The organism is Sphingobium yanoikuyae (assembly GCF_034424525.1).
Classification (GTDB): domain Bacteria; phylum Pseudomonadota; class Alphaproteobacteria; order Sphingomonadales; family Sphingomonadaceae; genus Sphingobium; species Sphingobium yanoikuyae.
Genome location: NZ_CP139979.1, coordinates 4,571,800 through 4,629,470 on the forward strand (window position 1 = coordinate 4,571,800; position 57,671 = coordinate 4,629,470).

General features: G+C 60.3%; 48 protein-coding genes and 1 pseudogene (1 of these 49 running past the window's edge). 31 read left to right on the forward strand and 18 right to left on the reverse strand.

The window, feature by feature from the left end; genetic code table 11:
* The 4 genes in view from U0025_RS21185 to coxB are tightly spaced (each overlapping or abutting the next) and all read right to left on the reverse strand, a layout consistent with a single transcriptional unit that may run on beyond the window.
* Positions 1-288, reverse strand: partial view of a cytochrome c oxidase assembly protein gene (locus U0025_RS21185; protein WP_004209548.1) — the start only. It extends 309 nt beyond the left edge of the window; only the first 288 of its 597 coding nucleotides appear in the window; the start codon lies at positions 286-288; the stop codon falls past the left edge of the window.
* Complete coding sequence (locus U0025_RS21190; protein ID WP_004209549.1) at positions 285-662, reverse strand: hypothetical protein; 378 nt, start codon at positions 660-662, stop codon at positions 285-287. The genes U0025_RS21185 and U0025_RS21190 overlap by 4 nt, the downstream gene beginning before the upstream one ends.
* Complete coding sequence (locus U0025_RS21195) at positions 659-3,181, reverse strand: cbb3-type cytochrome c oxidase subunit I (RefSeq protein ID WP_004209550.1); 2,523 nt, start codon at positions 3,179-3,181, stop codon at positions 659-661. Before U0025_RS21195 ends, U0025_RS21190 begins: the two co-directional genes overlap by 4 nt.
* Positions 3,178-4,146, reverse strand: a complete 969-nt coding sequence (coxB, locus tag U0025_RS21200; protein ID WP_004209551.1) for a cytochrome c oxidase subunit II — start codon at positions 4,144-4,146, stop codon at positions 3,178-3,180. The genes U0025_RS21195 and coxB overlap by 4 nt, the downstream gene beginning before the upstream one ends.
* A 186-nt stretch (positions 4,147-4,332) precedes the next feature.
* Between coxB and U0025_RS21205 the strand changes: the two genes are divergently transcribed.
* The 9 genes from U0025_RS21205 to U0025_RS21245 all read left to right on the forward strand — a co-directional run bounded on the left by U0025_RS21205 (position 4,333) and on the right by U0025_RS21245 (position 17,856).
* Complete coding sequence (locus U0025_RS21205) at positions 4,333-4,761, forward strand: DUF2231 domain-containing protein (RefSeq protein ID WP_004209552.1); 429 nt, start codon at positions 4,333-4,335, stop codon at positions 4,759-4,761.
* Positions 4,758-6,053 carry a PQQ-dependent sugar dehydrogenase gene (locus U0025_RS21210; RefSeq protein WP_004209553.1) on the forward strand — a complete coding sequence of 432 codons (1,296 nt, stop codon included), beginning with the start codon at positions 4,758-4,760 and terminating at the stop codon, positions 6,051-6,053. The genes U0025_RS21205 and U0025_RS21210 overlap by 4 nt, the downstream gene beginning before the upstream one ends.
* Before the next feature lie 28 nt (positions 6,054-6,081).
* A complete protein-coding gene (locus tag U0025_RS21215; protein ID WP_004209555.1) occupies positions 6,082-6,321 on the forward strand; it encodes a hypothetical protein in 240 nt (79 codons plus the stop codon).
* A 20-nt stretch (positions 6,322-6,341) separates the two neighbouring features.
* A complete protein-coding gene (locus tag U0025_RS21220; protein WP_004209556.1) occupies positions 6,342-9,302 on the forward strand; it encodes a PAS domain-containing protein in 2,961 nt (986 codons plus the stop codon).
* A 183-nt stretch (positions 9,303-9,485) separates the two neighbouring features.
* Positions 9,486-11,732, forward strand: coding sequence for an acyl-CoA dehydrogenase (locus tag U0025_RS21225; RefSeq protein ID WP_004209557.1), 2,247 nt, complete (start codon positions 9,486-9,488; stop codon positions 11,730-11,732).
* Positions 11,729-13,015, forward strand: a complete 1,287-nt coding sequence (locus U0025_RS21230) for an acetyl-CoA C-acetyltransferase (protein ID WP_004209558.1) — start codon at positions 11,729-11,731, stop codon at positions 13,013-13,015. Before U0025_RS21225 ends, U0025_RS21230 begins: the two co-directional genes overlap by 4 nt.
* Before the next feature lie 11 nt (positions 13,016-13,026).
* Positions 13,027-15,117: a 3-hydroxyacyl-CoA dehydrogenase NAD-binding domain-containing protein gene (locus U0025_RS21235; protein WP_004209559.1), complete on the forward strand. Its 2,091-nt coding sequence runs from the start codon at positions 13,027-13,029 to the stop codon at positions 15,115-15,117.
* Entirely contained in the window at positions 15,114-16,958 is a 1,845-nt protein-coding gene (locus tag U0025_RS21240) for an acetyl-CoA hydrolase/transferase C-terminal domain-containing protein (RefSeq protein WP_004209560.1), read from the forward strand. Before U0025_RS21235 ends, U0025_RS21240 begins: the two co-directional genes overlap by 4 nt.
* Entirely contained in the window at positions 16,894-17,856 is a 963-nt protein-coding gene (locus tag U0025_RS21245; protein ID WP_323156740.1) for a formate/nitrite transporter family protein, read from the forward strand. The genes U0025_RS21240 and U0025_RS21245 overlap by 65 nt, the downstream gene beginning before the upstream one ends.
* Positions 17,857-17,865: 9 nt before the next feature.
* Here the strand turns inward: U0025_RS21245 and U0025_RS21250 are convergent, their stop codons facing one another.
* A complete protein-coding gene (locus U0025_RS21250) occupies positions 17,866-18,585 on the reverse strand; it encodes a glutathione S-transferase (protein ID WP_037490762.1) in 720 nt (239 codons plus the stop codon).
* Between the two features lie 313 nt (positions 18,586-18,898).
* Between U0025_RS21250 and U0025_RS21255 the strand changes: the two genes are divergently transcribed.
* Positions 18,899-19,060, forward strand: coding sequence for a hypothetical protein (locus U0025_RS21255; protein ID WP_323156741.1), 162 nt, complete (start codon positions 18,899-18,901; stop codon positions 19,058-19,060).
* 76 nt (positions 19,061-19,136) lie between these two features.
* Here the strand turns inward: U0025_RS21255 and U0025_RS21260 are convergent, their stop codons facing one another.
* A complete protein-coding gene (locus U0025_RS21260) occupies positions 19,137-20,837 on the reverse strand; it encodes a GGDEF domain-containing protein (RefSeq protein ID WP_037491889.1) in 1,701 nt (566 codons plus the stop codon).
* Between the two features lie 465 nt (positions 20,838-21,302).
* On the opposite strand from U0025_RS21260, the gene U0025_RS21265 reads away from it, so the two are divergent.
* Together U0025_RS21265 and U0025_RS21270 are read left to right on the forward strand one after the other, a co-directional pair.
* Positions 21,303-21,857 carry an outer membrane protein gene (locus U0025_RS21265; protein WP_004209566.1) on the forward strand — a complete coding sequence of 185 codons (555 nt, stop codon included), beginning with the start codon at positions 21,303-21,305 and terminating at the stop codon, positions 21,855-21,857.
* Positions 21,858-22,141: 284 nt separating this feature from the next.
* Positions 22,142-22,435, forward strand: a complete 294-nt coding sequence (locus U0025_RS21270; RefSeq protein WP_004209567.1) for a hypothetical protein — start codon at positions 22,142-22,144, stop codon at positions 22,433-22,435.
* Positions 22,436-22,495: 60 nt separating this feature from the next.
* Here the strand turns inward: U0025_RS21270 and U0025_RS21275 are convergent, their stop codons facing one another.
* Entirely contained in the window at positions 22,496-23,254 is a 759-nt protein-coding gene (locus U0025_RS21275) for an N-formylglutamate amidohydrolase (protein ID WP_004209568.1), read from the reverse strand.
* 32 nt (positions 23,255-23,286) lie between these two features.
* Here U0025_RS21275 and U0025_RS21280 point away from each other — a divergent pair, with 32 nt between their 5' ends.
* From U0025_RS21280 to U0025_RS21290, 3 genes are read left to right on the forward strand one after another with little or no spacing between them, the layout of a single operon-like run.
* On the forward strand, positions 23,287-24,237 hold the full coding sequence (locus U0025_RS21280) for a transglutaminase family protein (RefSeq protein ID WP_004209569.1): 951 nt from the start codon (positions 23,287-23,289) through the stop codon (positions 24,235-24,237).
* Complete coding sequence (locus U0025_RS21285; RefSeq protein WP_004209570.1) at positions 24,231-25,046, forward strand: transglutaminase-like domain-containing protein; 816 nt, start codon at positions 24,231-24,233, stop codon at positions 25,044-25,046. Before U0025_RS21280 ends, U0025_RS21285 begins: the two co-directional genes overlap by 7 nt.
* Positions 25,039-27,060 (forward strand): M3 family metallopeptidase, encoded by a 2,022-nt coding sequence (locus U0025_RS21290; RefSeq protein ID WP_004209571.1) that lies wholly within the window; start codon positions 25,039-25,041, stop codon positions 27,058-27,060. The genes U0025_RS21285 and U0025_RS21290 overlap by 8 nt, the downstream gene beginning before the upstream one ends.
* A 167-nt stretch (positions 27,061-27,227) precedes the next feature.
* Here U0025_RS21290 and U0025_RS21295 read toward each other — a convergent pair whose 3' ends face one another.
* Together U0025_RS21295 and U0025_RS21300 are read right to left on the reverse strand one after the other, a co-directional pair.
* A complete protein-coding gene (locus tag U0025_RS21295) occupies positions 27,228-28,076 on the reverse strand; it encodes a transglutaminase-like domain-containing protein (protein ID WP_004209572.1) in 849 nt (282 codons plus the stop codon).
* A gap of 160 nt (positions 28,077-28,236) precedes the next feature.
* Positions 28,237-30,066 (reverse strand): ATP-binding protein, encoded by a 1,830-nt coding sequence (locus U0025_RS21300; protein ID WP_037490771.1) that lies wholly within the window; start codon positions 30,064-30,066, stop codon positions 28,237-28,239.
* Positions 30,067-30,305: 239 nt separating this feature from the next.
* On the opposite strand from U0025_RS21300, the gene U0025_RS21305 reads away from it, so the two are divergent.
* The 5 genes from U0025_RS21305 (at position 30,306) to U0025_RS21325 (ending at position 37,583) form a co-directional block, all read left to right on the forward strand.
* A complete protein-coding gene (locus U0025_RS21305) occupies positions 30,306-32,450 on the forward strand; it encodes a catalase (protein WP_004209575.1) in 2,145 nt (714 codons plus the stop codon).
* Between the two features lie 182 nt (positions 32,451-32,632).
* Positions 32,633-33,127, forward strand: a complete 495-nt coding sequence (locus U0025_RS21310; RefSeq protein ID WP_004209576.1) for a nucleoside deaminase — start codon at positions 32,633-32,635, stop codon at positions 33,125-33,127.
* A gap of 130 nt (positions 33,128-33,257) precedes the next feature.
* Positions 33,258-33,815 carry a PAS domain-containing protein gene (locus U0025_RS21315; RefSeq protein ID WP_004209577.1) on the forward strand — a complete coding sequence of 186 codons (558 nt, stop codon included), beginning with the start codon at positions 33,258-33,260 and terminating at the stop codon, positions 33,813-33,815.
* Positions 33,812-37,237, forward strand: a complete 3,426-nt coding sequence (locus U0025_RS21320) for a chemotaxis protein CheB (protein WP_004209580.1) — start codon at positions 33,812-33,814, stop codon at positions 37,235-37,237. Before U0025_RS21315 ends, U0025_RS21320 begins: the two co-directional genes overlap by 4 nt.
* Positions 37,230-37,583, forward strand: coding sequence for a response regulator (locus U0025_RS21325; protein WP_004209581.1), 354 nt, complete (start codon positions 37,230-37,232; stop codon positions 37,581-37,583). The genes U0025_RS21320 and U0025_RS21325 overlap by 8 nt, the downstream gene beginning before the upstream one ends.
* A gap of 94 nt (positions 37,584-37,677) precedes the next feature.
* Here the strand turns inward: U0025_RS21325 and U0025_RS21330 are convergent, their stop codons facing one another.
* Positions 37,678-37,938, reverse strand: coding sequence for a hypothetical protein (locus U0025_RS21330; protein WP_004209582.1), 261 nt, complete (start codon positions 37,936-37,938; stop codon positions 37,678-37,680).
* Positions 37,939-38,180: 242 nt separating this feature from the next.
* Between U0025_RS21330 and amyA the strand changes: the two genes are divergently transcribed.
* The gene (amyA, locus tag U0025_RS21335; RefSeq protein ID WP_004209583.1) at positions 38,181-39,659 is read left to right on the forward strand and encodes an alpha-amylase; all 1,479 of its coding nucleotides are present in this window, start codon (positions 38,181-38,183) and stop codon (positions 39,657-39,659) included.
* 204 nt (positions 39,660-39,863) lie between these two features.
* On the opposite strand, the gene U0025_RS21340 is transcribed toward amyA, so the two are convergent.
* Positions 39,864-40,514 carry a sigma-70 family RNA polymerase sigma factor gene (locus tag U0025_RS21340; RefSeq protein WP_004209584.1) on the reverse strand — a complete coding sequence of 217 codons (651 nt, stop codon included), beginning with the start codon at positions 40,512-40,514 and terminating at the stop codon, positions 39,864-39,866.
* A 231-nt stretch (positions 40,515-40,745) separates the two neighbouring features.
* Between U0025_RS21340 and U0025_RS21345 the strand changes: the two genes are divergently transcribed.
* The 9 genes from U0025_RS21345 to U0025_RS21385 all read left to right on the forward strand — a co-directional run bounded on the left by U0025_RS21345 (position 40,746) and on the right by U0025_RS21385 (position 48,724).
* On the forward strand, positions 40,746-41,297 hold the full coding sequence (locus U0025_RS21345) for a type 1 glutamine amidotransferase domain-containing protein (RefSeq protein ID WP_004209585.1): 552 nt from the start codon (positions 40,746-40,748) through the stop codon (positions 41,295-41,297).
* 59 nt (positions 41,298-41,356) lie between these two features.
* Positions 41,357-41,647, forward strand: a complete 291-nt coding sequence (locus U0025_RS21350; protein WP_037490782.1) for a hypothetical protein — start codon at positions 41,357-41,359, stop codon at positions 41,645-41,647.
* Positions 41,648-42,034: 387 nt separating this feature from the next.
* Entirely contained in the window at positions 42,035-42,751 is a 717-nt protein-coding gene (locus tag U0025_RS21355) for a Crp/Fnr family transcriptional regulator (protein ID WP_004209586.1), read from the forward strand.
* A gap of 54 nt (positions 42,752-42,805) precedes the next feature.
* Positions 42,806-43,006, forward strand: coding sequence for a hypothetical protein (locus U0025_RS21360; protein WP_004209587.1), 201 nt, complete (start codon positions 42,806-42,808; stop codon positions 43,004-43,006).
* 161 nt (positions 43,007-43,167) lie between these two features.
* Entirely contained in the window at positions 43,168-44,262 is a 1,095-nt protein-coding gene (locus U0025_RS21365) for a glycosyltransferase family 4 protein (protein ID WP_004209588.1), read from the forward strand.
* An 8-nt stretch (positions 44,263-44,270) separates the two neighbouring features.
* Positions 44,271-46,490, forward strand: coding sequence for an amylo-alpha-1,6-glucosidase (locus U0025_RS21370; protein ID WP_004209589.1), 2,220 nt, complete (start codon positions 44,271-44,273; stop codon positions 46,488-46,490).
* 115 nt (positions 46,491-46,605) lie between these two features.
* On the forward strand, positions 46,606-47,670 hold the full coding sequence (locus U0025_RS21375; protein ID WP_004209590.1) for an AI-2E family transporter: 1,065 nt from the start codon (positions 46,606-46,608) through the stop codon (positions 47,668-47,670).
* 115 nt (positions 47,671-47,785) lie between these two features.
* The gene (locus U0025_RS21380; protein WP_004209591.1) at positions 47,786-47,974 is read left to right on the forward strand and encodes a hypothetical protein; all 189 of its coding nucleotides are present in this window, start codon (positions 47,786-47,788) and stop codon (positions 47,972-47,974) included.
* Positions 47,975-48,238: 264 nt separating this feature from the next.
* Positions 48,239-48,724: a hypothetical protein gene (locus U0025_RS21385; protein WP_004209592.1), complete on the forward strand. Its 486-nt coding sequence runs from the start codon at positions 48,239-48,241 to the stop codon at positions 48,722-48,724.
* A 134-nt stretch (positions 48,725-48,858) separates the two neighbouring features.
* Here the strand turns inward: U0025_RS21385 and tnpC are convergent, their stop codons facing one another.
* Genes tnpC through tnpA form a run of 3 tightly spaced genes read right to left on the reverse strand, consistent with a single transcriptional unit; the run spans position 48,859 to position 51,196 of the window.
* The gene (tnpC, locus tag U0025_RS21390) at positions 48,859-50,382 is read right to left on the reverse strand and encodes an IS66 family transposase (RefSeq protein ID WP_004209593.1); all 1,524 of its coding nucleotides are present in this window, start codon (positions 50,380-50,382) and stop codon (positions 48,859-48,861) included.
* A gap of 32 nt (positions 50,383-50,414) precedes the next feature.
* Entirely contained in the window at positions 50,415-50,741 is a 327-nt protein-coding gene (gene tnpB / locus U0025_RS21395) for an IS66 family insertion sequence element accessory protein TnpB (protein ID WP_206434212.1), read from the reverse strand.
* A 26-nt stretch (positions 50,742-50,767) separates the two neighbouring features.
* On the reverse strand, positions 50,768-51,196 hold the full coding sequence (gene tnpA, locus U0025_RS21400) for an IS66-like element accessory protein TnpA (protein WP_279731898.1): 429 nt from the start codon (positions 51,194-51,196) through the stop codon (positions 50,768-50,770).
* A gap of 393 nt (positions 51,197-51,589) precedes the next feature.
* On the opposite strand from tnpA, the gene U0025_RS21405 reads away from it, so the two are divergent.
* Positions 51,590-51,736, forward strand: a complete 147-nt coding sequence (locus U0025_RS21405) for a lmo0937 family membrane protein (RefSeq protein ID WP_004209597.1) — start codon at positions 51,590-51,592, stop codon at positions 51,734-51,736.
* A gap of 870 nt (positions 51,737-52,606) precedes the next feature.
* Here the strand turns inward: U0025_RS21405 and U0025_RS21410 are convergent.
* From U0025_RS21410 to U0025_RS21425, 4 genes and pseudogenes are all read right to left on the reverse strand, one after another.
* Positions 52,607-54,247 (reverse strand): annotated as a pseudogene (locus U0025_RS21410) (FMN-binding glutamate synthase family protein).
* Positions 54,244-55,953 carry a ubiquinone-dependent pyruvate dehydrogenase gene (locus U0025_RS21415; RefSeq protein ID WP_004209601.1) on the reverse strand — a complete coding sequence of 570 codons (1,710 nt, stop codon included), beginning with the start codon at positions 55,951-55,953 and terminating at the stop codon, positions 54,244-54,246. Before U0025_RS21415 ends, U0025_RS21410 begins: the two are co-directional and overlap by 4 nt.
* Positions 55,954-56,130: 177 nt before the next feature.
* On the reverse strand, positions 56,131-57,285 hold the full coding sequence (locus tag U0025_RS21420) for a hypothetical protein (protein WP_157225201.1): 1,155 nt from the start codon (positions 57,283-57,285) through the stop codon (positions 56,131-56,133).
* 20 nt (positions 57,286-57,305) lie between these two features.
* The gene (locus tag U0025_RS21425) at positions 57,306-57,581 is read right to left on the reverse strand and encodes a PadR family transcriptional regulator (protein WP_199909682.1); all 276 of its coding nucleotides are present in this window, start codon (positions 57,579-57,581) and stop codon (positions 57,306-57,308) included.
* Positions 57,582-57,671: the final 90 nt, after the last annotated feature.

The window sequence follows — 57,671 nt, forward strand, 5'->3', positions numbered from 1 at the left end:
CCCGAGCAGAGGCAGGGACGTCATTGTCGCCGCGCGAAGGGCCGGCAGGTGCCAGAGCCAGACCGTGACAAGTTCCACCAACATCATCGCCATCGGGCTTGCGAGGCCGGGCCAGAGACGCGCAGGATCAAGCCGCCCTTGCGAAAGGCCAAGGGCAAGAAAAGGCGCTGCAATCGCCACGGCAATCATATGGCCTGCCATGTGGCCAGTCATGCCAAGCGGCAGCACAGCCAGGATCCAGCCGATCGGTACCAGCGCGAGGCCGGCGGCAAGTGCGGCGCGTTTCATCGGCAGTCCCGCAGGAAGATGACCGGAAGCGCCGTGAACAGCACCCCGACGAAGCTCAGCCCTGCCAGGAGCAAGGTCGACTTGGCCAGGAAACGGAGCCGGTCGATCCGGGTCGAGTCCTCATGGGGCGGCGGATTGCCCGGCAGGCGTGCCTGCGCCCAGGCGATCCATCCCGAAAGCCCGATCATCAGCAGCGCAAGCATCGTGCCGATGACGAACAGCAGCGGAAAACTGGCAAAGCGCCCGGCCTTGGCACAGGAGATGGCCGCCCAGAGATAGGACGCCAGGAAATGACCCGCCCAGATGGCTGGCGGCACGATCAGCGTCCAGAGCGTGACCTTGAGCCGCTCATGCCATTTGCCTCGCTCGCTCATGTGACCTGCGGGAACAGGCCGATCGTCGCATAGGTGACGATAGCGGTCAGCGCATAGAAATGCATGTAGACGGTGACGTTGCGCAGGTCCGCGTCATGCACCGGGGACATGCGCCCGGCGAGACTGCGCGCGAGTGCATAGCCCTGCATGATGACGGCAACGCCCGCATGGGCCGCGGCCCAGATGGCGAGTGTCCACACGATTGCAGGATAGCTGTGCGCCTGCGGGTCCATGCCATGGGTCCATGGTCCGGCGAGCCCTGCCCCGACTCCGGCAAGGCTGAGTAGTAGCGCGACCATGAGGCAGAGCCGTGCCATGCCGACATGCTTGCGGGCATGCACCTCGCGCGCGCCTAGCGTCAGCAGCCAGCTTGCGATGCCCAAGAACAATGCGAGCATGGGCCAGGCCATGCCGGGACCGTCCGCCAGAGCGACCGGCGGGAAATCGGCATGGCGGGTCCAGAAGAAGAAATAGCCGAAGACCAGTCCGGAAAACGCGGTCGCATCGGCCATCATCGTGATGAACATCGCCCACCAGCCTGGCGCAGAGGGCCCGGAGAGATAGAGCGGCAGCTCAAGGCCGTGGCCGATCGGTTTGCACGGCTTTTCGGGAATTTCGGCCGTCCCGGTCCAGAGCCACCACAGCGCCATGGCGAGTGTGGCAACGCCACTGACGAGCGCAGCCCAGTAGAGATGATAGGTGGTGAGGATGAAGACCCCGCCGAGCGCGACCGCCGTCAGCATGGGCTTGATGCTAGGGGTTCCCAGGCGGATCACGGCCAGTGGCCGGGCATCAAGGACGCTCGTGACGATCGTCTCGCGTCGCCCCTCCTGTGCATCGGGCAGGAAGAAGCGGCCCTCATCCACCTTGCGCACGAAATCTGTCTGGTCCCAGATTGGATAGCGGCTCTCGATCAATGGCACCGACCTTATGCCCCAGTCCTCGTCCTCGGGATGGGCGAGCCACTCCAGCGTGCCCGCATTCCAGGGATTGCGGACGGCCCGAACACGGCGCGGCGAGAGGCTAAGATCGACGCATATCACCGCCACCCCCGCGGCAAACAGCCAGGCCCCCAGGGTGGACGCCATGTTGAGCCCGCCCAGCCCCAGCTCGGTAGGATAGGTGAAGACGCGCCGCGGCATGCCCATGAGCCCGGAAAGGTGCATCGGGAAGAAGGTCAGGTTGGCGCCGACGAACAGCATCCAGAAAGCGATCCGGCCAAGCCGGTCGGACAGTTTCTTGCCCGTCACCAACGGCCAATAATAATAGAGGCCGGCAAAAAGCGGCATCAACGTGCCGCCGATCAGCACGTAATGGAGATGGGCGACGACGAAATAGCTGTCATGCGCCTGCCAGTCGAACGGTGCGACTGCCACCATCACGCCGGTAAGACCACCGATCACGAAAATGGCGAGGCTGCCGGTCGCATAGAGTAGGGGTGTGGACCAGGTGACCCGCCCAGCCCACAGCGTCGCTATGAACACGAAGATCTGGACGCCGGTCGGAATGGCCACGGCTTCGGAGGCAGCCGAGAAGAAGGCGAGGCTGATCTTCGGCAGCCCGCTGGTGAACATGTGGTGGACCCACAGGCCGAAGGACAGGAATGCGGTGCCCACAGCGGCCAGCACGATCCATGGATAGCCCAGCAGATGGCGGTTGGCGAAGGTCGGCACCAGCATCGCGAACAGCGCGATCGAGGGCAGGAATATGATGTAGACTTCGGGATGACCGAAGATCCAGAACAGATGCTGCCACAGGAGCGGATCCCCGCCCCGGCGCGCATCGAAGAAGGGCCAGTCGAGCAGCCTTTCCATTTCGAACAATATGTCGCCGGCGATGAGCGGCGGAAAGGCAAAGAGGATCATCACCGCCACGACCAGTATGTACCAGGCATATAGCGGCATGAGATTGAGCCGCATGCCCGGCGGTCGACATTTGAGCACGCCGACGATCAGTTCGACTGCGGCCGCGACCGACGACACCTCGATGAAGGAAAGGCCGAGCATCCAGATATCGGCTCCGAGCCCCGACAGGTCGGTGCGGGTGGTCAGCGGTGGATACATGAACCAGCCGCCGTCAGGGGCGGCATTGAAGAAGATCGATCCCCCGACGAACAGCCCGCCGATCAGGAAGGACCAGTAGCCAAAGGCCGACAGGCGAGGGAACGGCAGGTCGCGCGCGCCCAGCAATTGCGGCAGCAGGATGATCGACACCGCCTCGAACATCGGCACGGCGAAGAGAAACATCATCATCGAGCCGTGCAGGGTGAAGAGCTGGTTGAAGGTATCAGGCCCAACCAGATCATTGTCGGGCACGGCAAGCTGGGTGCGCATGATGAGCGCGAGCACGCCGGCAAAGAGCATGAAGCCAAAGGCGGTCAGCACATACCAGACGCCGACGCGATTATTGTTGCAGTCGGTCCAGCGCAGGAAGATCCCCCTGGGCGGCGCCCACACCGCGCGCAGCCTTTCTTCCTGCGCCGCGCGGAGCGCCGGGTCATCCTGATCGTGGAGGCTCATTTCAGCCCCTCGAGATAATGGGCAATGGCAATGGCCTCCTGCTCGGACAGCTGGGGATAGGCGGGCATGCGCGCGCCTGGCTTTGCGATCTGGGGCGCTCGGATGAAGGCGGCGATATTGGCGGTGGTCGGTGGCAATATCCCGGCCCCCAGCGTCCGCCTCTGTCCAAAACGGCTAAGGTCAGGCCCGATCGCCGCATCATGCGCGGTTCCCCGGATGGCATGGCAGGCGCCGCAGCCATGCGCATCGAAGAGAGACTGGCCCCTCGATGGGACCAGGCCCTTGCCGGCCCCGCGCGCGCCCGCCAGCCATGCGTCGAAATCAGCCGGGTTCATCGCGATCACGTCGAAGGCCATTAGCGCGTGCGACAGGCCGCAAAACTCCGCGCAAACGCCCCGGAAGCGGCCGGCCTTTTCGGCGCGCACAACCAGCCTGTTGGTCCGTCCGGGTATCATGTCCATCTTCCCGGCAAGACCGGGAATCCAGAAACTGTGGATCACGTCCTGCGCGCCGAGTTCAAGGATCACCGTCCGCCCCACGGGAAGGCGGATCTCATTGGCAGAAACAAGTCCAGGCCCCGCGCGTGATGCCCCATAGGCGACCCGCCACCAGAATTGCTCGCCCTCGACCCGAATGGTGAGGTCGCCAGGCGCTGTCTCGCGCGGGCGCATGGCAGGCAACGCATAGAGAAGCAGCGCGCCAAGGATCAGGGCCGGGCCGATGGCGCCCAGCCACAGGATGATCCGCATGCCGCTACGATGGCTGAGCGCCCCTTCCGGAGCGCGAAGCGCACGAACATAGATGAGGACCATGACCGTCACGATGATCGCCGCGCCGATGGTCAACAGGATCGCCATCTCGCGCACCTGCCGTGCTTCGGCGCCGAAGACATGGAGGGCCGACTGCTGCGCATTGCAGGCGCCAAGGCCGAGCAGTAAAATGGTCCAGAGCCATGGATTGCGCATTGCGCCCGCGTCACCCCTTTCGCGCCGCATCCTATGTGCAGCGTCTTTCGTGCCAACACGCGAAGCGGCATCCGGTTCAAACATTTCTGTTTCGTAACAAGTGGATGAATTGCCGGTGTCGGCGAAACCAAAAGCCAGCCGGCGCATTGGCGAGGGATCGTTCTTCCTTCGACAAGGAGACCTGTCTTGCCCAGCGCCCCGCCGCGCACCCGGCCCCTGCTCCATCCGCTTCACGGCCTGCTGCTCGCCTGGCCGGTCGCCCTGTTTCCCGCTGCCCTGCTGTCGGACATCACCTATCTCAACAGCGCGGAAATCCAGTGGAGCAATTTTTCGGCCTGGCTGATCACCGGCGCACTGATCGGCGGCGGCCTGGTATTGCTATGGGCCTTGATCGCGCTGGCGCGCGCCAAAGGGCCTGCACGTCGGCAGCATGGCCTTTATCTGCTGCTGTTGGCGCTGATGTGGGTCTGCGGGCTCATCAACGCCTTCCAGCATAGCCGCGACGGCTGGAGTTCGGTCGGGACCATTGGCCTTATCCTCTCCATCCTCAGCAGCCTGGCTGCCCTTGCCGCGGGCTGGACGGCCTTTGCGAGCTATCGGGAGGTTCGGCCATGACCGTGCGTGCCTTCATCCTGGGCGCCAGTCTCCTGGCACTTGCCGCCTGCGGGCGCAGCCAGCCTGGCCTTGACCAGACCGGCGACCGGCCGGATCTGCCCGATCAGCGCCAGACATTGCTGCCGCCGATGAAAATCGCGACGCCCGCTGGCTGGGGGAATGAAAAGTCGACGGCACCGGCCGGCTTTAGCGTGACGGCCTTTGCCACGGGGCTCGCCATTCCGCGCCAGATGCTGGTGCTGCCCAATGGCGACATTCTGGTGGCGGAAGGGTCAGGGGGATCGGCCCCCGCCCTGCGGCCCAAGGATGTCATCGCGACCCAGATCAAGGCCATGGGGAAGACATCGGTAAAGGGTGGCAATCGCATCACCCTGCTGCGCGATGCCGATGGCGATGGCCGCGCCGAATTGCGCAGTACGCTCATCACCGGATTGAATGCACCCTATGGCCTCGCCCTGGTCGAGGGCCAGCTCTATGTCGCGACACAGGACGCGCTGCTGCGCTTTCCCTATCGCGAGGGCGAAACGCGCATCACCATACCGGGCGTTGAGGTGACCAGATTGCCCTCGCGCATCAATCATCACTGGACCAAGTCGCTGGCAGCTGGCCCGGACGGATCGAAACTCTACGTCGGTATCGGCTCCAACAGCAATGTCGGCGAACGCGGCATGGCGGTGGAGGAAGATCGCGCCGTCATCTGGGAGGTTGATCGCCAGTCCGGCATGCATCGCACCTATGCCTCGGGCATCCGCAATCCGACAGCCCTTGCAGTTGAGCCGCAGACGCGCCGGCTCTGGGCCGTGGTGAACGAACGCGATGAGCTCGGACCGCAACTGGTGCCCGATTATATGACTGCGGTTCGCCCCGGGGCCTTTTATGGCTGGCCCTACAGCTATTGGGGACAGAATGTCGATCCGCGGGTGCATCCTCAGAATGCCGATATGGTGCGACGCGCGATCCGGCCCGATTATGCCCTGGGATCCCATGTCGCGGCACTCGGTATCAGCTTTGTAACAAGCCCCGGTCTTGGCCCCACCTATGCGCAGGGCGCCTTCGTCGGGGAGCATGGCAGCTGGAACAGGCAGGATCTCGCCGGCTATAAAGTGGTCTTCATTCCCTTCGCCAATGGGCGGCCGACCGGTAAGCCCCAGGATTTCCTGACCGGGTTCATCAAGGATGGACATGCCCGCGGACGGCCGGTGGGCGTGAGCTATGATCTGGTCCATGGCGCGCTCCTGGTCGCCGATGATCTATCCAACAGCGTCTGGCGGATAGCCCCAACCCGTCGCTGACATGAGGCAGAGGGCAAGGAGAGAGAAAATGGAGAAACGACAGGAAGACGGCGAAACGGTGACCCATCTGTCGAAAGTCGAGGCACGCAGCGGATCGCGTACCACCGTGACCCGCTCCATATTGGTGACAAGCCTCGCGCTCGTCATTGCGGTTCTGCTCATTGTGGTTGCGATCGGCTATTTCAGGGCCGACAAGACCGGCGCGGATGAGGTTAACAGCGATAACCGCGCAGGATCGGCCGCCCCCAGGACTGAAGCCGTCGAGTAATAGCGGCAATATCAGGTTAAATGCGCCAAGTGGATGGAAAGAACGCCGTCGTGCGCGGTGACAGGATGGCGAAGTCCGTCTATCCCCAAGTCATGGCCTCCATTTTTTCTCCGGCGCCCACGCACGCGGATTCGCTCAGAACACGGATAGCCTCTTTCCCGTGGGAGAAAACGGCACTGGGAGCCAAGGCCGGCTGGCCAATTTCGCTGCGGACCACGGTCGAGCTCGCGCTCGCCTCGGATTTTCCGATGTTCATCATGTGGGGGGAGGCGCAGATATTCCTCTACAATGATGCCTATGCGCCCTTTTTGGGAGCTCGTCACCCCGCAGCACTTGGCCAATCGATGTGCGATGTCTGGCCCGAGATCTGGTCCGAGCTCTCGCCCCTGATCGATAGAGCCCTTGGCGGCGAGACGGTTTCGGTCGAGGACATGCACCTCGTCATGACCCGCAATGGTGATGCCGAGGATACATGGTGGACCTTCTGCTACAGTCCGTTGCGCGACGACGCAGGCGATATCATCGGCGTGCTCGATATCGCGGTGGATGTGACGCAGAAGTTTACGGACGCCCGCAGGATCGAGGAAAAACGGGCAAGGCTGGAGAAAAGCGAAGCGCGTTTCAGCGCATTGGTAAGCGCGACCTCGGACGCAATCTATCAGATGAGCGCCGACTGGCAGGAAATGCGCCACCTCGACGGACGTGGTTTCCTCGTCGACACGCAAGCACCATCTGTTCGCTGGCTTGAACTCTATGTTCCAACGGATGACCATTCCATCGTGATGGACGCGATCGCCCGCGCCATCGAAGCCAGGTCCCCCTTCATGCTGGAGCATCGCGTACGTCAGGCTGATGGCACCATCGGCTGGACAGCGTCCCGCGCCGTCCCCATCCTCGACGATGACGGCAATATCCTTGAGTGGTTCGGCACGGCCACCGATGTAACGGCCTCGCATCTTTCGCGCGAAGCTCTGGCCACAAGCCGGGAAAAGCTGGAACTCGCGACACGCGCGGCCCGCCTTGGTCAGTTCGACTATTGGCCGCAAACCGGACAGCTTGAATGGGACGATCGCTGTCGTGCCCTTTTTGGCCTGCATCCCGGTGCCCCCGTCAGCTATGAAACCGCCTTTCTGGCGGGCCTGCATCCCGAGGATCGCGAAGGGGCCGACGCAGCGGTGCGCGCCGCGCTCGATCCGGCCGGCAGCGGCATTTTCGACACCGAGTATCGGACCGTCGGGATCGAGGATGGGGTCGAACGACATATCCATGCTCAGGGCCTGGCGATGTTCGAGGGCCAGGCCCCGATTCGCCTTATCGGTACCGTGCAGGACGTCACGGCCGATCGCCAGGCGCAGGCCAGTTTGCGGGAGGTCGAGGAGCGGCTGCGTCTTGCCGGACGGGCTACCAATGATGCGGTATGGGACTGGAACTTCAGCGACGATCATGTGACCTGGAACATCGCCCTTGAGCATGCCTATGGGCACAGGCTCGAAGATGTCGAACCGACCGGCGAGTGGTGGCTGGACCATATCCACCCGGATGACCGGCAGCGGATCAATGACAGCATCCACGCGGTGATCGATGGTAAGGGGACTGACTGGACTGACGAATATCGCTTCGCACGCGGCGACGGCAGCTATGCCGATGTGCTTGATCGCGGCTATGTTCTGCGTACGCCTGCCGGCGAGCCGCTGCGTATGGTCGGCGCGATGCAGGACATGTCAGCTCGCAAGGCTGTCGAGCGCCAGCTTGAGGAGGATCGTCGCAGGCTCATCGAGGAGGTCGAGACCAAGACGGCCGAGCGCGACAGGGCTGAGGACGCCCTGCGCCAGTCGCAGAAGATGGAAGCGGTCGGCCAGCTGACTGGTGGCCTTGCCCATGATTTCAACAATCTGCTGACGGGTATTTCCGGCGCCCTGGAAATGATGCAGATACGCATAGCGCAGGGCCGGGTCGGCGAGATCGACAAATATTCTGTCGCAGCCCAGGGCGCCGTGCGCCGCGCCGCTGCGCTCACCCACCGCCTGCTCGCCTTCTCCCGCAGGCAGACGCTCGATCCCAAACCGGTCAATTCCAATCGGCTGATATTCGATCTGGAAGAACTCATCCGGCGCACGGTTGGGCCGCAGATCGAGGTTGAGACCGTGGGCAAGGCCGGCATCTGGACCACCCTGGTCGATCCCAATCAGCTTGAAAATGCGCTGCTCAACCTCTGCATCAACGCGCGCGATGCGATGCCAGATGGCGGGCGCATCACGATCGAGACCGCAAACAAATGGCTGGACGACGCAGCAGCGCGCGAGCGCGATCTGGAACCGGGCCAATATGTCTCGATCTGCGTGACAGACACCGGCACGGGCATGACGCCAGAGGTGATTTCCCGCGCCTTCGATCCCTTTTTCACGACCAAGCCGCTGGGCGAAGGCACTGGCCTTGGCCTATCGATGATCTATGGATTCGCACGTCAGTCCGGCGGCCATGTGCGGATCTATAGCGAGGTCGGGACGGGTACGACCATGTGCCTCTATCTGCCCCGCCACTTCATGGAAGACGAGGAAAGCGAGGACGCGTCAGTCATTCCATCGCTGAGTGAGCAGGCGGCCAGCAATGAATCACGACGCGGTACGATCCTGGTGGTCGATGATGAGCCCACGGTTCGGCTCCTCGTTGTCGAGATAGCGCAGGAACTGGGCTATGATGTGCAGGAAGCGATGGACGGCCCAGGCGCCATGCGGCTGTTGCAAAATGGCGTGGCAATCGACCTGCTGATCACGGATGTGGGCTTGCCCGGCGGGATGAACGGTCGACAGGTTGCCGATGCCGCACTCAGCCTCCTGCCGGAGCTCAAGGTCCTGTTCATTACCGGCTATGCTGAAAATGCCGTCATCGGCAATGGCCAGCTCGCGCCCAATATGGCGCTCGTCACCAAGCCGTTCGCGATGGACGCATTGGCAAAGCGGATTGGCGATATGCTGCCCTGATCCCGCGAGGCGGCAATCGACCGAGCACTGCGCCGCCTCCAATATCAAGAGATCGTCAATCTTGCGGTACGACCGGCGGTCGGCCTGACAAGATTTTGCGGCTGAGTTTCAGGCAAGGCTTCAGGCCGCGACGGATCATGTACGGGGTCTTCCGCGTTCATGGGGCAAGCAAAAAGGACAGAGATGATGCTTGCCAACGCCCGCCGTGAAATCCTGACCCGCCCGATCTTCTCCCTCGTCGAGGCAGCCCTGCCCGCCCTTTCCGCTACGGAGAGCGAAGCGATCGAGGCTGGCAACAGCTGGTGGGACGCGGCCCTGTTTACCGGCAATCCGGATTGGGATCAGCTCCTTGCCGTGCCGCCCGCCAGGCTCACCGACGCGGAGCAGGCCTTCATGAATGGCCCTCTCGAACAGCTGTGCGGCATGATCGACGACTGGCGCATGACTTGGGAAACGCACGACCTGTCGCAGGAAGCCTGGGACTTTCTCAAGCAGGAAAAATTCTTCGGCATCATCATTCCCGAGGAACATGGCGGCCTTGGTTTTTCCAATTTCGCCCATAGCGAGATTGTCCGCAAGATCGCGACCCGATCCGTGTCCGCGGCCGTCACCGCGATGGTCCCCAACAGCCTGGGGCCGGGCGAACTCATCCTGCGCTTTGGAACCAAGGAACAACAGCACCACTGGCTGCCGCGGCTGGCGGATGGTCGCGAAATTCCTGCCTTTGGCCTGACCAGCCCGGAAGCCGGCTCCGATGCGGCGGCGATGATCGACGAAGGGGTCGTCTGCAAGGGTCAGTGGGACGGCGAGGAGGTGGTGGGCATCCGCCTCAACTGGCGCAAGCGCTATATCACCCTGGGTCCGGTCGCGACCTTGCTGGGCCTCGCCTTCAAGCTGCGCGATCCCGACCATCTGCTGGGCGGGCAGGAGGAGATCGGGATCACGGTCGCGCTGGTGCCTACCGACCTGCCCGGCGTGTCGATCGGGCGCCGGCATATCCCCTCGATGCAGAGTTTCCAGAACGGCCCCAATGAGGGCCATGACGTGTTCATCCCGCTCGACAACATCATCGGCGGCCCGGATCGCGTCGGCCAGGGATGGAAAATGTTGATGAGCGCGCTGGCGGCCGGCCGCGGCATTTCCCTGCCCTCCCTGTCTGCCGCCGCCGGCGCCTTCGCTGCCCATACGACCGGTGCCTATGCGCGGGTCCGCTCCCAGTTCAACCTGCCGATCGGCAAGTTCGAAGGGATACAGGAGCGGCTGGCGCGGATCGCGGCCAATGCCTATCTGCTCGATGGCGCCCGCCGCCTGACCTGCGCGGGGCTCGATCAGGGCAACCACCCCGCCGTCATTTCCTCGATCCTCAAGCTGCACGCGACCGAGCGCATGCGGACCGTCATCAACGACGCGATGGACGTGCATGGCGGCAAGGGCGTGATCGACGGGCCCAATAATTATCTGGGTAACCAGTATCGCGCGATCCCGGTCGGCATCACGGTCGAGGGCGCCAATATCCTCACCCGCAGCCTGATGGTATTCGGCCAGGGCGCGATCCGCTCCCACCCCTATCTGCTCAAGGAGATCCGCGCGGTCGCAGATGCCAATCGCGGGCGGGCGCTGGCGCAGTTCGACGATGTGCTGTGGAAGCATGTCGGCCACGCGCTCAAGACCGCGATCCGCGCTTTCGCGCGCAACTGGACCGGCGGCCTGTTTGCGCCGGCGCCCAAGGCCGGGCGCGCGACCCGCTATTATCGCCAGATGAGCCGCTATGCGGCGGCCTTTGCGTTCATATCCGACATTGCCTTCCTGACGCTAGGCGGTGAGCTCAAGCGGCGGGAACTCCTCTCTGCCCGGCTGGGCGACATACTGTCCGAACTCTATCTTCTTTCCGGCGCCCTCAAGCGGTGGGAGGATGAAGGGCGACAGGATGATGACCTTCCCCTGCTCGCCTGGTGCATGGACAGCGGCTTCGCGACGATCGAACAAAGGTTCGTCGAGATCATCGAGAATTTCCCCGCGCGGCCCGTGGGCTGGATGCTGCGCCTGTTCATCCTCCCCTTTGGCCGCCGTCGCCATGGCCCGACCGACCGGACCATCCGTCAGTGCGCGCAGATCATCCTGGAACCCTGCCCAGCGCGCGAACGGCTGATCGACAATGTGTTCATCGGCGGCCCGGAAGAACCCGTCGCCCGCCTGACCGAAGCCTTTCGCCTGATGGTCGACACCCAGCCGATCCATGACCGGCTGCGCAAGGCGCGGATCAAGGATTGGGCCAAGGCGCGCGAGCGCGGCCTGCTGTCGAGCGCAGAACTGGCGCAGCTTGAAGAGGCCGATCGCGCGGTCGCGGACGTCATCGCCGTGGATGATTTTGCACCCGAGGAGCTGCGGCGCAATCCCGCTGCATCGGACCTGGCACAGGCCGCCGAATGAGCCGGCCGGTCTATATTGTCGATGGCGCCCGCACACCGTTTCTCAAAGCGCGCGGCGGCCCCGGCCCGTTCACGCCTGTTGACCTGGCGGTACAATGTGGGCGCCCCCTCCTGCTAAGGCAGAAATTTGCCCCCGCGGATTTCGATCAGGTCATATTGGGGTGCGTCAACGTCATCGCCGATGAAGCCAATCCGGCGCGCGTCGCTGCCCTGCGTCTGGGCTGCGGGACGCAGACGACCGCCTTTACCGTTCAGATCAATTGCGGTTCGGGCATGCAGTCGATGGACACCGCCTACCGCTATATCGCCGATGGCGGCAGCGACCTCATCCTGGCCGGCGGTGCCGAAGCGCTCAGTCACGCCCCGCTCGTGTTTCGCCAGGATGCCGTCCAATGGTTCGCCGCGATGCAGGGCGACAAGACCAGCCCCTTGGCCTCGCTGAAAGCGGCCAGCGGATTTCGTCCCGACTTCCTCAAGCCCATCATCGGACTGGAACGCGGCCTCACTGATCCCATCACCGATCTTGGCATGGGCCAGACCGCCGAAATATTGGCGCACCTCTTCTCCATATCGAGGGCGGAGGCGGACGCTTATGCCGTCGAAAGCCACAAGCGTCTTGCCAGGGCGCAGTCGGAGGGATGGCTGGAGGGGGAACTTCTTCCTGCTTTTGCCAGGGATGGAACCGTATATTCCCAGGATGATGGGGTGCGGCCCGACAGCAGCACAGAAAAGCTCGCGACGCTGAAGCCGGTTTTCGAGCGCCCTTATGGGAAGGTCACTGCGGGCAATAGTTCGCAGATCAGCGACGGCTCCTGCTGGACCATCCTCGCCTCGCAAGAGGCGGTCGAGCGCCATGGCCTTATGCCCCGTGCGCGGATCGTCGACAGCCAGTGGTCGGCGCTTGATCCAGCCATCATGGGCCTGGGTCCGGTGCTCGCCTCGACGGCACTCCTCAAGCGCAACGGTCATGGATTGGCGGACATCGACCTGTGGGAATTGAATGAAGCCTTCGCTGCACAGGTGCTGGCATGTCTTGCGGCATGGGAGGACGAAGCATTCTGTCGCACCATATTGGGCCTTGAGGGGGCGGCCGGGCGCATCGATCCCTCGCGCCTCAATGTCGATGGCGGCGCGATTTCCCTTGGGCACCCCGTGGGCACGAGTGGCACGCGGATCGCACTGCATCTGGTGCAGGCGATGGAGCGGCTCGGGCTGAGGCGCGGCATCGCCACCGAATGTATTGGCGGCGGCCAGGGCGGCGCCATGTTGATCGAACGGCTGTGAAGGAGGCCATGATGAACGATCCTGTCTGGTCCTTTCTTGCCGATCGCGATCTGGAGACCGGTCCCGCGCCCCATCGCCCTGATGCCTTGCATCACTGGAGCTTCACGCGCGACGCCCAAGACATTGGCTGGGCTATCCTCGATCAGCAGGGAACGGATACCAATCTGCTGTCCCATGCCGTGCTTGAAGAGCTTGGCCATATACTCGGCATGATCGCCGACCGCGCGCCCAAGGCGCTGGTCATTCGATCAGGCAAGAAACAGGGTTTTCTTGCCGGCGCGGATATCAGCGAGTTTCGTGACATGCGCGACGAGGCGATGGTGCGGGACCGGATCGCCGCCGCACATGCGATCGTCGATCGGCTCGAAGCGCTGACCTTTCCGACCATTGCGGTCATCCACGGCTATGCCATGGGTGGCGGCCTTGAGGTCGCGCTGGCGTGCCATCAGCGCATCGCCATCGAAGGGACAAGGCTCGGCTTCCCCGAAATACAGCTTGGCCTGCATCCAGGTCTCGGCGGCACAGCGCGCTTTACCCATTTATGCGATCCGATCGCGGCGATGGAACTGATGCTGACCGGCAAGTCGATCGATACCAAGCGCGCGAAAGACATGGGGCTGGTCGATGCGGTCGTCCCTGAACGCCACGTCCACGCTGCCGTCATGGCCGCAGTTGCAGGAGAGATGGACCAGGGTCGGCAGGCATTGCTGGATCGATTGAAAGACGCCGCGCCAGTCCGCCATCTGGCGGCGCGGCAGATGCGCAGCCAGGCTGAGGCCAAGGCACCCTTGGCCCATTATCCCGCGCCCCATGCGCTCATCGACCTGTGGGAAACTCATGGTGGCGACCGGGAGGCGATGAAACAGGCGGAGGTCGCTTTCTTCGCGCATCTCATGATGAGCGATAGCGCGCAAAATCTCATACGCGCCTTCTTCCTGCGCCAGAAGCTCAAGGGACTGGCTGGGCCGGAAACGAAGACGATCGCCCATGTCCATGTCATCGGCGCGGGCGCGATGGGCGGCGACATCGCGGCCTGGTGCGCCTGGCGCGGCCTTCGCACCAGCATTTCCGATGTGAAGCCCGAGCCGATTGGCGCTGCTCTTGGCCGAGCCGCGAAACTGTACGAAAAGCTCGCCCATGGAGATCGGCTCAAGGTTCGCGATGCGCTGGATCGGTTGATCCCCGACCCGGATGGTGCGGGCATCGCCAAGGCCGACATTCTGATCGAGGCAGCCCCGGAAAAGGTTGATCTCAAGCGGACCCTCTATGCGAGCGCCGAGCCACGTATGAAGGACGGCGCAATCCTGGCGACCAACACCTCTTCCATTCCGCTTGAGCAATTGCGCGAGGGGTTACGCCATCCCGAGCGGCTGATCGGCATCCATTTCTTCAATCCTGTGTCGCGGCTCGATCTGGTCGAGGTCATCAGCCATGACGGGGTCGATCCGCAGGTCGAGGCAGGTGCAAGAGCCTTTATCGGCATCATCGGCAAGCTGCCGGCCCCGGCCCGTAGCGCCCCCGGCTTCATCGTCAACCGGATCCTTACCCCCTATCTGGTCGAGGCGATGACGATGATGGACGAGGGCATCGCGCCCGAGACGATCGACAGGGCGGCAATGGATTTCGGCATGCCCATGGGCCCGCTGGAACTTGCAGATCAGGTCGGCCTCGATATCGGCCTTGCAGTTGCCGCCATGCTCAAGCGAGAACTGGACTGGCCCATGCCTGCCACGCCGCAATGGTTGGCAGACAAGGTCTCGGCGGGTCAGTTGGGCCGGAAAGCCGGGAAAGGCATATATGCCTGGAAGGACGGCCATGCGGTCAAGAACAGCGCCCCGCAGCCCCCGCCGGAGATGGCGGACCGCCTCATCATGCCGATGCTCAACATGGCGGCCGCGACCCTGCGCGAGCAGGTGACCGACGATCCAGATATCATCGACGCTGCCATGATCTTCGGCACCGGATTTGCGCCCTTCCGCGGCGGACCGCTCCATTATGCCCACGCACGCGGGATTGGCGAAGTCAAAGCCGTGCTGGAAGGGCTGCGCGAAGCCCATGGCGAGCGGTTCCGGCCCGATCCGGGCTGGGACATGCTGCAATGAGGACCGGCGGGACCGGTCTTCTCGAACTTCGCTCGGCAGAGGAGGTCGCCGACCGCATCATCGCTCGCACTGACGGGCATATCGTCCTTGGCCTGCCATTGGGCCTGGGCAAGGCGCCTCATATCGTCAATGCCCTCTTCGCCCGTGCCAGCGCTGATCGCGCCATCAGGCTGCGTATCTTCACGGCGCTCACCCTCGAGCAGCCCTCGCTTGGCACGGACCTCGAGCGTCGTTTCCTCGAGCCCGTGTTCGAGCGGACAATGGGCGGATATCCGCGCTTTGCTTATGCGCAGGCGCAGCGTGCGGGCGAGATGCCGGCGAATATCGAGGTGAATGAATTTTTCTTCCAGGCCGGCAGCCGGCTCGGCAATGGAGATGCACAGCGCCACTATATTGCAGCCAACTATACCCATGCGATGCGCTATCTGATCGACCAGGGCGTCAATGTCGTTGCGCAGATCGTGGCGCGACGGGGAAACAGCTATAGCCTGAGCTGCAATAGCGACATGACCCTCGACCTGCTTGCCGAGCGCGATCGGGGCCGGGCCGATTTTGCCCTGATCGGTCAGGTCAATGACGAATTGCCCTTCATGCGCGGTCCGGCCGAAATCCCGTCCGATCGATTCGCAATCATTCTCGACAGCGCGCAGACACGCTTTCCCCTCTTCGGGCCGCCACGCCAACCCGTAAGCCCTGCCCAGCACGCCATCGGCGCCCATGTGGCCGCGCTGATAGCCGATGGTGGCTCGCTTCAGATCGGCATCGGCGCGATCGGCGACGCGATCGCCCACAGCCTGGTCCTCCGGCAGGAACGGCCCGATTCCTATCGCGCAACGCTCGACCGGCTGGGCGCTCCCAAGCCATGGGAAATGGGCCCGTTTGAGGAAGGCCTATATGCGCCGACCGAGATGCTGGTCGACTGTTTCCTCGATCTCATAAGGGCCGGCATCGTCAAGCGTGAAGTCGATGGCGCGATCGTACATGGCGGCTTTTTCGTTGGCCCGCGCAGCTTCTATGCCGCGTTGCGGGACATGGATGAGGATCTGCGCGATCGCATCCATATGCGCGAGATCAGCTATATCAATGCGCTGTTCGGCAACGAAGCGGCCAAGCGAAAGGCCCGGCAAAAGGCCCGCTTCGTCAACAGCGCCATGATGATCACGCTGCTGGGCGCCACGATCTCGGACGGGCTTGAAGATGGCCAGGTCGTCAGCGGCGTAGGCGGCCAGTATAATTTCGTCGCGCAGGCACTCGAACTCGACGGCGCGCGTTCGATCATCACCCTGCCTGCCACCCGGCGTCACAAGGGCGAGACCCAGTCCAATATCGTCTGGAGCTATGGCCATGAAACCATCCCGCGCCATTTGCGCGATATGGTCGTGACCGAATATGGCGTGGCGGACCTGCGCGGCCAAAGCGATGAGCAGGTCATCCAGCGCCTGATCGCCATCGCCGACAGCCGCTTTCAAGGCGAACTTGTGGAAAAGGCCCGGTCCGCGGGCAAGATAGCGCCCGACTGGGACATTCCCGAAGCGTACAGGGATAATCTCCCCGAGCGGATCAGCGCGGCCATGCCCAAGGAGACATTTCCGTCCTTCCCGTTCGGCACGGACTTTACGCAGATCGAGCAGCGGCTCCTGCCGGTGATGCAATATCTGGCAGACCATGCGACTAGGCCCGCCCAACTGGCCGCCCTGATTGCCCGCGGCCTGCGCGGTGGTCAGCCCGACGAAGCGGAATCGGCCGCGCTCGAGCGCATGGGGCTGGATGCGCCCCATGGCGTCAGGGAGCATAGCTATCGCGCGCTCATCCTGGGAGCCTTGCGCAGTGCCGGACAGTAAGGACAGGAAAGAGGCGACCGGGCCAGGCGTCGTTTCGACAGACAGGGGAATGGAGCAGATGAAGGACGGCAAGGATAGCCCGCACCCCGATCTTGACGCAGAAGAGGCCGCCCATGTCGAGGAGCGCAGCACGGGTTCGGCAAAGGTCGTCCATGAGGTCGTGCGGCTCCAGGGCGAGGAGGAGCTGGATCGCCCGATCCTTGCGCTCATGCTTTCCGGCCTGGCCGCCGGCCTCGCGATCACCCTGTCGCTCATGTCCGAACTGTTCCTGCGGGCAAGGCTGCCCGACACAGAATGGGCGCCCCTCATCTACCTGCTGGGCTATCCGGTCGGATATCTGATCGTGATTATGGGACGGCTTCAGCTCTTTACCGAAAGCACGGTCACTGCGGTTCTGCCCGTCGCGACCCGTCCGAGCCTTAGCAATCTGGGCAGGCTCGCGCGCCTGTGGGCCTGCGTGCTGGCTGGGAATCTTGTCGGCGTGACGCTCGTAAGCGCGCTGATGGCCGGTGAGATCATCATCACGCATGAACAGCGCATCGTGGCGCTCGATATTCTCGCCAAGCTCGAATGGCAGGACTGGTCGAAAACCCTGATGCTGGGCATTCCGGCTGGCTTCATCATGGCCGCGATTGCGTGGGCCTTGCCCAATGCCAAGGGCAGCGAATTCTGGGTAATCTTCCTCCTGACCTATGTCATCGGTCTTGGCGGCTTTTCGCATGTCGTCACCGGTTCTTCCCAGATCAGCTTCCTCTGGTTGAGCGGCGAGGTCAGTTTCCAGCAGGCCTGGTTCGGCTTCTCTCTGCCTGCACTCATTGGCAACATCATCGGTGGTAGCGGCCTGTTCGCGGTCCTGGCCCATGGGCAGATGCGAAGCGACCTTACCGAAGGGGGATAGCGTTCGGTTTCAACCGTCGCCGGCAGGCAGAACTGCGCGAAGAGACTTCTCGATTTCCCCGCCGCAATAGGCCTCGCCATAGCGCTTCACGCTTCTTGCCTCGAGCCTCGCCAGGGCAGGATGAGCGCGCAGACGCTGGACCAGACCCATCGTTGCCGGCGCATGTTGGGCGAGCATGGCAGCGATCGCGCCGAAGCGGCTGGCCATGGTGCCCCATAATGTCACGGTCACGATATCGGCCAGATCCGGTTTTGCGGTGCCGAGCATGAACCCCTTTCCAGCTTCAAGGCCGTTGCTTGTGCCGACAGCCTCCCAGATGCGCATCCATTTCACCAGCCGAGGAATAAAGCTGGCCCATCGATCCTCCGTCCACATCTGCCGGCCGCCATCCAGCGTAAGTTCGTCAATGATATCATTCGCGTCGTTGACGAGCTTGACCGTCAAGGCGCGGTCGCGGGCACCGCCATGCACAAGGGCAAGACGTTCTGCCAGATAGACCATGATTGCTGGCATCTGCGACAGGGCAAATCCGGTGTCATTATCAATCAGGAGGGGTGGTCCCATGAAGGGCACCGGCTGATCCTCCGAAGCCATTTTCATCAGCGCGGCGATCTCACCTTCATCATGTTCGTTCCAGCTCTTGCCCGCAAAGGCAAGCGCGGCCCGGATGAACTGTCCGCGGAATGGCAATGGCCAATAATAGAGCTCGAAATCCCTCTCCACCCTCATCCCTCCTTTACATCCGTGCCTGTGCCAGAAGGCTTTCCTGGGCATATTGGTTGCCATGAAAATCTTGCTGGCAACCTCCGGGCTGGAATGGTGCACAGGAACACAGTGGCGGAGTTCGCGTTCTCCAATATGAGCTATCAGCAGTTTCCAGCAGCAGTTTCGGGGGCCAGCCAGGCGATGAGACCGAAGCTTCGATGGGGGGCATAGCCTCAAAGAAGGTCTTCTCCGCCAATGATAGTGCAATTGCGCAGGGAGCTTGGGACGCATGTCGAATGAAATAGGTTCGGTTCGGCAATGGGATGAGGGGGACCTGATGGAAGCCTTTCTTCTCATCCAAAGCGAGCGCCATACCAGTGACGACCAGATAATTTTTGCAGAAATGCGGCGCCGTGCCGGTGGCGGCGCACGTGAGCAGCACGATGCTTCTAACCGGCCTCGACTGTGGAACTTCGAGCCGGACCGGCCTCTGCTCTGAGATATGGTCGCCAGCCCGGCGCGCGCCAAAGGCGAGGCGTTGCCGGGCCGGGACACCTCAACCCGCTGCAACCCCGTCAGGCGAAAAGCGGTCTGTCATTTCGGCGAGCGCCCGCCCACTCATCCAGGCGGATTGCGATCTGATCGCGCCCCCCACGCTTTGCGTCGTAAAGCGCTTCATCTGCCAGCCGGTAGAGCGTGCCAAAGTCAACGCGGGATGCCGAGGCCGTCACACCGATACTCACCGTCACCATGCGATTGCCGATGATGTCGCCATGGCTCAGATCGGCCAAGGTTCCGCGCAGGGTTTGTGCAAATTGCTCGATGTTCCCAACTTCAGCTCCTGTGACCATCATCGCAAACTCCTCCCCGCCCAGACGACATACGGCACAGGAGGAATTCTCATGCTGTGCGATGCAGCGGCCAATTGCTGCCAGAACGTGATCGCCAGCCTCATGACCATAGACATCGTTGATCGACTTGAACCAATCGACGTCGATCAGGAGCAGGGCAACCAGCCCGCCTGATACAGGCAAGCCTTCGAGCATCCTGCAGGTTCTTTCCATGAAACCCCGTCGGTTTGGCAACCCTGTCAGAACGTCACGGCGGGCAAGCTCATGGGCCTTAGCCTCTGCGAGACGGGCGACGTCTCGTTCCGTCCGCAACCGGGCATGAGCACGCGAAGCGGCAGCGGAGAGCCACAATGTTTGCCAGGCCGCTGCGAACAGGACCAGAATTTGCGATCCACCGCCCCAGAACATCGCGTCCGCATCGAAGAAGCTGGTCGAAGCAAGGACGATCATTGGCAGTGCCCAGGCCCCACCCAGGCGCCGCGCCGCGCTGCTTCCCCGTCGCCATGCCTGGCCGATACAGGATGCGACCGCCGCCAGATTGGCCAGGACCAGCAACCCCAGCAGATTGCCGAGCATGTCGAACGGCCCCGAACGCATCAGCGAAAGCGGGATGCCCAATGCGCACACGCTTGCGGTGAGGCCCAGGGCGGTGCGCCTCAACCCCGCATCGAGATGCTGTTTTTCAAGAGCAGTGACGGCGCTCAAAGTGGCGAGCGTGATGGCGAGACAGGAGAGACCAGTGCAGATTTGGGCCGATACCGCGCCCGCCATCGAGGGAAAGAAGAACAGATGAAGTTGCGACCAGCACGCCCCCCATATGACCATGCAGCATGCCCATGCGGCCTGCCAGCCGGCATGTTGCTGACGGACGGCAAGAGCCAGTGAGGCGTTATAAATCGCGCCCACAATCAGCAGAACGAGCGCAGCACCGGTCAAGGTAGCCAGGCCAGTTGTCTGGGTGGCTTCTTCACCACGCTCGACAAGCCTCATCCGAAGGAGATGCGCGCTCGCCACTCTGTCAAATCTCAAGGTGAAGGCCACGACAGGAACGTCGCGATAGGGCGCGCGGAACGCGAGTTGGCCGCCAGCTCTCCAATAGGTCCCGAAATTGCCGCTCCGGACATGTTGCTGCTCGACGGCACCGTCACGATAGATGAAGCGCACGACCAGCCGATCAAATCGAGAGCTGTGGATGATCAGCGACAGATCCTCATGATCGCGCGAGCCCTGGGGCAAGGCGGCATGGAGCCACAATGTGCCCTTCTGATAGCCATCAGGATCACCATTGCAGACAAAATGGGAGGGGCGCGTGTCGTCAGGGGCGATCGATCGGCTCACTGCATGACATAGAGGATCGCCAATGCGTAGCAATTCAGCGCGCGCAGGCTGAGCCCCGCCCAGGATCAACAGTGCGATCGAGAACATGGCGCAGCTAATCGCAAGCCTATGTCGGGATAGTCCCCTGGTCAGGATCCGCGCATTCATCGCGGCCCCTCTAGCATGAAAATGCGTGAATATACTGGGCGCATGGCCACTGGCTCACTTGCGGGCAGCGATCCGCCCGGCTCGCGTCAACGCTCACCATGGACTGACGGAGGCGGAAAAACATCTCACAATCACAAAACAAGAAATTTAATCCAAGTTAAAAAGAAAGGCCATCATGTTGCGGCGGACGGCTTCATGAAAATCCCGCCGCTAAATCCATGACGATATCGAAATAAATATTTCGAATGCTGCTCCATCCATGTCTTCTGCCTCAATAGACATTGGCGAACGCGCCCTGATAGTGTCAAAATTGCAACATAAGCATTATTGTTTTCGCACGCGGCAACCCCGGTGCATGCCCTTTAGTTTGAGCCTCGTGGAAATAATCAAACAGGGACGTACATCATGAAGAAGATCATTCTCCCATTGCTGGGCTGCCTGGCACTGCCGACTGCTGCCATGGCTCAGGACGACACCGCACCCGATGGCAGCAAAGCCTTCGGTATTGAACCCTATGTCGGCATTCTCGGCGGTTATCACACTTTCGACCGCGGGACCGAGTTCGGCAGCGTTCCGGGCGAGACGATCATGAACGGCGCCCTGATCAGCGGCATCGCGGGCGTGAATGTGCCACTCGGGCCGGTGTTCGTCGGGGTGGAAGGGAACGCCTCGAAGGGCTTTAGCGACATCGACTGGGAATATGGCGTGAAGGGCCGTGTAGGCGCCCGCGCAGGCGAGAGCGGTTTGATCTACGCCTCGGCCGGCTATCAGTGGGTCAATGGCAAAGGCGGCTGGCCCGACGAGAAGGACTGGATGTACGGTGCGGGTGTCGAAGTGGGGCCAAAGGAGATCGGCCTCGGCGGGGTCACTGGCAGCAGCGGCGTGCGCCTGCGCGTGCAGGTCGACACCTATGATTGGGACAGTTTCCGTCCCATGGCTGGCGTCATTTTCCACTTCTGAAAATTACCACACAGTTCCATGGGAAGGAATAAGACATGGCCTTCCCCCGGGACGCACAGGCTGATCGCGCAGCCGCTTCTGGGCCGCATGCGCCTTGAGTGGAAGATGGGCGCTGCCATGGGGTAGAGCGGGCAACTACAGCGGGCCCGTTCACCCATTCAGCCAGAATGTGCCGGGCTCATTCACATGATCTGGAGATTTTCTTCCCGCACCATGAACCCGTTGAATATCAAGGCGTTTTGAGTGGGCTACTGCGCTCTTTGCAGGATTTTGGAGGCTCGTGCATGACGATCGAAGTTCGCTTCCCCGATGGCAGCCGTCGGGATGTGCCGAGCGAGCTTCGTATCCTGCACGCAGACAGCGCGAGCGAAGAGCCTGCATTCTGGCATCTACCGCTCAACTGCGATTCCTATTGGCGTTTTGCGTTTGACGGCGTCCACTGGAATGCGCGCCCCAGAACGGGTAGCCTTGCCATGTTCCGTAGTCCGGGCATCGAGTGGTGGCGGGGCATCGTAACAATGTCGGACGAAGCGGCTTTGGGTCAGGAACAGTGTCTTCTGGTCGCCGTCAACGCCTGATGGCCTATGACTTTTCTTGAACAGCGCGAGGCGATGCGCTCACCATGGTGTCAGCATATTCTATGTGAGCCGCTGCCAGGCCTCTTCCATCGCATCGCGCAGTCGCGCCGCCCAGAAGGATTGCCCCTCGCCTTGGGAAATAAGGTCCTGCCTGACCTCGATTTCAGCGTAGCGAAGGTCATTTGAAAGGGCGTGGAAGGGCATGCTGTAATCGGTTTCATCCATGGCATAGGGAGCATTGTCGCCCACCTTGATCGGCAACCGGCGTAGCGCGTCCAGCAGGCAAATCGCAAAATCGATCCGGCCGGCGGCGTGCAGGACGCCCACCGACCAGGGGCGCCTCATCTCGTCCAGTATCGGGGTGAAACTATGGAGCGCGAGCAGGATTGTCTCCTGCCCCGCTGCCAGCCGAGCTGAGATCATTTCTGAAATGCCGGAATGATATGGAGCATGGATGGAGGTGACACGCGCCAGCCTGTCGATTTCGGTCAAACCCTGATTGCCACCGATATCGGTCCCATCGGACGACGCAGGTATCGCGTCGTCGCGCGCGGGATCGCGATTACAGTCGATGACCAATCGCGAATAATTCTGGAAGATGAAAGGGGCATCGAGGAGACGCGCCAATTCCAGGCCCATATCTCTCACGCCTATGTCGATTGCGATATGCCGAGACCAATCGGCCGGGCCTACGCCAAGATCACCCAGGGCCGAAGGAATTGCCAGCCCTGCATGATCTCCGGTCAGGAGGAACGGGGAGGAGCCGTTCGCGTTGATGACGGTGAAGGGCGCAGGATCGGCTGGCACCAGTAGATTCATGGTTTCTCCCTGCCCATTGGGAACTTCCTTTCATGCCGTTGCTCACAATCGAACATGTGACGACTTATCGCTATCAGCAATCGGTGTCGCTGGGCGAACATCGCATCATGATGCGGCCGCGTGAGGCCTTCGACCAGCGACTGCTCCGCGCGCGGCTCGATATCGATCCCCAACCTTGTGAATTGCGCTGGCTGCATGATGTGTTCGGAAATTCCGTGGCCATTGCTCTGTTCGACAAACGCACGTCGCAGCTGAAAGTCGCGAGCGCGGTTACGCTCGAGCATGCGCCCTTGACGCAGCAGCAGGTCGACGTCGAACCCTATGCCCGGCTTTTCCCCTTCACCTATTCATCGGAAGACATGCCCGATCTGTTGCGGTCGATCGAACGAAACCATCTCGATCCCGAGCGGATCGTCGACAATTGGGCCAGAGGTTTCGTCAGCAATCATGGTGATACAGCGACCATCGATCTCCTGACGCGGATCGCGACAGGCATCCAGCGTGACTTCACCTATGTGCCACGACATGAAAAGGGCACCCAATCTCCTATGGAGACGTTGCGCAAGCGGCAGGGGACCTGCCGTGACTTCGCCGTGCTGATGATTGAGGCTGTCAGGGCGCTGGGCTTCGCCGCCCGCTTCGTGTCGGGCTATGTCTATAATCCATCGCGCACCGAAGGGCTGGTCGGTGGCGGCAACACCCACGCCTGGGTCCGTATCTTCCTGCCCGGATCTGGCTGGGTGGAATTCGATCCGACAAATGGGATCATCGGCAATCGCGGCTTGATCCGCGTGGCGATCGCACGCGACCCGTATCAGGCGCTACCGTTGTCGGGCACCTGGTTCGGCCTGCCTGCAAGCTTTCTGGGGATGGATGTGAGCGTCAACGTCAGTCGTGCCGATCCAGAACCATTCTCCCTCTCCGGCCATGGCGCCATCAACAGCCGGCTTGCCGGCAATCAGGAAACGAACCCGACATGCTGATCCGGTGCGGCTATGATATCGAATTCTCGACCGAGAACCGGACGGCGATGATGGCCATGCTCAGCCTGCATCCATCGCGCCATCAGGATCTGCGAACGCCGCAGCGGCTGATAGCGGCGCCCGACATTCCGCTTTATCAATTCGAGGACGGGTTCGGCAATGTCGCCACCCGGCTCACCATCCCACCGGGCAATGTGCGCTTGTCATGCGACTTTGTGATCGAGGATAGCGGAGATCCCGACCAGCGCTCGCCCAGTGGTCCTCAGATGCCGGTGGAAGAGCTTCCAGATGCCGTCATGCCCTTTCTTCTGGGCAGCCGCTATTGCGAAACCGACCGTCTGATGGACGTGGCATGGGCTCAATTTGGTCATCTGGCCAGCGCGCGGGAAAGGGTGGAGGCGATCGTGGGCTTCGTGCATCATCATATTGAATTTGGCTATCAGCATGCGCGCGCCGACAAGACCGCCTGGAATGGCTATCAGGAGCGAAAGGGCGTGTGCCGTGACTTCGCCCATCTCGCCATAACCTTGTGCCGCTGCATGAATATTCCCGCTCGCTATTGCACCGGTTACCTCGGCGACATCGGCGTGCCTCCGGTAGATGCTCCGATGGATTTCAGTGCATGGTTCGATGTCTATATCGACGGCGCCTGGTATACCCATGATGCGCGCCATAACCGCCCGCGCATCGGCCGGATCCTGATGGCACGCGGGCGCGATGCCACCGACGTAGCCTTGACGACGGCTTTTGGCCCGGCAAATCTGGTGCGATTTCAGGTGCACACCCAGGAAGTAACCGCCCTTGACTGAGCAAAGCGACCCGCTTCTCCAACCCTGGCCTGGCCCGCTTGGCGCGCCACCTTTTGCGCGGATAGGTGATGACCAGTTCCTTCGCGCGGTCACGACCAGCATCGCCTGGCACAAGGCTGAACTTGATGCGATTTGCGAGCAGGTCGCGCCCGCGACCTTCGAGAATACGATTGCCGCACTGGAACGGTCGGGCGAGCCGCTCGCGCGCGTCCGGCGGTTGTTCTGGGCCCTGTCCTCGGCGAAGGGCACGCTGGCCATCCGCGAGGCGGAAGCTGAGATTTCGGCGCGACTTAGCGCGCATGCCGTCGCCATAAGCCATAATGCCCAATTGGCAGCGCGCGTCTTCGCAGTCCATGCTTCACGGCACGAGAGCGGCCTCACCCCGGAACAGGTCCGCCTCGTGGAGGATAGCCATGCAAGCTTCCTTAGAGGCGGCGCAGCATTGACGAGGGCTGGCAAGTACCGCTTTGCCGCCATCGAGGCTCGCCTGTCTGCCCTAGCAGTTCAATTCGGGCAGAATGTGCTTGCCGCAACAAATGCCTGGGTGCTCGATCTGGAGCAGAATGAGCTTGAGGGACTGCCCAGCGCAATATGCGAGGCGGCTGCGGCGCGAGCAACAGCAAAGGGGTTGCAGGACCGTTATCACATAACGCTCGATCGCACCGACCTGGAGGCATTTCTGACCTTTTCGAAGAGGCGCGACTTGCGCGAGGCCCTATGGCGGGCCTTCACCGCACGCTGCGACGGCGACCAACATGATAATTGGCCCATCATCGCCGAAATGCTCGCGTTGCGCAGGGAAAGGGCGGTCCTGCTGGGCTATGCCGACCATGCGCATTATGCGCTGGCCGACAGCATGGCGCATGATCCGGCAGCAGCGAGCGCGCTGATGCGCCAGCTGTGGGCGCCGGGCAAACGGCGCGCAACGCAGGAAGCTGCTGAACTGCAGGCATTGATCGATGCGGAGGGCGGCGATTTCCGCCTCGCGCCCTGGGACTGGCGCTTTTACGCGGAACAGGTACGACGCACCCGTTACGCACTCGATACTGCGGCAGCTGCGGAGCATTTGCGGCTCGATGCGGTGCGGCAGGCAGCATTCGACACAGCCGGCCGACTTTATGGCCTGAGCTTCTACAGGCGTGCGGACATAGAAGGCTATCATCCGGACGTCTGGGCCTGGGAAGTGAAGGAGAGCAACGGGAGCACTGTGGGTCTGCTCTTCACCGACTATCTGGCCCGCCCGGAAAAACATGGTGGCGCTTGGATGGGAAGCCTGCGGGTGCAAGAAGCGATGGATGGCGACGTGCGCCCGATCGTCTATCTGGTCGCCAATTTTGCCGCTGCTCCGCCACCCGACCGGGGTGCGACCCGCCTTTCGATTGATGAGGCGCGCACCTTGTTTCATGAATTTGGCCATGCATTGCATGGGCTTCTTTCACGAGTCACCTACCCCAGCCAGTCCGGAACTGCGGTTGCCCGCGACTTCGTGGAATTTCCGAGCAAGTTCATGGAGAACTGGATTGTCAGCCCGCAGGTGCTCGCCGATCTTGGGATGCCTGAAGATCTGATCAGCGCCATTCGCGAGGCGGAGGCTTATGGTCAGGGCTTTGCCACCGTGGAATTGATCGGTTGCGCATTGGTGGACCTTGCCATCCACCAGAATCCGGACGCTCAGATCGATCCTCGCGCATTTGTCGAGGCGCAGCTTGATGCGCTCGCAATGCCCCGCGCGGTCGGGTTGCGCCATCGCTTTCCCTATTTCACGCATATCTTTGATGGCGGCTATTCGGCTGCCTATTATAGCTATGCCTGGTCCGAAGCACTGGATGCCGACGCATTTGAGGCTTTTGTCGCGACAGGTGATATTTTCGACCCCGGTCTCGCATCGCGGTTCCGCGAAGAGATACTCGCCGCAGGAAATAGCCGCGATCCCATGGCGTCCTTTCAGGCCTTCCTGGGACGCGCGCCCGACGGAACGGCCTTGATGCGAGCAAGGCATCTTCTCGACGCTTGAACGCCCCTGGCGCGCGATCCGTTTTGCCGAGAATGAACCACGGGTTGAGGCCAATCACGCCTCGAGCCATCCGCCGCGCTGCACATGGCCTTAATGGTGATCGCATAGCGGAGAGAAGCGGGCTGCATGTCCTCATGCAAGGGTAGCAGACCCATCGAGGGGCCTTGTCAGGCGGCGATGGTCAGCGGGGTGTCGACATGCTGTCCGATCTGGATCACCTCATCAGTATGAACCTTGAACGAGGCCAGTCGCATCGGACCGAACGCCGTGGTCAAAGCGGTATCGGCTGCGTCGCGTCCGCACGCCATCAGGATGCGCCCTATGCGAGGGACATGATGCCGCGCATCGAAACTGTGCCACTCACCACCCAGGTACACTTCGAACCAGGCGTGGAAATCCATTGGGACATCAACCGGATCGACGCCGATATCGCCAAGATATCCGCTGCAATATCGTGCCGGAATGTTCATGCACCGGCATAGGGCCACTGCAAGATGGGCAAAGTCCCGGCATACGCCAACCCGCTCATTATATGCCTCCCAAGCGGTCCTGGTGCATCGCGCATATTGATATCCGTAGGTCAGATGCTGGTGCACGAAATCGACAATGGACTGCACACGCTGCCACCCGGGCGCGATATGGCCGAAATGATACCAGGCTTTCTGGCAGAGGAGATCGGTCTCGCAATAACGGCTTCCCATGAGATAGATAAGGACGTCCGAGGGCAAATCCCGAACTTCATGCTGGACTGCCGATGGACTTTGGCGATCGTGCAGGCCGCTATCGGCAATGGTGAAGTCACATGACAGGGTAGTGCGCCCTGCCGGCAGGGTCATGCGTGTGCAGATATTGCCAAAGCTGTCACGGTAATCATGGGTCGGGATCGGCGCGCCTGTCCTGATCCTGTGGGGGCTGCGAAGATCGGGAAACCTAGACGGTCGGATCGTGAGGAGGGAAATTAACGGCGTAGGAGCACCGGTTTCCAGGACCAGTTCATAGCCAGCACGAATGAGCATAACTGCCTTTCCAATTCGAGGCGCGATCTAGACATGAAAATCTACAGGTCATTCGATGGTTTCTTTGCCCAGAAATCATCCGACAAATGTTAAACCTTCATTATTTGATCAAAAGATGATCTATTCAATTATATTTGCAATAATTGGTATCCGCGTAGGGCTATATTACCGCCTGATGCTTTCGTTCTTCGCCGATGCATATCTCTCCCAACAGTCGGGACAGTTCATTCACCGAATAGGGTTTGTGCAGAAGTGGAAAGCCATGGCGGCTATCATCAGCCAGGACATGGCTATAGCCACTGGTGAGCACCACGGGGATTTCCGGCCAGCGCGCCCGGATCTGACGCCCAAGCTCCAGACCATCGATCCCGGGCATGACGACATCTGAAAAAACGATATCGATATTGGCGTGCGAACGCTCAAGCACCGCGATCGCCTCAGGAGCATTGGCCGCACGCCACGTCTTGTAACCAAGATCCTCGAGGAGCTGCGAAGCGAAGTCTCCGACCGGCTCATTATCCTCGACGATCAGAATATTCGCATGCTGGATGGCGCAACGTCCTGACGGCGTGACATCCTCCAGGGAATGTGGCGCGGCAGCCCGCGGCAGATAGAGGCTGAACGTCGTCCCGATACCCAACCGACTTGCAACGTCGATCTCGCCACCGGACTGTTTGATAAAGCCATAGACCTGGCTCAGTCCCAAACCCGTACCCTTGCCCACCTCCTTGGTCGTGAAGAATGGCTCGAATATATGTTCTATCTGCCCTTCGCTCATGCCCAAACCCTCATCCGTCACGGAAATCCTGACGAAATCGCCCCTGGCAGCCGCGAGGCCGCCGCGGGCCGGGATTGATCCGGCCGCTTCCACCGACAGGGTAATCCGTCCCTCTCCGTTCATCGCGTCGCGCGCGTTCACCGCCATGTTGATCAGCGCGGTTTCGAACTGGCTCGCATCGACTTCGACAAAACAGGAGGTGCAGATCGGGTCGACAACAAGGGCAATGCGCGAACCCACGACCGTTCGAAGCATATCCGCAACGGCTTCAACCTTGCGCGCGGCATTGAACGTCTCTGGTCGAAGGGCCTGGCGGCGCGCAAAAGCGAGAAGCTGGCTCGTCAGCTTCGCCGCACGGTCCGCGGTCTCCGAGATGGCATCAATATATTTCTTCTGCTTCTCGCGCGGCAGCTCGCGGGTCGCGAGAAGGTCGGCGGACCCACGGATGATGGTGAGAAGATTGTTGAAATCATGCGCAACGCCGCCTGTCAGTTGCCCGATCGCTTCCATCTTCTGAAGTTGGCGAAGCTGATCCTGAGCCGAGGACAGTTCGCGCGAACGCTCCTCGACACGCGCCTCCAGCGTGTCATTGAGCAGGCGCAGCTGTTCTTCCGCAATGGTCCGCTCCAGAAGGTCTGCGGCCTGCCGGGCGAGGATATCGAGCAGACGCAGGTCCCGCTCGGAAGGATGATGCGGACGATCCCAATGGGTGGAGATCATGCCGAGCAAGCGGCCGGTGCGCGAGAGAAGCGGCGTGGTCTGAGCCGAGCGGATGCCCGCGGCGCGAAACGCATCGAGGTCGGCAGTCCCGGCGATATCGGCCCATTTCTCGAAATCAGGAACAATGGCGCGCTGACCCATTTTCAGGGCTAGCGTGCAACTGCTGTAGGCTGCTGGACTGACCCACTGCCAGAACCCGACCGCTTCTGCCCGCAAGCCTCTGTGCGCCAGCAACTGGAGTTGCCCCCCATGTCCCGAAGGGTCATCGGCGGGGCAAAGGAGTTGCATCGTCCCGAACTGGGAGCCGGTGATGGCAACAGCGGCCTCCACGATCTTGCCATAGAGTTCGAACCGATCATTCTCGGCGATGAGCGTAACGCTGATCGCGTGAAGCAACTCGATATCGGACGGTTCCCTGGCCGGGCCCTGAACTTGCGACCCACGCGGCAATATCTGCGGCCCACGATATGTGACAGTCATCATCGCTCCCATGCCGCCATCATCGGCCGCGCTTCACGCCAAAAGAGGCATATGCACGAAAAGTTCCGGTGAGTTCTGGCCGCAGACATCACGCGCCCCAGTGCCGCGCGGTCGCTATCTAAGATTCATATTGATCCAGATTGGTCCTGGACATCTTCTCGCCTCCCGCCGGAACCCAGCCTCCCGCTTCCGGTTAGAGGTCTGTCTGCTGCGACAATCGCAGCCTATCATGCGCGTCAGGGAGAATTGATATGGCCGTTTCGGGTCCCAAAAGTGATGCTGCTCTGGAAAATGGTCTTGCCGATCACCAGCCCGGAGCTGGAAGTCCCGATTATGAGACGATGGTCGGAGAAGGCGGAGAGACGCAGCAGAGGTTGCAGGATGAGCGCTCCGGTGATGCCCTGACAGACAATTTCGGGCATCGGATCGCAGACAATCAGAATAGTCTGAAGGCCGGCGCCCGCGGTCCCACGCTGCTGGAAGATTTCGTACTGCGCGAGAAAATCTTCCATTTTGACCATGAACGCATCCCTGAACGGATCGTCCATGCACGCGGCTCTGGCGCCCATGGGATTTTCGAGTGCACCAAGGCCATTCCCGATGTGACCAAAGCGAGCATTTTCCAGAAGAAGGGTGCGAGCTGCCCTGTGTTCGTTCGTTTCTCCACTGTGGCCGGTGGCGCGGGTTCCGTTGATACACCGCGCGATGTGCGCGGCTTTGCTGTGAAATTCTACACGGAAGCCGGCAACTGGGACCTGGTCGGCAACAACATCCCGGTATTCTTCATTCAGGATGCGATGAAATTTCCTGACCTGATCCATTCGGTGAAAATGGAAGCGGATCGGGGCTATCCCCAGGCTGCGAGCGCCCATGACACCTTCTGGGATTTTGTATCGCTCATGCCCGAGAGCATGCACATGATCATGTGGGCCATGTCCGATCGGGCCATTCCTCGCTCGCTGCGGATGATGGAAGGATTTGGCGTCCACAGCTTCCGCTTCATCAACCAAGACGGCGACGGCAAGTTCGTGAAGTTCCACTGGAAACCGGTTCTGGGCGTTGCGTCCCAGGTCTGGGACGAGGCTGTCAAGACGGCAGGCGCCGACCCCGATTTTCATCGCCGCGATCTGTACGAAGCCATTGCCAGCGGTGATTATCCCGCCTGGGACCTGGGCGTGCAGATTTTCGATGAGGCTTGGGCGGCAGAACAGCCCTATGATGTGCTGGATGCAACCAAGCTGATCCCGGAAGAGGATATTCCTGTCGAGATCATCGGGCGCCTCACGCTCAATCGCAATGTCGACAATTTCTTTGCCGAGACAGAGCAGGTGGCCTTCCTGCCCAGCAACGTCATTCCAGGCATCGACTTCACGAATGACCCCCTGCTGCAGGGGCGGCTTTTCTCTTATCTCGATACGCAAAAGTCGCGTTTGGGAACGACCAACTTCCATCAGATCCCGATCAATGCGCCCAAATGCCCCTTCCACAATATGCAGCGCGACGGGTTGATGCAGACGCTGGTCCCCAAGGGGCGCGCCAATTACGAGCCGAACAGCCTGAACGAGGCTGGCGAGGATAGTGGTCCACGCGTTGCGCCCGAAACCGGCTTCACATCCTTTAGCGATAATGGAGAACGCAACGATCCCACTGACAAGATGCGGATACGTGCCGAAACATTTGCCGATCATTATAGTCAGGCGCGGATGTTCTATCTGTCGCAGACCGAGAATGAACAGGCGCACATCGCATCGGCCATTGTCTTCGAGTTGTCGAAGGTGGTGATGCCTCATGTGCGGCTTCGGGTTCTCTCGCGTCTGCGCAACATTGACGAGGATCTGGCGCAACGAGTCGCCGACGGGCTGTCGATCGCTCTGCCTGAAAAGGCGCCAGCAGCCCGAGACCTTGTGGAGATGCCCATCTCCGACGCTCTTTCTATCCAGAAGAATGCCAAGGATGGCTTCGCCGGCCGCAAGGTCGGAATTCTGTTTGCCGAAGGCTCCGACAAGGCGATGGTGGAGAAGCTCAAGACGGGCGTGGAGAAAGCAGGCGGCAGCGTCTTTCTGGTTGCGCCCAAAATTGGTCCCCTCAAGGTCAAGGGCGGAACGCTCGAAGCGGACGGCAAGCTCGATGGCTCGCCCTCCGTGCTGTTCGATGCGATTGCCTCCGTGCTGATGCCGCAAAGCGCGGAAATATTGTCGAAGCAAGGCGCTGCGGTCCAATGGTTCATGGACGCCTATGGCCATTGCAAGACCATCGCCCATTGCCCCGGCACGCAGATCATCCTCGACAAGGCGGGGGTGGAAAAGGACGACGGCGTCATTCCAAACGAGATGCTGCTGGACAAGGGCCCCAAGCGGCACTGGGCGCGAGAGCCGAAAATCCGCGATCTCGCCTGAGATCAGCTGCTAAGTCCGCATGCGCGCCATTAGTGCGCATGCGGACAATTCTGTGCTGAGCTGTCCGGGACGACAGATTCATTTCGTTGGCACATCCAAAGCAGCTGGCGCCGACATGAGGTCGGTGCGCGGCGCCAACATCTTAGCAGTCCTGAGGAACGTGTCAGGACGAGGAGGACCAGATGATTCAGCCCGAAGACGAAGCATGGATGCGCGAGGCTATCGCGATTGCGCGTTCAAAAGGGTCTGATCCTTCAACCTCCCCTCTGGGCTGCGTGATCGTGCTGGATGGGAGGATGATAGCCGGCGAACGCAATCAGACTCAGGAGTTACCCGACGCGACAGCCCATGCAGAAATGATGGCGATCAGGCGCGGTTGCGAGAATAGCGGTGACATGGAGCTGCGCGGCGCAACGCTTTATTCGACGCTTCAGCCATGTGGAATGTGCACGATGGCATCGATCTGGGCAAAGGTCGGAAGGGTCGTTTACGGCGCTGGAAGGCATGATGTTCATCAGATGTATTTCGAGGCAAGGCATGTCGACACGCTGGATTTCGTAGCAGAAGCCTATCGCGATGATATCTCGATAGAGGGGGGATGCCTGCGCGCGGAATGCGCTGAACTTTACTACCCGCCTGACGCAGATCTTTCGGAGGAGGAACAGGCCAACCTATAACATCATCATTTTCTGCCCAGATGGCGGCATGGCTCAATCGGGTCGGCTTGTTTCGACGATAAGCCAAGGGTATCGCGGAGCCGATGAAAGGGCCGGGCGTTGTGCGTGCGGATCAACTTATGGAGTTCTGATGCGCGCAATCCTCCCAGAGCAGCTGGCAAGCTATTTTGACAGCTCGCCTGTGGCTTTGTCGCTCGGCCGCGCAGAGGGCGATCATGAGCTGCTGTTGACGAATGAGGGCTTCAGGAACCTGACCGGCTATGCGACGAGCGAGATCGTCGGCCGCAATTGCAGGTTCTTGCAGGGACGCAGCCGGAATGAAGAGGCCCGCGCGCAGATACGGTCGTTCCTCCAGGACGATGGGCAGGCGAACGTGCGGACGTCCATCGTCAATTTCCGGAAGGACGGGCGCCCCTTCGTCAATCTTCTCTACATGACGAAACTTCGCGCTCAGTCGGGCCAGGTGCGCTATATTTTTGCGTCTCAATTCGATGTCAGTCGCACCCAGCCGGATCGACTGGCGGATTATGATCTCGACCTTGAGCGTACGCTTGACCGATTGAGTCCGGTCCTGGCGGAAAGCGGGATCGTGGTTGAAGGTTCGCTGATGACAATCGCGAATACGGTGGCCACCATAGCACAGGCCAAGCTCATATTGTCGGATCTGGACAATGGCGATTTCCTTTGAGCGGTGAGACGGCTAACCCCAGCCGGTTGCCGATCGTGGGCATCGGCGCTTCGGCGGGCGGGCTTGAGGCCCTGCGCGAAATGCTGGCGTCAGCCCGTGGCCAGACCGGCATGTCCTTCGTCATCGTTCAGCATCTTGATCCCAATCATGAGAGCATGCTGGCGCAATTGCTGGACCGCCACACGACCCTGGAAGTTCTCCAGTGCGAGGGTGGTGAGCAGATAGAGGCGGACAAGGTTTACATCATCCCTCCCGGTCGCGGCCTGGTCATACGCGAGGGCATGTTGGAACTGACCGACTTCGCGCAGCCCCGCGGTCTTCGCAGACCGATAGATGATTTCTTCATCTCCCTCGCGTCGGACAAGCAGGCGGATGCCGCCTGCGTCATACTTTCAGGTACCGGCGCTGACGGGACCATGGGCTTGCGTGCCGTGAAGGAAAATGGCGGGCTGTGTGTCGTGCAGGATCCTGAAACGGCAAAATATGATGGCATGCCGCTGTCTGCTGTGGGAACCGGACTGGTCGATTTCGTCAAACGTCCAAGCGAGATAATTCAATGTCTGGAAGGATTTTTCCAGCACCGTGCCACGGCCGAAACACCCGAACGGGAAGCTGCTCTGGTCGCCGATCATGTCGATGATCTGTGCAAGACACTGCGAACTGCGGTGGGCCATGATTTTTCGGGTTACAAGCGCACGACCCTTATCAGGAGGGTCGAACGGCGCATGCATGTGCTGGGGATCACGTCGGGCCACAGCTATCTTTCGCGGATAAAAAGCGACAGGGACGAATGTGAAGCGCTGTTTCGTGATCTCCTGATCAACGTCACCCGATTTTTCCGGGACGCAGATCTGTTCGAGCGTCTGAGGATCACGGTTATCGAGCCGCTGGTCGATCAGGCCGATGGCGAGGAAATCAGGGTATGGGTTCCAGGCTGCTCCTCTGGCGAGGAAGCCTACAGCGTTGCGATGCTCTTCGCCGAAGCTGCTCGCAAACGAAATATTCTGCCGGCATCCGTGCAGATCTTCGCTACGGATATTGATGAGCAGATGCTGCAGATTGCGCGCGAAGGAGTATATCCTGCGTCTGCGCTTGCAGATATTCCGCTGGCGCTGCGCGAGCAATATGCGATCCCTCACGCAGAAAGGTTCACGATCGTTCCCCAATTGCGGGACATGATCCGCTTCTCCAGTCATAGCCTGGTCAAGGATCCGCCCTTCTCGCGCATCGATCTGGTCTCCTGTCGCAATCTTCTCATCTATTTCGATGATCGGCTGCAGCAAACGGTCATGCCGATCCTGCATTATGCTGTTCGGCCAAATGGATATCTGTTTCTTGGACCGTCCGAAAGCGTCGGGAGATTCGAGCATCTCTTCCCGGCGATCGATCAGCAGGCGCGCCTTTTCCAACGCGCGCCTGGGCCACCCAATTATCCGATCGATCTGCCGGGTGGCGGCAGGCTCCGCGATCAACCCGCGACAGGTTCCGGCAACAGGCCGTCGGGTCGGTCGGCAAGCGATGAGACCATAGCGGTTCGTCGCCTCGTCGAGCGCTATACGCCCGCTAGTCTCGTGCTAGATCAGGATGGCGCCATCATCTCTGCCTATGGTCGGCTCGGCCGCTATTTTGATTTTCCGGTCACACGGACGGGAGGCTCGAGCGCGATTGGTCTCGCCCGCGCTGGGCTTCGCAACGTTCTTGGGCCGCTACTGCGCGAAGCGCGCGACAGTCGAAAGCGGGTCGTTGCGCGTGATGTGCAGGTCATGTCCGAATATGGCATGCAGCAGATCGATGTCATCTGCGATCCACTGACCGATGGCACGCTGCTTTTCGTTTTCCGCGACACGGCGCCTTTCCGCCCAGCGCTTGATCAGGATGTCGGCGAACTGGACGCAAGCGATGATCATCTCGATGCGTTGGAGGACGAGCTTCGTGTCACGCGGCACCGCCTGCGTACCGCTGTCGAAGAATTGGAGACGGCGAATGAGGAACTGAAAAGCTCCAACGAAGAAATGATGTCGATGAATGAGGAGCTTCAGTCCACCAACGAGGAGCTCACGACCGTAAATGATGAGCTGAAGTCAAAAGTTGACCAGCTGACTGTTGCAAATTCCGACCTTCGAAATTTCTTCGAGTCGACCGATCTGGCAGTGATTGTGCTCGATGGAAAACTTCAGATCAGAAGCTACACCGAAGCTGCGACGGCCCTTTTTCCGCTTCAGCCCAGCGACCGCGGACGACCATTGGAGGATGTCACGTCACGCCTTGCAGGGACGCTCTATCTTGATGATGCACGGTCCGTGTCAGAGGGGCATCCTGTGATCCAGAGGCGTGTCACGACCCGCGATGGCGCGAGAACCCTTTCGCTTCGAACATTGCCTTACAGAACCCAGAGCGGATCGACGGACGGCGCGACGCTCGTCCTGACGGACATTACTGACGCATTGTCTCTCGAGCGCGATCTTGCGGCCGAACGTGAGCGCCTTGGGATGGCCATTCGGGCAGGTGGCGTTGCAACATGGGAATATAATGTCGACACGGGCGAGGCGATCATCGATGACCATGGGCGTTCCATCCTGGGAATAGCGCCCGACATCGCTTCGACCGATGGTGAGCGGCGCCTGGCGCGACTGCATCCCGACGACCGTGAAGCTTTCGATGCAGCATTGGCGGAAGTTGTCGCGCAAGGGGGCGATTTCGAAGCGAGCTATCGCGTCGTCGAGAACGGCCAAACGCGTCGCATCAAGAGTTTCGGCAGGATCGTGAGCGATGGCTCAGTCCGTCATCTGGTCGGCGTCTCTATCGATGTAACGTCGGAATATATGCTCGCCGAGACGCGTGAACTGATGTTGCGCGAAATGAATCATCGCGTGAAGAATCTTTTCGCGATCGTGGGCGGAATGGTCTCCGCTGGGGCGCGGATTCATGATGATGTGCGTGCCTACGCCGCCGATCTGAGGGAGCGTATTGCAGCCTTGGGACGTGCGCATTCCCTTGCTTCGCCAACGGGGGAAGTACAGGCCATCAATCTGGAAGAGTTGGTTCGGACAACCATCGAACCCTATCGGGATCATGCAGCAATCTCGATCAGTGGACCTGAAATCCTCATCGCGCGTTCCTGCCTCTCGTCCCTGGCGTTGATGCTGCATGAATGGGCGACCAATTCGGTCAAATATGGGGCTCTGGGGGCCTCCGATGGGAGATTGAACATCGTTTGGAAACTTGACCATGATCTCCAGTTGACGTGGAGCGAAACGCGCCGGGACGCACTGAGCGAGGATGGCGACGTTGGGAGCGGATTTGGCACCCTGCTGGTCCAGACATCATCCCGACAATTGGGCGGGCATGTGGAAAGAGATATTAGCGACGACATGTTCACGATAAGCCTTACCCTGCCGGACAAGGTTCTGGCCGATGCCTAAGACGATCATGCTGGTTGAAGACGAGCTCCTGGTTGCCTTCGATGTACAGGACATCATTGAAGCTCAGGGCTTTTCGGTCGACGGCCCCTACATCTCTGTTAAGGATGCTGTCGCGGCGGTCACTGCGCAACTGCCGTCCTGCGCTGTGCTCGACGTGCGTTTGCAGGATGGCGAGGTCTTTCCGGCGGCTGATTTGCTCGAAAAAGCGGGCGTTCCAATCATATTCCATTCCGGGCATGCCGACGCCTCGGATCTCAAGCGGCGCTATTCCAAGGCTGCGGTGTGCGAGAAGCCCTGTTCGCCCGCGGCCCTGAGAGATACGATACTCGAGCTGCTCGCCGAATGAGCCCAATTTTTGCGTAGCGCTCCGCCACCATTTCCTCGCAGCACCTGACCACGCGCCTCAGGCCGTCGCAAGATGTCCCTGAAGGCGGAGATTTTCAGGCGTCGTCGGGGATGGTCGGATTGTTCGTTCCTGGCGCGCCGGGCATCAAGGCTCCGTCAGCATTCCGATCCTCCTCAGGTCCCGACCGTTCGCCCAGGGCGCGGTCGTCGGGCTGCGCCTCCTGACCGTGGATCGGCTGGTTTTTGGACTGCTCCTCCTGCGTGCGCCGCGCATCATTCGCGTGGTGACCATTGCCTTGCATAGTCGTGGCCTGCGGCTGCGCGGCTGCCGCGATAGCCAGGATGAATATCCACATGATGCTTCCTCTCACTTCTCCATAGTCGCTCTAATCTCCCGTGGAGCGACGTGGTTCCGGATTTTCTCCTCTTGCAGCCCCCAAACGGGAATCATGAGCAAGCGGCACACGCTTTCTATGGCTCGAATTTGTGCAGCCGTCGCGAAGCGCCCCGCGCAAAATCGGCAAGCAATTCGGCCTCTGCAACTCCTGTCCCATGCGCTCGTTTAGCGGCAGCGACTTATGTTGGAACGGGAGCTTTCATGGCCGGACGCACGCTGCTTCAGTTTTTCCACTGGTACTATCCTGATGGAGGCCAGCTCTGGGACGAGGTCGCTCAAAAAGCGGAGGATCTCAAGGAGTTGGGTGTGACGGACGTCTGGCTACCTCCGGCCTATAAAGGGGCTGCAGGCGGCTATTCCGTAGGCTATGACAGCTATGATCTTTTTGACCTGGGCGAATTCGATCAAAAAGGATCCATAGCCACCAAATATGGTGATCGCGCCGCGCTGGAACGGGCGGCGCATGCGCTGCACGACGTTGGCCTTGGCGTCATTCATGACGTTGTCTTCAATCATAAAATGGGCGCGGACGAGATGGAAACGGTCCATGTTCGCAGGGCCAATCCCGATAATCGGGACGAAGTGGAAGACCAAGCATTCCAGGCTCGCGCCTGGACCCGCTACGTTTTCCCTGGACGCCAGGGGCGCTATTCAGAGTTTGTCTGGGATGCCAGATGCTTCACCGGCGTCGACCATATTGAAGAACCGGATGAAGATGGCGTGTTCCGGCTCGTCAATGAATATGGTGATGGGGAATGGAATATCGAGGTCGACGACGAAAAGGGCAATTTTGACTATCTGATGGGATCAGACGTCGAGTTTCGGAACCGGGCGGTCTATGAAGAGCTCAAATATTGGGGCAGATGGCTGGCTGATCAACTGCCTTGTGACGGATTCCGTCTCGATGCAGCCAAGCATATCCCTGCATGGTTTTTCCGCGATTGGGTAGGGCACATGCGCGAAAGCGTCGGCGACGCGCTGTTTGTCGTCGCCGAATATTGGCATCCCGACATGACGGTCCTGCAAGCATATCTGGACATGGTCGATCGACAACTCATGCTTTTCGATGTCGGCCTTCTCCATCGTTTTCACGATGCGGCACGAGCCGGCGGCGATTTTGACCTGCGAACGATCTTCGATGGTTCGCTGCTGCATGCCGCCCCGGATCATGCGGTAACGATCGTCGGCAATCACGACACCCAACCGCTCCAGGCTCTTGAAGCACCCGTGGAGGATTGGTTCAAACCCCTGGCCTATGCCTTGATCCTGATCCTCGAACAGGGCACCCCATGCATCTTCTATCCCGATCTTTTCGGCGCACGATATGCCGATCAAGGTGGCGATGGGCACGCGCATGAGATCGTCATCGAGCCGGTGGCATGTCTGCCTCAGTTGCTCAGAGCACGGCAACTCTATGCCCATGGACCGCAAAGCGATCTGTTTGATGATCCACATTGTGTCGGTGTCATACGCCATGGCACCCAGGATCAGCCAGGATGTGTCCTGCTTGTGTCGAATGGCGAAGAGGCGAGCAAATCGGTCCAGCTCGGACCGGAGCATGCAGGGGCATCTTTCCATGATTTTCTGGGCCATCATGCTGAAGAGATAATCGCTGATGAAAACGGAAGCATCATCCTTAAGGTGCCCGGCGGCTCGATCAGTCTTTGGGTTCGCACATAACGCAATTTCCGTAATTTGCCTTCTTGGCCTTCGGCTCTTCTGGCAGCCTATTTCTTTCAATACAGGACAAGGTGCATCTCGAACGAACCGAGAGGCTGGCGGCGCCGGTTCAGGATCGGCGCGATGGCGGTCAGCGTAACTCTGGCGAGTCGTCGCAGACGGATAAGCGCGTTCTGCATCGCCCGGCCAAGTGAATGCAGCCCTTCAGGCAACGAGACGGGTCATGGCCTCACCCGGCTCTCCAGCCGGCTGTCGATCTTCAATGGCATCGATGACAGAAAACAGGTTTGTCACATTCTCATCGGCTTCGAATTCCGATCGGGACTGGGCTAATTGGCCATCGTTGATCAAAGCTTCGAGCGCCGTGCGAGCACGAGCAACGCGGCTTTTGACAGTACCGATCGCAGTGCCCATGATGGTCGCGGCTTCCTCGTAGGAAAAGCCACCCGCCCCGATCAATATAAGTGCCTCACGCTGAGGAACGGGGATCTGCGCGAGAGCGCGCACGACATCGGATAGCTCGACAATCTTCAACTGTTCCGCGGGCGCGGCAAGTAGTCTGTCTGCGACAAGATCGTCCCACGCCCCGACAAATTTGCTGCGCCGGCTGAGGCTGAAATAGTGATTGCGAAGGATAGTGAACGTCCATGCACGAAAATTGGTGCCGGTTATGAACCGCCCCCGCGCGCTCCAAGATTTCAGCATGGTTTCCTGGACCAGGTCGTCGGCAAGATCGCGATCACCACACAGACTGCGGGCAAAAGCTCTGAGTTGCGGCAGGACCAGCGTGAGTTCCCGCTTGAATGCTGTGTCAGTCAGCTTGTGCGGAGTCTCGGCGATTTGCGTTGCCGTCATACAGGCCCTTCGTGACGATGATGTAGCGCTGTGTCTGATAACGGGGTGGTTGACGATCTGTTCCGCTGGGGTCGGCGGGGCGAAGACCTGTCCGCCTCTGCGCCAGCCGCCTGTCGGCCATGGCAAGCCGGTGCGAGGCGCATGTTTACGGGGCGATCGGATCCTGCAGGGCCTCTGGCCGTTACCCCCTCATCTAACCCAGTCAGAAAAACTATTTCCAAAGGAGTCGCCATGTCGCTCAGCGACCGCACGATCGCCCTTCTCATCGCTCCGCGCGGTACGGAAGAAGTCGAATTTCTGGAGCCGATGAACGCCTTAAAGAGGGCGGGTGCGCGCGTTCAAGTGATCGGCCTTCAATCTGGCCAGGCACGCACCAATGTTCATGATCTTGATCCCGGTGGCGAATATGCCGTCGACATGACCTTCTATGAAGCAGATCCTGCATCTTTCGATGGCCTGGTCATTCCCGGTGGCAGTGTGGGTGCTGACAAATTGCGTGCCAGCCCCGAAGCGATATCCTTTGTCGAGGCAATCTTCGATGCGGGTAAGCCGATCGGGGCTATTTGTCATGCGCCCTGGCTTCTGATCGAAGCCAAGATAGCCCCCGGTCATTCGCTTACCTCTTATCCTTCGATCAGGACGGACATCGAAAATGCCGGCGGTCATTGGGTGGATGAGGAAGTCGTGATCGACGGTCAGTGTATCACCAGTCGCAGTCCTGATGATCTGCCGGCATTTTGTGCTGCGCTCGTCGACGCATTTGCAAACGCGTCATCGCGTTGAACTTTTTCTGGAACGGGCGGCGAACGCCGGCCGCCAATTTTGCAACAGGGTGAGGGTCAATGATTTTTCGTAAAAAGGCCATACAGGGTCGGGCATTTGGCCAGTCTCGTGATGAGGCGATGCAGGACGCGGTGAAGATCGGAATTGCGGAAACCGCAGCGCGTGCCGCTGTCACTGCGACAGTCACATTCGCGGTGGGTTGGCTCCTCAAGCGGACCTTCGAAAAAACGGTGGCGCAAAATGCGCAATCTGCCTGCAGGACAAAACCATCCATGGCGACCAATAGCCCTGCGGTGAGCTACAAACATACGCGAAAGCGGGCTGATATGGTTAGTCCGGACGCCTCCTGAAGAAAGACGCGCTGGAGTTTTCGAATGACCAAGGCTGAGCGATCTTTAGGCAAGGGTGCGACTGCCTGCGTGCAGCTTGACCAGAAAATTTCGAGTGAGCGCATTTCTTCGGATACAAAGCGGACATTGAGAAGTTATCGTTCGGTAAGTCATTGACTTGCGGCCCCCCTAGCCCTGCATCGAAAGATGCAGGGTTTTTAGTATCTGGCTTTCGTTGCGGCTCCCGCGTGATGCACCCGTGACCTTTTGACCGTGGCGACCGCGATCCAGTTCGCTCGGATCTCGGCCGGATTATCTGTGCGAAGCGTGAGTGATCCTTTGCACTCGACCCTTGTCGGGTGATGTGCGAATGCATTGATCATCCATTTTGCAATGCTGGACATGATGATGGTGTTTGCCGACTTTCTGCGAGGTCGAAGGCGTGACCTCCTGAGTGCCCAGGATCTCGAAGCGCTTGAAGCTGCGGTAGCTGACGTGCGAAACCTGCCTCCTCGCAAGACCTTCATCTCTCGCGATCAAAATATCACCATGAGCACCTATCTCATCGACGGCGTCATGTGCCGGTACATGGATGACCGGCAGGGAGAAAGACAGCTTGTTGCAGTGCATGTGGCCGGCGATTTCGTCGACCTTCATGGCTACCCGCTTGGTCATCTTGATCATGACCTCGCGACCTTGACCGCCTGTCGGGTAGCGTTGGTGCCCCATGTTGCGCTCGATCATCTTGTTGCGACGCGCCCGGCGCTTACGAAATTGCTCTGGTTCAGCACGCTCCTTGATGCTGCCATGCATCGCGAATGGATATTTCGCCTCGGGCGCCTCGATGCGATTGCGAGAGTCAGCCATTTCTTCTGCGAAACCGAGGCAAAATTGCGCGCGATCGGGCGAAGTGATGGATCGCATTTCATCCTTCCGATGACGCAGGCCGATCTTGGGGAGGCATGCGGAATTACATCCGTTCATATGAACCGGATGCTGCGGGAACTCAAAGATCGCAACCTCTTGGCGATGCATCGTCATGATGTTGAAATTCGCGATCGAAAAGGCCTGGCGCGGTTGGGCGAATTTGATCCCGCTTACCTTTTCCTCGACGACCAGAATTGACGGAACCGCCCTTGTCAGCCTGTCGTTGTCCGGGCTTGGAGAAGGAGCGAAAATATGCCAACCCCGGGTATCCATGAAGAAGCTGGCATCGCCTCAGCCCACGCCGGATTGATCATGCTGGATGGTCCCAACGGCATCGCCATAACGCTGACAGCCAGTGCAGCGGAGGGGACGGGTCTTTCCCTGTTGCGTGCCGCAGAACAGGCGCGTGAACAGTTGGAAAAAGGACAAACCGAAGATTTTGCGGAAGACTGAAGATAAAATCGTATTGATTTAGATCAATATGTCAGATCATTTCGGGTTTGCTCATTATTTTTATTGTTTCCGCAATGCAACTTTAGCCATTCATGCGGCTTTACTTTGCGGCTCGTGCGCTGGGGGAGGAACGAGGCCTATCTCCGTTAGAGGATAGCCGCATGAAGATCGCTCAAATCGCTCCCCTGGCTGAAAGTGTACCGCCCAAGCTTTACGGGGGTACCGAACGGATCGTCTCCTATCTCACCGAAGCTTTGGTGCATCAGGGGCACGAAGTGACCCTGTTCGCCAGCGGCGATTCACAGACTTCGGCCGAGCTTGTTCCGATCACGCCGGCGGCGCTGCGACTGACCCCGGGAATCGTCGACACGATCCCCTATCATATGATGATGCTTGATGCGGTGCGGCAACGGGCGGACGAGTTTGATGCGCTCCATTTCCATATCGATCTTCTGCATCTGCCGATGATCCAGGATTTCATCGGGCGCACCGTGACGACACTACATGGTCGGCTGGACCTTCCTGATCTGCCGCCATTCTATCGCTGCTTTGGCGATCACTGCCTGGTTTCGATCTCTGATCATCAACGGCAACCCATGCCCCCGGTCAATTGGGGCGCGACCATCTACCATGGTCTCCCGGCCGATCTGCTCACCCCCAGCCTTGGTGAAAATGAAGGTTATCTCGCCTTTCTCGGGCGTATTTCGCCTGAAAAAAGACCGGACCGCGCTATCCGCATCGCAGCCCGAGCCGGCATGGAATTGCGAATTGCGGCAAAAATCGACGCGGTCGACCGCGCCTATTGGGAGGAAGAGATCGCGCCTCTCGTCAAACTATATCCCAATATTCGCTTCATCGGCGAGATCAACGAGCGAGAGAAAGCTGATTTCCTCGGTGGTGCGAGCGCCTTGCTGTTTCCGATCGACTGGCCTGAGCCTTTCGGACTGGTGATGATCGAAGCCATGGCTTGCGGAACGCCGGTGATCGCCTTCCGCTGTGGATCGGTTCCGGAGGTCATCGAGGATGGGCGCTCGGGTTTCATCGTCGACAGCGAAGACGAGGCTGTCGAAGCGGTGAAACAAATTCGTCACCTCGAGCGCAAAATGGTGCGCGGCGTATTCGACGCACGGTTCACGGCTGACAGGATGGCTGCCGATTATGCCGCATTATATCATAGACTGCCTGGTGCGCGCACCGACGCAGCCTGGCTGCGTCGCCGGCGTGGCGAAGAATCGGAATTGCAGATCGTCGCATAGGAGCCGCCATGTCGCAGACCCAATCGCAGCCAGGGGTGTCGGGCATTGCAGGGGGACAGGCGCTGTCGCAGGCGCAAACCCAGTTCTTCATTCCTGCGACCGCCTCGTTGCATGAACGTCGCCCACGCACACTCAAGCATGGAGACAGCTTTGCTGTCTTTGATCACAGCGGCGACGCCATATCCGGGCCTGGTAGTCCCGAGGGTTTCTACCATCGCGATACGCGCCATCTTTCGCACCTGTACCTCACGGTCAATGGCATGCGCCCGATCCTGCTGAGTTCGGCGCTGCGGGACGACAATGCAATGTTGACCTGTGATCTGGCCAACCCGGACTTCATTGGAGAGGATGGGCGCGTAGAGGTGGAGCATGATCTGATCCATCTGCGTCGCAGCCGCTTTCTGTGGGACGGCGCGATCTATGAACGCATCATTGTCCGCAATTTCGACATTGCAGAGCGTCGGGTGTCGGTAGGCCTGTCCTTCGCTTCCGATTTTGCGGATCTGTTCGAGATACGTGGCATGACCAGATTGCGACGCGGCACCATGCACGAGCCGCAGGTCGGAGACGCCGATGTCCTGCTAGGCTATCGAGGACGCGATGACCTTGAACGCTCGACACATCTCCATTTTGATCCCGCACCCGCGCAACTAACGGCGGAGCAGGCGCTATTTGAAGTCACTGTTGGCCCCGGCAGTCGATCCACATTATTCGCACGTATCTCCTGCGAACATAAGAATGAGGTCGATCAACCCCTTCCCAAGCTCTTTCTAAAATCCCTGCGCGAGGCCATGCGTGCGCTTCAGCATGCGCGACGCCGCGCTGCTTCGATGCAATCGTCCAATGACCTGTTCAATGCCGTTTCGCGGCGTTCGGTTTCCGACATCTCGATGCTCTCCACCGATACAGAATTTGGGCCTTATCCCTATGCCGGCATTCCTTGGTTCAGCACCGTTTTCGGTAGGGATGCCCTGATCACTGCCCTTCAGACGATCTGGATGGACCCGGCCATCAGCCGAGGCGTGCTTGGATATCTCGCTGCGCATCAGGCGACGGATTTCGACCCGACAGCTGATGCCGAGCCAGGTAAGATTCTGCACGAAGTACGTCACGGCGAAATGGCCGAGCTGGGAGAGGTCCCTTTCCGTCATTATTATGGCAGCATCGATTCCACGCCGCTTTTCGTCATGCTGGCCGGCGCCTATTTGGAGCGCACCGGGGACCTTGAATATCTCGCTGGCTTGTTACCCAATATCGAGGCTGGATTGCGATGGATCGACACTCATGGCGATCGCGATGGTGATGGCTTCGTTGAATATGGACGCCTGACGGATCAGGGCCTGCAGAACCAAGGCTGGAAGGACAGCCATGATTCCATCTTCCATGTCGATGGCAGTATCGCCAGAGGCCCGATCGCTCTGGCTGAAGTTCAAGCCTATGTTTATGGCGCGTGGCAGGCGGCAAGCCTCATCTATCGTGCGATGGGCGATCTGGATCGCTCGGAAACCTATCTTGCCCGGGCTGTCGATCTCCAGCAGCGTTTCGACGCGTCTTTCTTCGACGCGGAACTGGGAACATATGTGCTCGCGCTCGATGGGCAAAAGCAGCCCTGCCGGGTTCGTTCCTCCAACGCAGGCCATGTCCTCTACACAGGCCTGGCACGACCAGAGCGCGCGCCCATAGTGGTGGCAACCTTGATGGCGCCCGCCTCATTTTCCGGCTGGGGCGTCAGGACGATCGCGTCGACCGAAAAACGCTACAATCCCATGAGCTATCATAATGGCTCAATCTGGCCGCACGACAATGCGCTGATTGCCGCAGGCTTTTCGCGATATGGGTTTCAGCGTCAGGCGGCGCAGATATTCGAAGGACTCTTTGCCGCTGCAACCTATGTTGATCTCATGCGGCTGCCTGAACTGTTCTGCGGTTTCCCGCGACGACGCTCCCAAGGCCCGACCTTTTATCCGGTCGCTTGCAGCCCCCAGGCATGGTCGGCGGCGGCCCCGCTATCTCTGATCCAGGCCAGTCTTGGACTGGCATTTGATGTCTCGTCCAACGAAATCCTTTTCCGCCAACCCACCTTGCCGACATTTATCGACCGGCTTTTCATCAAGGCGTTGCCATTGGGCCTGGCTGAGGCGGATATCATGCTTGAGCGTCTGGGAGATACGGTGGTCGTCAAACCGCAGCATCGGGACAGTCAGGTGAGGATTGTCAGTATAGCGTGATGAGCCAGTCCAAGGAGCGCACACAGCTGAGCCGGATGGCATCAGCCGACTATTTCACCCGCGCTCAAGATGCTGGTCCCGCTCAGCATATCAGCAATGATCGATCGGAATTTGGATGATTTCGCGCGAGCGTATCGACAATGGAGGATTGATCCTCTTCATCGCCATCTCGACGCTCGGGCTGGGTCTGATTGTTTCAGGTTTCATCTCGGCATTATTGTGGGCTGCTCTGGCGGCCCTGCTCTTTCAGCCGCTTTACAGACGTATCCTGTTCGACTGTCGCGGGCGACGCAACATGGCGGCGGCGTTGACGCTGCTCATCATTATCATAGCTGTCATCATGCCGGCCCTGATAATCGGGAGCCTCGTGATCGAGCAGGCAAGCGGCGTGTACGCAAAGATCAGAAGTGGCCAGATCGACTTTGTGACCTATTTCGGTCAGGTGCATGCTGCTTTGCCGATGCGGTTGCAGCAGTGGGTTGAGAATGCCGGTTTTGGCACGTTTGAGCGGGCACAAGCCAAGATTTCTCAGGCATTGAGCAACAGCGCGAGCATATTGACGCAGCGCGCATTGACCATAGGCGCGGACGCAGCAGCTTTCGTGCTTTCCTTTGGGGTGGGTCTCTATGTGAGTTTCTTTCTCCTGCGCGATGGGGAGGCGTTAGCATCGCAGATCATCACAAGACTGCCACTTGAACCGACCATAGCCCATCGGATTGCAACCCGCTTCGTGATCGTCGTGCGCGCGACCATAAAGGGATCGGGAATTGTCGCCCTGGCGCAAGGCATGCTAGGCGCAGCAACTTTCTGGATAGTAGGCATGCCTGCCGCCCTTCTATGGGGGGTGCTGATGGCGATTGCCGCCCTGCTACCAGCGATCGGACCTGCGATAATATGGCTGCCGGTAGCGACCTATCTGCTTGCTACGGGCGATTTTTGGCAGGCCGTCATCGTGGTTGCTTCCGGCGTCTTTGTGATCGGTCTTGTCGACAATCTCCTACGGCCCATGCTCGTAGGTCGAGATACCGGTCTGCCGGATTGGCTCATATTGGTGACGACCCTCGGCGGTATCGAGACGCTTGGCCTCAGCGGCATCGTGGTTGGGCCGATTGCTGCGGCCTTCTTCCTGACGGGATGGGATATATTGGCAGAGCAGAAAGCCGCTTCCACGCGAGACTGAACAGGGAATTGTTGGATTCCGCATAGCCCCCATGAACGCAAGATCGACCCGGGGGGAACGAAACGGCGATTGCCGCATTGTCGGCGAACCAATGGCGCGCCTTGCAGGATCTTCGATGATGTTCAAATATGTTGCGATCAGGCAGGAAAAGGGCCGCTGGCATATCAGCGCCGAGAGCGGCCGACCGGGCGATCCAGTCCTCAGTCTCGACAACAGAGGTTATGCCTCGCGCATGGACGCCCTGCAGGCTGCGATGATCTACGCGCAGGACAATCGCCTGGATATTGTTGAGATGGCCCTTTGAGGCGACCGGAAGCCTGCCACGATCTCTCTCCCCCATGCTCCGGTCGTTCGCGATGCTGTCCTTGCAGACGCGAATCGCGGAAAAAACTTGAACCGAAATCTGCGGCCCTATCGATCACCCACGAGATGAAAATTACGGCTTGCGAAGCCATCGGATGCAGGCCCCTCGCAGCGCGACTATGCAATCCGTCGCCGCAGCTTGGGACGGGGCTGCGATATGAGCCAGTGTCGGTCGAACTCGTCATTGAAACATCAAGGAAAAGGCATGATCTTTAAGTCGATCCTTTTCTCGCGTGATGGTTGGGTGCCCAATAATTCTGCCATCCCGGTCGGGCTGTACCTCGGAGTCGAGCCAAGCGAGAGGACGGATCTGGCCAAGGCCTTCGAGGCGCGATTTGCGAGCCATGGCTGGCTACCTGAGTGGCGTGACAAGATCTATGATTATGATCATTATCACTCGACTGCGCATGAAGTGCTTGGAATGGCCTCGGGTCATGCCACTCTCGCACTTGGAGGATCGGCCGGATTTGAAATTGCGGTGGCGGCCGGCGATGCGCTGATGCTGCCGGCCGGAACCGGCCACCGCGCAGTCAAGCAGAGTCGGGATTTCCTCGCGGTAGGCGCTTATCCTGTCGGGCAGATCTGGGATATTTGTTGCGTCTCGCCAAGTCAGAGCATGCTGGATCGAATCAGCAGCCTGCCGCCGCCCGAATATGATCCGGTCACCGGCAGCAGAATATATTCACCGTAAAAGGCGGCTCCTCACCGCAACGTGCAATGCCAAGAGACCAGAGCAAATCGGCACATCATCTGTCTGTAGCCTGACATCCTTCACCGTTACGAAGTTTGCTAACGGATTGGACCATTTCAGAGTAAGCGGTGTTTTCAGCCCACGGTGGTCCAAGGCATGAGTTCGGCGACGCCGTTCGCAGGATGACCGTTGGCCAGGCTGTTCAGCGTATCGGTCAGCCAGATGTGCGGGTTGATGCCGGAGAGCTTGCAGTTTTCGATGAGCGTGGCGATCACCGCCCAGTTGTCGCCGCCTTCGTCGGAACCGGCGAACAGGGCATTCTTGCGGTTCAGCGCGAGGGGCCGGATAGAGCGTTCGACGGTGTTGCTGTCGAGGTCGATGCGGCCATCCTCGAGGAAGCGTGACAGCCCATCCCAGCGGGTGAGCGCGTAGCGGATCGCTTCGCCGAGCTTGCTCTTGGCGCTGACCTGGCGGATGCGGGCCTCGAGATACTGGCGAAGATCATCGACGATGATGCGGCTGCGGTCATGGCGAACAGCCCGGCGTTGCTCCGCCGATAATCCTCGCGCCTCATCTTCGATGGCATAGAGCAAGGCGACGCGACGCAGCACTTCCGTTGCCACCGGCGAGTTGTCGGCCAGCTCGTAGAACTTGCGCCGGACGTGTGCCCAGCAAAAAGCGAGGCTGATCTGCTGGCGGCGCCTGGCGAGCGCGGCATAGCCGCCATAGCCATCGACCTGCAGGATACCTGCAAAATCACCGAGATGCGCTTCTGCCCGTTCGCCCTTGCGATCGGCTGCATAGACATAGGCGACCATCGGCGGATCATCGCCGCCCCAAGGTCGGTCATCGCGGGCATAGGCCCATAGCTGGCCGGTCTTGGTTCGCCCACGCCCCGGATCGAGCACCGGCGCCGTAGTTTCGTCCGCAAATAGTCGTTCTGATCGTCGCAATCGCTCAAGGATGTGATCGCGCAAGGGGCGCAGATACCAAGCTGCCCGTCCGACCCAGTCTGCCAGGGTGGATCGATCAAGCTGGATGCCTTGCCGGGCGTAGATCTGCGCCTGGCGGTACAGCGGTAGATGATCGGCGTACTTGGCGACCAGCACCTGGGCGATCAGCGCTTCGGTGGGAATGCCGCCCTCGACGATCCGCGCCGGTGCCGGGGCCTGCACAATGGCGCTCTCGCACGAGCGGCAACCGTAGCGCGGGCGGCGGGTGACGAGGACACGGAAGGTCGTGGGCACGACGTCGAGGCGTTCGGCTACATCCTCGCCGATCTGGTGGAGCGCGCCGCCGCAGCACGGACAGGCCTTGTCCTCGACATCGACGACCTGCTCGATCCGTTCGAGATGGGCAGGGAGCGAACCGCGGTTGCTCTTGCGGGGGCGCTCGGCGGGAGTCCGGCTTGCCTTGTCCCTGGCATGCTCGGCTTCAGCCAACGCCGTCTCGACTTCTTCCAGCGCAAGCTCGAACTGATCAGGATCGAACTGCTCTGACCGGCGTCCAAAACGGTGGCGCTGCAGAGCCTCGATGATCGCCTTCAGGCGTTCCACATCAGCCTGGAAAACCTTGAGCGTGTCGAGCTCGCGGGCCTGTTCGAGGACGAGCGCACGCAGCGCTTCAACGTCGTCGGGGAGGTCCGCTTCCATGAGCATGGCAGGCAGTGAATCAGTAGGCGAAGGCCCCGTCAACCGGCAATCTGCGGGACAATGGGACGGCGTCCACCGTGCACTCTGCGCCAGTCCAGACCCTCCAGAAGGGCACCGAGTTGCGCCGAGGTCAGGCGCATCACGCCGTCCTGGATGCCCGGCCACTTGAAGCCACCGGTCTCGAGCTTCTTGGCCATCAGACACAGGCCCGTGCCGTCCCACCAGACCAGCTTGATCCGGTCCGAACGCTTCGCCCGGAACACGTAGATCACGCCCGAATAGGGATCGCCGCCGTACTCGGCTCCGACCAGCGCGGCCAGGGCGTCAGGTCCCTTGCGGAAATCCACCGGGCGCGTCGCGACCATCACGCGCGCGCCAGCCCCAGGTCCTATCATCGCGTCGCCTTGAGCGCTTCGATCACCGCGGCAATCACACCGACGTCGGCACTGCGGCCGATCTTCACTGCCACACCGTCGATCTCCAGCTCGACAGCTGCAGCTGCTGCGCAACGTCGACGGCGGGGACGCCGCGTGGGAGCAGGACCGGACACCGCGCTGGGCTCGATTACGGCAGGCACGAACGCGACCGCTTCCGGCTCTTCCGAAGGCAGGATCCCCCCCTTGGCCTCGAGCTGCTTGCGCAAATCCCGCCGCCACGCGTAAACCTGAGAGGGATCGAGCCCATGCCGGCGAGCCACGGCACTGACCCCGTCCCGGCCCGAATAGCACTCTGCAACAATCGAGGCCTTCACTTCGGGCGGCCACTCTCGCCGCTTGCCCGCGCCCGTAAACACCTCGAACCGCTGCGCGCCCTTGCTCACAGGATCATCACCCGAGATTATCATAGTAGCAGCGCACTCCAGCCCAATCAGGGCGCGGAAACTCGGCGCTACGCTTCAAACGCGCAAGGTGGGGGCAGAACAGCGCTTACATTTCAGATCTTTGAGCGTTCATTGTGTCGAGGAGACCGGCCTGATGCAATTTTCCCCCTTAATGCACTTCGTTGAGGCGCCACCCTCTCCATTGCCGCACCTGGCCATTTTGGCGGACGCCGAAGAACTGCAGCGGTCGGACGACAATATTTCGTCCCGATCTTCAACCGGCCAACATGTCGCCATGGGTGGCGCCATTCTGCTAACGGCTCTCCTGTTCGCGCGTGGGCTGAGATGATTTATATTTGGACAGTTTCTACTCGATGAAAAAGGAACGCCTCTATGTTGTGGACAATTCTCCTAGTCCTTCTCGTTCTCTGGGTTCTGGGCGCGTTCGTCATTCCGGTCGGCGGTGGCCTGATCCATCTACTCCTGGTTCTGGCCGTAATCGTTCTGGTCTATCAGTTCGTGACCGGAAGACGGGCCTGATAGGAAAAACCGGGCGCCCAAAATTAGCGATGTGAACCAGCGGAATGTTGGGGGGCTAGGCGCGAGTAACCCATGCCCTTCAATGTTCATCAAAGGCGGGATTTCTGATCACTAACATTCTCTGGTCGATCGGAAAGTTTAAGCCACGGTGACGCCGAGCTACCATTTCTCTGCATCGTCGTTTCTAAAGAAATGTCTACCACCTCGAGAGATAGTAGCTATCCCGTCAGCGTGCTGCCGGCATTTCGATGGCCGGATCATGCCGCATCATGTCTGCGTGCGGAACCTGGACAGGCCGCTCTGTTGCTAATTCGTCGCGAACGGGAGTGTCAGAATTCGGCGCGAGGGCTTCGAGGTAGCGCATGATTTCTCAGCTGCACGGTCAAGGTCTTGCGCAGGATCGGATTTCGCAATATTCGCCAATCCGTTATCAGCTTTCCTCACTTGAAAATCCTTGTGTGGCATGCCTACCTTCTTTTTCCAGATATTTTCTTCATAACAATCCAGTGTCCATGCGGTTGCAAGACAAAGAATATACTCCAATTTTCAATGGCTCCCTCCGCAGCCATGAGTCGATTACTCAGTTTGAAAAAGATGGCGATCGATAGGCTGCTGGGTCGTCTTCTGCGCTCTCTAAACCGACATTTGTGCGCTGACGTATTGCTCAGTCTACCCAGCTTGTGGAAAGCCCTCCCGGTTGAATAGGCTGGCTTTTGCCAGACTTCGCTTCTTTCTCGGCGTTCGCGGATATCTTTAATCCGTCGGCGATCAGCGCGAGACACCGGAAATAGTGGCTCGTGCAGCCGCGGGCGAATGCTTTCGGGTGAGCGCAATCCAAGGTCAGACCGAGCCGGGCTTGCCTACCATCGATCAGGCTATTTGCCTCTTGAACGAGGTTGCATCAGCCTGTGCCCACCAGCGCGCAAGACGCGGATCGCGAGCGCCTTCGAGCAGTTCCCCAGGCTCAACGAATGGTTAGAGTTCATCGAAGGAACGCATCTCAACGGCGCTGATCCGCTGGCGCAATCCGTCCGGCGTAAACTCGTCAGGGGAATTGAGGCCGCATGCGACGACGATGTCATGCAGGGCCGACAGGGTGGATTGCTGGAACCGGGCGACACGTTCTGCCTTCTCGGGAATCACCAGGCCTCTCTGACGGGCCGGTGACTGCGTCGCCACGCCGGTCGGACAGGTGTCGGTATGGCAGCGCATGGACTGAACGCAGCCGAGCGAAAACATGAAGGCTCGCGCCGCATTGCACCAGTCTGCGCCCAGAGCCGCATTCATCGCGATCCCCGCACCCGAACTGACCTTGCCCGACGCCGCCAGTCTGATCTTCCCCTTGAGATTTGTGCCGACAAGTGCGTTGCGCGCAAGCATCAGCCCCTCCCGCAGCGGCATGCCGACCCGGTCAGACAATTCGGTGGGAGCAGCTCCGGTACCGCCCTCGGCGCCGTCAATCACGATGAAGTCGATCAGGATGCCGGTCTCGATCATCGCCTTCACGACGGCGAAAAGTTCATGGGGGTAGCCCACGCACAGTTTGATCCCGACCGGTTTGCCGCCCGAAAGTTCGCGCATCCTTCCAGCAAATTCGACAAGCTGGATCGGCGTGGAAAAGGCGCTGTGCCCAGCGGGCGACAGGCAGTCCTCGCCCATGGGCACGTCGCGGGTTTCGGCGATTTCGCGCGTTACCTTGGCCGCTGGCAATAGTCCGCCATGACCGGGCTTGGCGCCCTGGCTCAGCTTGATCTCCGTCATCTTCACCGCGTCATGGGCGGCCCGATCAGCAAAATGGCTTGGATCAAACTGGCCTTGTCGGTCTCGGCAGCCAAAATAGCCCGACCCTATTTCCCAGACGATGTCACCGCCATGTTTGAGATGATAGGGCGACAGGCCGCCTTCTCCGGTGTCGTGATAGAAAGCACCGATCTTTGCGCCAAGATTGAGCGCCTCGATAGCATTGCTGCCGAGTGCGCCGAAGCTCATGGCCGAAATATTGAGGCGCGCCGCCTGATAAGGCCGACTGCATTGATCCGTGCCGACATGGACCCGTGTTTCCCTCGGGGCGTTGCGGGAGGGGGCGATCGAATGGGCAAGCCACTCATATTCGTCGGAATAGACGTCGAGTTCGGTGCCGAATGGATGGGCATCCGCCTCGCCCTTGGCGCGGGCGTAGACGAGCGCCCGTTCATCATGGCTATAAGGTCGCCCATCCAGATCACTTTCGACGAAATAGGCCCTGGCAAAGGGACGCAACCATTCGAAGAACCAGCGGAAGCGGGCGGAGGCGGGATAGTTTCGACGCAGGCTATGATGCGACTGGAACAGATCGGTCAACGCCAGGACCAGAATCGGCGCGAGCACAAGCAACAGCCACAGCGCATGGCGATGATGCCGGCCAATGGCCAGCGTTCCAATCGTGCCGACGAGCCCGATCAGCAGCAGCAGGTTTCGGGACAGCGGACGGTCGCGCGTCAATGCCGCGACCAGATTGGGTCTCTCGCTCACGAGAGAAGATTTCGGATCAGCCCGACCACATCGCGACCGCGTCCGTTGAGCACCGCCTTGGCCGAATAGAGCGCCATGCCCGCGACTTGCCCCACTTCGACCTTGGGCGGCATGACGAGTTCGAACCGATCCGTGACCACATCAAGCAGAGCCGGTCCGGGCGCGGCGAGCCAGTCCGTTACGGCCCCTTCAAGCTGGTCGGCTTGTTCAACGCGCCGGCCCCATAGCCCCATTGCCTCGGCCACGCGCGCGAAATCAGGATTGACGAGGTCGGTATAGGCCTCCAGCAGCCCTTCAACCTTCTGCTCGATTTCGACGAAATCGAGTGCGCCATTGTTGAACACCGCGACCTTGATCGGCAGCTTCTCCTGCACTGCGGTCAGCAAGTCGCCCAACAGCATGGCGATGCCGCCATCGCCCGACAAGGATATCACGGTTCGGTCGGGGAACGCCGCCTTGGCTCCCAAGGCCTGAGGCATGGCATTGGCCATGGTGCCATGGCTCAGGCTGATAACGGTGCGATTGCGCCCGGTGGCCGCGACATGGCGCAGGCACCATACCATCGGCGATCCACCATCGGCGGTGTAGATGCTATCGGCGGGCGCATGCCGTGAAATCATCTCGGTGAGATATTGGGGATGAATTGCCCCACCTTTGCCGATGGTCGCATGCTTGGCCTGATCCTCAACCGTTCGGGCACGATGCGCAAGGCATTCGTCGAGAAACGCGCGTTCGCTGCGCGATGCTATGCGTGGCAGCAGCGCTTCGATCGTCGCAGCAACATCGCCCACGACGCCAAGGTCGACAGGATGGCGTCGTCCCAGATGGCTACCATCTATGTCGACCTGGATGATGGTTGCCTTTTCGGGATAAAATTGCCGCCAGGCAAAATCGCAGCCCAGCAGCAGCAGCGTGTCGCAGGCCATCAGCGCATGATAGCCCGCCTCACCGCCGAATATGCCGGTCATCCCGACATTGAAAGCATTGTCATGCTCCAGGAAATCCTTGGCGCGCGAGGTATGGGCGACCGGTGCCTGGAGCGCGTGCGCCAAGGCAATGATCTGATCATGGGCGCCCTCGCAACCCGATCCACCGTAGATGGCGATCTTCTTGCCCTTGGCGATCTCAGCGGCGATGCGGTCGATATCCGCATCGGTCGGGCGTATGAGCGGACGGGCGGGATGAACCGCAAAGGGTGGCTCGTCGGGGGCCTTGGCGCTCGAGACATCCGCAGGTACGATCAGTACCGCCACCCCTTTCTTCGCCAGAGCGGCCTGGGCTGCCATCGCGGTCTTGCGCCGCGCCTGTGCGGGCGTCCTGATTTCTTCGCAGAATACGCTGCAGCTCTGGTAGATGGACCGGAAGTCGACCTCCTGTGGGAAGTCGAAGCCCAGCTCATCGCGAACGATCTGGCTGGCAATCAGGACCACGGGCGCGCGATTGCGGTGGGATTCGAACAGGCCATTGATGAAGTGGAGACTGCCGGGGCCGCAGGAGCCCGCGCACAGCGCCAATTCGCCGGTCAGCATCGAGTCTGCCCCCGCTGCAAATCCGCCCGCCTCCTCGTGGCGCACATGGACCCAGCGAATATCGCTTTCGCGGATGGCGTCAGTCACATGGTTGAGGGTGTCGCCCGGGACGCCGTAGCAGCGCCTAGCCCCGGCTGCCGCGAGCGTTTCCACGATTACCTGCGCCACTGTGGTCATGAACTGTTCCCCGATAGCATCTTGAGATGCAGGGGTAAGCGGCGAGCGGCACCCATGTTCCGTTACAAATGAGTTATGTTGAACGGCGCGCGGCCGTCTGGTGGCCGCCTGGCACCTCTTGCCGTTACAACGGGCTGCCCCTCATCAGCTGCGAGCCGATAGAAGCGCCGCACGTCATCAGGCAAGCGCGACGCTCAACGGGCCGTCCGTGGGCATCTCATCGATAGCGCCGCACTTGGGGGCAGTAGCCAGGGCATTGGCACTGGAGAATTTTGGCAGCGCCAGCAGGCTTAGCGCATAGCCGATGATGGCGCTGCCGCCATAACCCACAACCGGCGTCGGATAATTGCCCAGGGCAGCCGCCAGGATCGCGGCGAACCAGACGGCGCCGAAAGCGACATAGATTGCGCGGCTCTCGGCAGCCCGGCGCCAACCAATGACGGAAGGGACGACGAGCAGCATCAAGCCGCCCAATACCGCCAGTCCCGCAACGGCATGAAGGTCGAACGATGAATAGAGAATCTGATCGACATAGGGTATTGCGGGCAGTCTGTCGGCACGGATCAGCGTTGCCGCAAAGCTCGCGGCGCTGGCAGCAAGTGCGGTGCACACATGTCGATCGGGGCGCATGACTGCAAGCGCGGTTAGGCAGATCACGAGCATCGCCGCCATCGCGCGATCGGGCTGAAGCGCCATTGCGACCGCAGCCGCGACGATGCTGACAGTCGCGGGGACGTTTCGAAAACGCGAAAATGCGACGAGCATTGTCGGCAAGAGGATCAGACTTGGCTGCATCGCCAATCCGCCCCAATAAACCCAGCGCGCTATTCCATCGGCTTGGGAGCCGAAAAGAGCTGTTGCCAACAATGCGCCTGCCATCATGAGGTTTGCCCCGTCCGTCCAACCTTGCCCCGATCGGGCCGCGCGTTCCAGCAGCAGCAGCAGAGTCAAGCCGATGATCAAGGCGCCCAGGTTCACCCCAAGATAGCGCATCGGCGCGCCGGCGATCGCCATATAGGCAGTGCCGAGCAGGACAGCGCTGGTCAGACAGACGATGCCCAGCGCATGGGGACGACGTGTAGCGGCGTTGACGATATGCATGATGGTCGATCCTTCCGGACGGGAAACATGGTCACCAACAGGCGAGGCGAAGATGGTCAGCAGGCGGGATGCGACCGCACGCGGCATGAGCCCACATAGGCTGCCGAGCGTGAATAAGAGAGCCTTGCTGTCATCCGGGATGGCAGCGGCTTCGCAACGGATCGCCCATCCCCATCGCTGCAAAGGCGTGGGCAGCGTAGCTTGCAGCGCACGACAGGCCAGATCGATCAAGCGGCGACGAAGCCTTATGCTCATATGGTTGCCTGCCGGCTGCGCACGGCAGTTGTGACCGGATGACCGGGAGGATTGGCGCGGGCAAGCTGCACACCGCTCGCCGTCAACCGATAAGCGTGCCGTGGCGGGCGGCCAGCTTCAACTGGCTGCTGCCATTCTGCTTCCAGATGTCCCTGAGCTTCCAGGCGGATGAGGAGCGGATAGAGTGTGCCGGATTTCACATCAGCGCGGCGCGCCAATTCATATCCGTGCGACCATTGGCCATCGGCATCGAGCAGGATGGCAAGCACCATCCGGGCGCGAGAGGACAAGGAACGTGTTCGAGGCATGATCGATAGATCTACCTATATCGATTTATTGTCAAGCTTCAGTCGGAATGAGCA

Bases quoted from the DNA above. Each gene is read 5' to 3' on its own strand.
- U0025_RS21190 (WP_004209549.1), bottom strand. From the start codon at position 662: ATGAGCGAGCGAGGCAAATGGCATGAGCGGCTCAAGGTCACGCTCTGG.
- U0025_RS21195 (WP_004209550.1), bottom strand. From the start codon at position 3,181: ATGAGCCTCCACGATCAGGATGACCCGGCGCTCCGCGCGGCGCAGGAA.
- coxB (WP_004209551.1), bottom strand. From the start codon at position 4,146: ATGCGCAATCCATGGCTCTGGACCATTTTACTGCTCGGCCTTGGCGCC.
- U0025_RS21210 (WP_004209553.1), top strand. From the start codon at position 4,758: ATGACCGTGCGTGCCTTCATCCTGGGCGCCAGTCTCCTGGCACTTGCC.
- U0025_RS21215 (WP_004209555.1), top strand. From the start codon at position 6,082: ATGGAGAAACGACAGGAAGACGGCGAAACGGTGACCCATCTGTCGAAA.
- U0025_RS21220 (WP_004209556.1), top strand. From the start codon at position 6,342: ATGCGCCAAGTGGATGGAAAGAACGCCGTCGTGCGCGGTGACAGGATG.
- U0025_RS21225 (WP_004209557.1), top strand. From the start codon at position 9,486: ATGATGCTTGCCAACGCCCGCCGTGAAATCCTGACCCGCCCGATCTTC.
- U0025_RS21230 (WP_004209558.1), top strand. From the start codon at position 11,729: ATGAGCCGGCCGGTCTATATTGTCGATGGCGCCCGCACACCGTTTCTC.
- U0025_RS21235 (WP_004209559.1), top strand. From the start codon at position 13,027: ATGAACGATCCTGTCTGGTCCTTTCTTGCCGATCGCGATCTGGAGACC.
- U0025_RS21240 (WP_004209560.1), top strand. From the start codon at position 15,114: ATGAGGACCGGCGGGACCGGTCTTCTCGAACTTCGCTCGGCAGAGGAG.
- U0025_RS21245 (WP_323156740.1), top strand. From the start codon at position 16,894: ATGGCGTCAGGGAGCATAGCTATCGCGCGCTCATCCTGGGAGCCTTGC.
- U0025_RS21250 (WP_037490762.1), bottom strand. From the start codon at position 18,585: ATGAGGGTGGAGAGGGATTTCGAGCTCTATTATTGGCCATTGCCATTC.
- U0025_RS21255 (WP_323156741.1), top strand. From the start codon at position 18,899: ATGGAAGCCTTTCTTCTCATCCAAAGCGAGCGCCATACCAGTGACGAC.
- U0025_RS21260 (WP_037491889.1), bottom strand. From the start codon at position 20,837: ATGTTCTCGATCGCACTGTTGATCCTGGGCGGGGCTCAGCCTGCGCGC.
- U0025_RS21265 (WP_004209566.1), top strand. From the start codon at position 21,303: ATGAAGAAGATCATTCTCCCATTGCTGGGCTGCCTGGCACTGCCGACT.
- U0025_RS21270 (WP_004209567.1), top strand. From the start codon at position 22,142: ATGACGATCGAAGTTCGCTTCCCCGATGGCAGCCGTCGGGATGTGCCG.
- U0025_RS21275 (WP_004209568.1), bottom strand. From the start codon at position 23,254: ATGAATCTACTGGTGCCAGCCGATCCTGCGCCCTTCACCGTCATCAAC.
- U0025_RS21280 (WP_004209569.1), top strand. From the start codon at position 23,287: ATGCCGTTGCTCACAATCGAACATGTGACGACTTATCGCTATCAGCAA.
- U0025_RS21285 (WP_004209570.1), top strand. From the start codon at position 24,231: ATGCTGATCCGGTGCGGCTATGATATCGAATTCTCGACCGAGAACCGG.
- U0025_RS21295 (WP_004209572.1), bottom strand. From the start codon at position 28,076: ATGCTCATTCGTGCTGGCTATGAACTGGTCCTGGAAACCGGTGCTCCT.
- U0025_RS21300 (WP_037490771.1), bottom strand. From the start codon at position 30,066: ATGGGAGCGATGATGACTGTCACATATCGTGGGCCGCAGATATTGCCG.
- U0025_RS21305 (WP_004209575.1), top strand. From the start codon at position 30,306: ATGGCCGTTTCGGGTCCCAAAAGTGATGCTGCTCTGGAAAATGGTCTT.
- U0025_RS21310 (WP_004209576.1), top strand. From the start codon at position 32,633: ATGATTCAGCCCGAAGACGAAGCATGGATGCGCGAGGCTATCGCGATT.
- U0025_RS21315 (WP_004209577.1), top strand. From the start codon at position 33,258: ATGCGCGCAATCCTCCCAGAGCAGCTGGCAAGCTATTTTGACAGCTCG.
- U0025_RS21325 (WP_004209581.1), top strand. From the start codon at position 37,230: ATGCCTAAGACGATCATGCTGGTTGAAGACGAGCTCCTGGTTGCCTTC.
- U0025_RS21330 (WP_004209582.1), bottom strand. From the start codon at position 37,938: ATGTGGATATTCATCCTGGCTATCGCGGCAGCCGCGCAGCCGCAGGCC.
- amyA (WP_004209583.1), top strand. From the start codon at position 38,181: ATGGCCGGACGCACGCTGCTTCAGTTTTTCCACTGGTACTATCCTGAT.
- U0025_RS21340 (WP_004209584.1), bottom strand. From the start codon at position 40,514: ATGACGGCAACGCAAATCGCCGAGACTCCGCACAAGCTGACTGACACA.
- U0025_RS21345 (WP_004209585.1), top strand. From the start codon at position 40,746: ATGTCGCTCAGCGACCGCACGATCGCCCTTCTCATCGCTCCGCGCGGT.
- U0025_RS21350 (WP_037490782.1), top strand. From the start codon at position 41,357: ATGATTTTTCGTAAAAAGGCCATACAGGGTCGGGCATTTGGCCAGTCT.
- U0025_RS21355 (WP_004209586.1), top strand. From the start codon at position 42,035: ATGGTGTTTGCCGACTTTCTGCGAGGTCGAAGGCGTGACCTCCTGAGT.
- U0025_RS21360 (WP_004209587.1), top strand. From the start codon at position 42,806: ATGCCAACCCCGGGTATCCATGAAGAAGCTGGCATCGCCTCAGCCCAC.
- U0025_RS21365 (WP_004209588.1), top strand. From the start codon at position 43,168: ATGAAGATCGCTCAAATCGCTCCCCTGGCTGAAAGTGTACCGCCCAAG.
- U0025_RS21370 (WP_004209589.1), top strand. From the start codon at position 44,271: ATGTCGCAGACCCAATCGCAGCCAGGGGTGTCGGGCATTGCAGGGGGA.
- U0025_RS21375 (WP_004209590.1), top strand. From the start codon at position 46,606: ATGATTTCGCGCGAGCGTATCGACAATGGAGGATTGATCCTCTTCATC.
- U0025_RS21380 (WP_004209591.1), top strand. From the start codon at position 47,786: ATGATGTTCAAATATGTTGCGATCAGGCAGGAAAAGGGCCGCTGGCAT.
- U0025_RS21385 (WP_004209592.1), top strand. From the start codon at position 48,239: ATGATCTTTAAGTCGATCCTTTTCTCGCGTGATGGTTGGGTGCCCAAT.
- tnpC (WP_004209593.1), bottom strand. From the start codon at position 50,382: ATGCTCATGGAAGCGGACCTCCCCGACGACGTTGAAGCGCTGCGTGCG.
- tnpB (WP_206434212.1), bottom strand. From the start codon at position 50,741: ATGGTCGCGACGCGCCCGGTGGATTTCCGCAAGGGACCTGACGCCCTG.
- U0025_RS21405 (WP_004209597.1), top strand. From the start codon at position 51,590: ATGTTGTGGACAATTCTCCTAGTCCTTCTCGTTCTCTGGGTTCTGGGC.
- U0025_RS21415 (WP_004209601.1), bottom strand. From the start codon at position 55,953: ATGACCACAGTGGCGCAGGTAATCGTGGAAACGCTCGCGGCAGCCGGG.
- U0025_RS21425 (WP_199909682.1), bottom strand. From the start codon at position 57,581: ATGGTGCTTGCCATCCTGCTCGATGCCGATGGCCAATGGTCGCACGGA.